Origin of the sequence: Nocardioides sp. Root240 (assembly GCF_001428825.1) — a bacterium.
Taxonomy (GTDB): Bacteria; Actinomycetota; Actinomycetes; order Propionibacteriales; family Nocardioidaceae; genus Nocardioides.
Window position 1 is genome coordinate 1 of sequence record NZ_LMIT01000009.1, and the last position, 55,271, is coordinate 55,271.

Genomic DNA, 55,271 nt, shown 5'->3' on the forward strand with positions numbered 1-55,271 from the left:
CCGACATGGACCACCGGGCCAGACCGGGGACCACAACGACACCCCGTTGACCCGCCACTCCCATCGGGCCAAGACACATCTCGGCTACGAGGTCCACCAGCTCGGACCCGACCGATGGATCTGGCGCACGCCCCACGGTCTGCACCGCCTCGTCACCGGCGAGGGCACCCGGTCGATCACGCAGGTCGACTACCACACCCTGCGCATCGAGCTCGGCGGCAAGTACGTCCTCACCGCCTGACGGGTCAGTCGCAGGCGAAGATTCCCGACCTCGCGACCCAGCCGGCGTACGCCGTCGCACGGTCGGCGAACGCCGTGTCCTCGGTGGACGCGTCCGGTCCCAGCGCGCTGTGGGCGCGCACCACGTCGTCGGTGACCACGAACAGGGCAGCAGGCCCGCACCCGGCCTCGAGCGTCATCCCCGCGAACTCCAGCCCGTCCTGGTCCGGCGCCTCGTCGAGCAGGTCGGCGTAGCTGCCGTCGTCGGCGAGCGAGTCCTCGTCGTCGCCGGCGACCGCGACGGCGGTGTCGACGTCGCCGGCGACCGCCAGGCGCTCGTCGGGCACCAGCCGGACCGCGTCGCCTTCGGGGGTGTTCTTGAGCGCGTCCGCGAGTGCCTCGAAGTCGGTGTCGTCGTCGAGCTTCCACACCCGGACGGTGTCGTCGCCGGTCGTCGCGAACGCCTCCCACTCGACGCGGGCGTCGATCGTCAAGGGGGCGGCGTAGGGCTCGCCGTCGCGGTCCTCGAGCGCCGCGCGGTCCACGAAGGTCACCGACGTGGCCCCGGCGGGCAGGTACTCGAGCGCCTCCTCGACCCGCGAGCTGCCGTCGAGCAACCCGCACGCCGCCAGCCCCGACCACCCCGGCGCCAGCAGGCAGAGCGCGAGAGCGAGGCGCCCGGGCGTGTGCGTCATGGACCCCATCATTACGCTCGAGATCATGACCGCCACCCCGGCCCACCGGCTGTTGCTCGTCCACGCCCACCCCGACGACGAGTCGATCGGTCAGGGCGCCACGATGGCCAAGTACGTCGCCGAGGGTCGCGGCGTCACCCTCGTCACCTGCACGGCGGGCGAGATGGGCGAGGTCCTCGTCCCCGAGCTCGCCCACCTGGCCGCCGACCAGGACGACCGGCTCGGCGAGCACCGCCGCGGCGAGCTCGAGGTGGCGATGAAGGCGCTCGGTGTCACGGACCACCGTTTCCTCGGCGGTTTCGGCACCTACCGCGACTCCGGCATGAAGTGGCACGCGGACGGCCACGCCGTCGCGGCGGACGACGTCCACGAGAACGCCTTCTGGCACGCCGACCTGACCGTGGCGGCGACCCAGCTGGCGGCGGTGATCCGCGAGGTGCGGCCGCAGGTGCTGGTGACCTACGACGAGTTCGGCGGCTACGGCCACCCCGACCACGTGCAGGCCCACCGGGTCGCGATGTACGGCGCGCAGCTGGCCGCCGCGCCGTCGTACCGGCGCGACCTGGGGGAGGCCTGGGAGATCACCAAGATCTACTGGAGCGCCATCTCCGAGAGCCGGATCCGTGCGGGCCTGCGGAGCCTGCGTGCCGCCGGCGACACGACGACCTTCGAGGGCATGGACCCCGAGGGCGACCTGCCGCCGATGTTCCGTCCCGACGCGGACATCACCTGCGAGGTCGACGCGACGGAGTACGTCGAGCGCAAGCTCGACGCGCTGCGGGCGCACGCCACCCAGATCACCACCGACGGCCCGTTCTTCGCGCTGTCCAACAACGTCGGCGCCCAGGCGTGGGGCCTCGAGCAGTACCGCCTCGTGCAGGGCACGCCCGGCAACGCCGACGGCGACAACGGCTGGGAGAACGACCTCTTCGCCGGCATCCCCGCCTGACCCGACCCGGTACGACGACATGACGACGCTGCAGCGCGCCCCGATCGCGGTGCTGCTGTTCGTGGCCGGTGGCGTCGTCGCGCTGTGCACGGTGCTGCTCCACGACTACCCGTGGGGGCTGGTCCTCGGCGTGGTCACGACGGTCGCGACGCTGGTCGCCCTGCCGCCGGGCTGGTGGGGCCGGTTCGCGTTCGCGCTGGGGTGGATGGGACTGCTGTGGCGGGCGGCGACCGAGACCGCGGCAGGGGACTACCTCGTCGCCACCGACGCCTCCGGCTACGTCCTGCTGGTCTTCGGGCTCGGGGTCCTCGCCGCCGGCCTGGCCGGGCTGCTGCCGCGCCGCGGCCCCGACGACGATTCAGGGACCGTCGGACCGGCTGTCTAGGATCGCGCCCGTGGGAATGTGGGAGGACGTCGCGCAGGACACGGGGAACGGGTCCAGGCGGGAGCGCCTCGGCGGGCGTGCCGTCGTGGCGGTCGTCGTCGTGCTCCTGCTCCTGGTGGGCGGCGGCTACGCCGCCGCGCACGCCGTGGCCGGTGACAAGGTCCCGCGCGGCACGCGCATCTCCGGCGTCGACGTCGGAGGACTCACCCGTGACGCCGCGATCGACAAGCTCGACCGCACGTTCGGCCCGCGCGGCGACGTCCCGATCGCGATCACCGTCGAGCACCGCCTCGCCGGCGACGACGACACGGCCCGGGCGCGGCTCGAGCCGGCCGACATCGGCCTCGCCGTCGACTACGACGCCTCCCTCGACGCGGCCGGTGCCGAGTCGAGCTGGAGCCCGGGCCGGCAGTGGAGCTACTTCACTGGCGGCGATGACGTCGATGCCGTCGTGCGCTTCGACGACGCGCTGTTCCGGGCCAAGCTCGCCGACGCGGCCCGGGGCCTGGGCACACCCCCGAAGGACGGCCAGGTGAAGCTCACCGCCGACGGCGTGCAGACCGTGGCCCCCGTGGCCGGCGAGGCGATCGACGCCGACGCCGCTCGCGACGCGATCACCGACGCCTTCCTCGCGGGTGAGGAATCCGTCGACCTGCAGGTCACCGTGGCGCAGCCCGACATCGACGCCGACGACGTCTCCGCGGCGGTCGAGGCCTTCGCCGACCCGGCGATGTCCGGCCCGGTGACCCTCGAGTTCGGCGAGAATGAGATCCGCCTCCCCCCGCGCCGGTTCGCGGCCGCGCTGTCGATGGCCCCGCAGGACGGCGAGCTGGTCCCGGTCGTCGACGAGAAGATCCTCACCCAGCTGGTCGCCAGCGCGACCGCCGACGGCAAGCCGGTCGACGCCACGGTCCGCATCGTGAAGGGCAGGCCTCGCATCGTCCCGGCGAAGCCCGGCGTGGAGTTCGACCCCGCCGAGGTCGTCCAGGTCTTCGAGGGCCTGCTGACGAAGACGGGCGCCGAGCGCAGCGGTGCGGTCGACGCGCAGGTGACCGACGCGGAGTTCACGACGAAGGACGCCAAGGCCCTCGGCATCGTCGAGAAGGTGTCCGAGTTCTCGACCTCCTACCCGCACGCCGACTACCGCAACACCAACATCGGCCGCGCTGCCGAGCTGGTCGACGGCACGATCCTCAAGCCCGGCGAGGAGTTCTCGCTCAACGGCATCGTCGGTGAGCGCACCCGCGAGAACGGCTTCACCGAGGGCTACATCATCAGCAACGGCATCCTGAAGCTCGACCTCGGCGGCGGTGTCTCGCAGATGGCGACGACCACCTTCAACGCGATGTTCTTCGCGGGCCTGGAGGACATCCAGCACAAGCCGCACTCGTTCTACATCGACCGCTACCCGGTCGGTCGCGAGGCGACGGTCGCGTGGCCGACGGTCGACCTGCGCTTCCGCAACGACACCGACCACGGCATCCTCATCCACTCCTGGGTGGAGCCGAGCGACTACTCGCGCCAGGGCAAGGTCACCGTCCAGATGTGGTCCACCAAGGTGTGGGACATCGACTCGAGGACGTCCGACCGCTACGCCTACGTCGCCCCGGCGACGCGCACGCTGACCACCGCCGACTGCGAGCCGCACACCGGCTCGTCGGGCTTCAAGGTCGACGTCACCCGGATCTTCCGCAAGCACGGCGAGTCGGCGATCGACCACACCGAGAAGTTCCACACCGACTACACGCCGGCCGACACGGTCGTCTGCAAGAAGCCGGGCCCGCCGCCGAAGCAGGACCCCGAGCAGGAGTGATTCCGGCTCAGCCCGTACCTCCCGCTGCCGATCGACAGCGTGGAGGCGATGGCGATGATGTTGCGGGCTGCGTTCGTCCTGCCGGGGACGGTGGTCGAGGAGCTGCGTACGCTCGCGGGCCGGCTCGGCGCACTGCCGGGCGTCCGCGCCGAGCACTGCGACCACCTCGACGTCCGCATCGCGCTGCTCGGCAACGTCCTGGCCGATGACGCCCGGCGGTTGGCGGACGCGGTGGCGCACGAGCTCGCCACGGTGGCCGTACCGGTGGTGCGGACGGGGGACCTCGAGGTCCGGCCAGACGGCGACGTCGCGATCGGCCTGCTCGGCGACGTCGACGTGCTGGCCGACGTCGCCCGCACGGTCGGCCGCGCCGCCGAGCGCATCCACATCTACGTCGACCGCCGCTCGTTCCAGCCTGCTGTGGTGGTCGCGTCGCTGGGCACCCAGCGGCCGGGCTCCCGGGTGGCGTCCTTCGTCGGCGCGATCCGCCCGGCGGACGTCGGCGCCTGGCCCCTCGACGAGATCGCGCTGATCCGCACCCGGTGGTTCGCCGGCGGCGCGGTCAGCGAGGTCGTCGAGCGGGTGCCGATCGGTTCCGGTTCCGGCGCCGGCGACGCCCTCGGGGCGTGACGACCGAGCACGGTGGGCCGGCGCGCGTGTCGTACCAGCCGCGCTGCTAGGATCTAGAACAGGTTCTAGTTCAGGAGGCACCCCGCCGTGACGACGTCCACCCCGGTCATCGAGGGCTGGTTCACCACCGGTGAGGAGCCACGCCTGCTGGCCTCCCGGTGCACCGCCTGCAGCAATGTCGTCTTCCCGCCGGTCTCCGGCGAGGCGGGCGCGGCCGCCTTCTTCTGCCGCAACCCCGCGTGCGACGGCGAGGAGCACGCCACCGTCGAGCTCTCCCGCCGCGGCACCGTGTGGTCCTACACCGACGCGCAGTACCAGCCGCCGGCGCCGTACCTCTCGCTGAGCGACCCCTACGAGCCCTTCGCGCTGGCCGCGGTCGAGCTCCCCGAGGGCCTCGTGATCCTCGGCCAGGTCGCCCAGGGCTACGGCGTCGCCGACCTGCGGGTCGGCAGTGAGGTCGAGCTCGTCGTCGAGACGCTCAACGTCGACGAGACGGGCGAGCGCACCATCTATCGCTGGAAGCCGGTGGCCGCATGAGCACCGTCGCCATCGCCGGGGTCGGCATGCACCCGTGGGGCAAGTGGGGCCGCAACTTCACCGAGTACGGCGTGCACGCCGCCCGCGCGGCACTGAAGGACGCCGGCATCGCATGGTCCGACGTCGACCTCGTCGTCGGCGGCGAGACCGTCCGCAACGGCTACGCCGGCTACGTCGCCGGCTCGACCTTCGCCCAGGCGCTCGGCTGGAACGGCGCCCGGATCGCGACGTCGTACGCCGCCTGCGCGACCGGCGCCCAGGCCATCGACACCGCCCGCGCCCGGATCATGGCCGGCCTGTGCGAGGTCGCCCTCGTCGTCGGTGCGGACACCACGCCCAAGGGGTTCCTCGCGCCGAACGCGGGGGAGCGGTGGAGCGACCCGGACTGGCTGCGCTTCCGGCTGCTCGGCATGACCAACCCGGCGTACTTCGCGCTCTACGCCCGCCGCCGGATGGACCTCTACGGCGCCACCAGCGAGGACTTCGCGCAGGTCAAGGTCAAGAACGCCCGCCACGGCCTCGCGAACCCGAACGCACGCTTCCGCAAGGAGGCCACGGTCGAGGACGTGCTGGCCTCGCCGGTCGTGTCCGACCCGCTGCACCTGCTCGACATCTGCGCGACCTCCGACGGTGCCGCCGCGGTGGTGCTGTGCAGCGTCGAGTACGCGAGGAAGCACGGCATCGCGAACCCGGTCCGGGTCGCCGCCGTCTCGACGGTCACCCCGACCTTCCCGAACACCGTCATCGACATGCCGCTCCTGTCGACCGACTCCTCGGCCGTCGTCGGTGTGCCGGAGCGCACCTTCAAGGAGGCCATCGGCCAGGCGGCCTACGAGGAGGCCGGCATCGGCCCCGAGGACGTCGACGTGGCCGAGGTCTACGACCTCTCCACCGCCCTCGAGCTCGACTGGATCGAGGACCTGCAGCTGTGCAAGCGCGGCGAGGCCGAGGTCCTGCTCCGTGCCGGCGACACCACCCTCGGCGGCCGGATCCCGGTCAACCCGTCCGGTGGCCTCGCCTGCTTCGGCGAGGCCGTCCCCGCGCAGGCGATCGCCCAGGTCTGCGAGCTCACCTGGCAGCTGCGTGGCCAGGCCACCGGCCGCCAGGTCGAGGGCGCCCGGGTCGGCATCACCGCCAACCAGGGCCTGTTCGGCCACGGCTCCTCGGTGCTGCTCTCCGTGTGACCCGCCTGCGCCGTCAGGCGTCCATGTCGGCCAGCAGCCGGTCGACGAACCGGTCGAGCAGGTCGACGAACAGGTCGCCCTGGTCGCCGAGCTCGTCGAGGGCGGCCTGGTAGCGGTCGAGCATCTGTCCGGCGCAGGACTCGAACATCCGGGCCCCCTGGTCGGACGCCCGGAACTGGTACGTCGGCTGGTCGTCGCCGCGCAGCTTGGTGACCAGGCCGGCGGCGACGGCGGCGTTGACCTGCCGGTTGACGGTCGACTGCTCGAGGCCGAGGTGCTCGGCGATGTCGCGCAGGGTCCACTCATCGGGCTCCTGCAGCACCCACAGCAGCCGCATCTCGGAGACACCGAGCGGGGTGCGCTGCTCCCAGGCGCGGCGCTGGGTCTCCAGGCGGGAGAACACGGCCGCGATCGAGCGCGCCTGCTCGCTGCGCTGCTCCAGGGCCTCGTTGCCTGCCATCGGGTCGTTCGCCGTCCCTCGCCTCGTCGTGCCTGTTCGCGATCATCCTCGTTGTCGTATGTACTCTACATATGTACATTGCACATGTGGCGCCGCATGGGGTGGCTGCCCGGGGAGGAGAGCGCCGTGGGCTCCACCGTGACGATCGCGAGCCGGCCTCCGGCGCCGCGGCCCCCCAGTTCCCCCAGTCCGGACGGGCCGGTCGCCCGCTCACGCAGCCGCCGGATCTGGTCCTTCCTGGTCGAGATGGGTGTGCTGGTCGGTCTCTTCGCCGCGTACAACGTGATTCGTGCCGGCTGGGGCGACGATCCCGTCGCCGCCATGGCGCGGGCGCGTGAGATCGCGCAGTTCGAGGGCGGCCTGTTCTCCTCGGTGGAGCTCCGGCTCAACGAGTGGATCGTGGGCGTGCCGGTCCTCGCGGTGGCGACCTGTTACTTCTACGCCCTGCTGCACTACGCCATGACGCCGACGGTCCTGCTCCTGTCGCGCCGGCGCGGCGGACGCAGGTACTGGCGCGGCTACTGGGCGCTCGTGCTCGCATCGGCCATCGCGCTGGTCGGCTACGCGCTGCTGCCGACGGCCCCGCCGCGGCTGATGCCCGAGCTCGGCACCATCGACGTGATGGCCCACTTCGCCGACTACGGGTGGTGGGGATCGGCGGCCTCGGCGCCCCGCGGCCTCGGCGACGCCACCAACCAGTACGCCGCGCTGCCCTCGCTCCACTTCGGCTGGTCGCTGTGGTGCGCGGTCCAGCTCTGGGGCTTCGGCTCCCTCCGGTGGCGGGTGGTCGCCGTGGCCTACCCGAGCCTGCAGGTCTTCGCCGTCCTCAGCACGGCCAACCACTTCATCGTCGACGTCGTCGCCGGCGGCGCCTGCGTCGTCGTGGCCTTCGTCGTCGTCGAGCTCGTCCAGCGGGGCGTGGAGGCTGTCCGGAGCGCCCGGGGCGTCAGGAGGCCGGCGGGAGGAGCTCCCACACCACGTGCTCGCCGGGCAGGCCCTTGAGCTCGACCGCGTCCCGCTCCACCAGGACGACGGCCGCGTCGTCGTCCAGCGCCTCACGGACGGCGTCGCTGGCCAGCGTCTCGCCACCGTGGGCGAGGTTGGCCACCCGCGCGGCCATCGCCACGTTGCGGCCGAAGTAGTCGCCGTCGCGCGCGACGACCTGGCCGGTGTGGATGCCGATCCGCACCAGGATCGGGCCGTAGCGGCGCAGGGTGACGTCGCGGGGCAGGTCGCGCTGGATGCCCAGGGCGGCGCGGCAGGCGGCCTCGGCGTCACGGAAGGCGACCATGAAGCCGTCGCCGGCGGTCTTGACGACCTGGCCGCGGTACTTGTCGATCTGGGCGCGCAGCACCCGGTCGTGGGCGGCGAGCACCTTCACCCAGGTGCTGTCCCCGAGCCGGTCGTTGAGGGGCGTGGAGTCCTCGATGTCGGAGAAGAACAGGGTGACCGTGCCGTCGGAGGCCGCCATGTTGAGGATGTCGGCGCGCTCGTCGTCGCTGGCCCAGCTCTGCAGGTCCTCGACGGTGCTCTGGATCAGGCCCGTGATGCCGTGCTCGCGGACCTTGCTGGCCGCGCGGATCACGCGTCGTACCGCGCGGTCGGCGGAGTTCGAGGGCGGCGGCGGGCGCAGCGCGGCGTCGAGGTCGGACTCGAGCTGCGTGATGTGGTGCTGCGCGTCGGCGAGCTGGCGCTGCAGGCGGCCCCGGTCGCGGGCGAAGCCCACGATGACGACGGCCAGCAGCAGGCACAGGACTCCCAGGACGATGGCCACGTTCGAAGACTAGGGCGAGGACAGCCGTTGCGTGCCGCAGTAGCGTGAGACGGTGACCACTTCGACTCCGTCGACTGCATCCCTCCCCGGCGACCTCGGCGCGCTGCGCGCCTCCGGCCACCAGCAGAAGTCGCTGCGGGCCGAGCTCCGCGCCAACCTCCTCGACCTGCTCGCCCGCGGCGAGGACCCGTGGCCCGGACTGCACGGCCTCGAGGACACCGTCATCCCGCAGCTCGAGCGGGCGATCATCGCCGGCCACGACGTCGTCCTGCTCGGCGAGCGCGGGCAGGGCAAGACCCGCCTGCTGCGCACCCTGATCGGCCTGATGGACGAGTGGACGCCGGTCATCGAGGGCTCCGACCTGGGCGAGCACCCCTACGAGCCGATCACGGTCGCCTCCCGCCGCCGCGCCGCCGAGCTCGGCGACGAGCTGCCGGTCGCGTGGCGCCACCGCAGCGAGCGGTACGCCGAGAAGCTCGCCACCCCCGACACCAGCGTCGCGGACCTGATCGGCGACGTCGACCCGATGAAGGTCGCCGAGGGCCGGTCGCTGGGCGACCCGGAGACCATCCACTTCGGCCTGATCCCGCGCTCCCACCGCGGCATCGTGGCCATCAACGAGCTGCCCGACCTCGCCGAGCGGATCCAGGTCGCGATGCTCAACGTGATGGAGGAGCGCGACATCCAGATCCGCGGCTACGTCCTGCGGCTGCCGCTCGACGTCTTCGTCGTGGCCTCGGCGAACCCCGAGGACTACACCAACCGCGGCCGCATCATCACGCCGCTCAAGGACCGCTTCGGCGCCGAGATCCGCACCCACTACCCGCGCGAGCTCGCGGCCGAGGTCGCGGTCATCCGGCAGGAGGCGGACCTGCTGCCCGAGCAGGTCGACGTCCCCGACTTCCTCGTCGACGTGCTCGCCCGCTTCACCCGCAACCTGCGCGAGTCCAGCGCCGTCGACCAGCGCTCCGGCGTCTCGGCCCGCTTCGCGATCGCCGGCGCCGAGACCATCGCGGCGGCCGCGCTGCGTCGCGCGACCATCCACGGTGAGGACCGTGCCGTGGCGCGGGTCGTCGACCTCGAGACCGCGGTCGACGTGCTCGGCGGCAAGATCGAGTTCGAGTCCGGCGAGGAGGGTCGCGAGGGTGAGATCCTCACCCACCTGCTGCGGACGGCGATCGCCGAGACGGTCCGGGAGAAGTTCCGCGGCCTCGACTTCGCCCTGCTCGTCGACGCGGTCGAAGGGGGCGCCACCATCACCACCGGCGGCGCGGTCACCGCCCGCGACGTCCTCACCGGGCTGCCTGTGCTGGGCGAGTCCGAGCTGTACGACCAGGTCTGCGAGCGGGTGAACGGCGAGGGCGGTGGCCGCACCGACGGTGAGCGCGCCGCCGCGATCGAGCTGGCCCTGGAGGGCCTCTTCCTCGCCCGCAAGATCGGCAAGGACTCCGATGGATCCGAGACGATCTATGGCTGATCCCACGCCCTTCGGCGTCCGCGCCGCATCCGGCACCCTGCGCGAGGGCGAGGGGGTCGTGCTTCCGCACGCGTGGACCGAGGAGGGCGTGCTGGCCGGACCGGCGACCAACGGGGCGCAGCTGCTCCACCTCGCCGTGGCGCTCTGCGTCCTCAACGACACCTACCGCGAGGCCCAGCGCCTCGACGTACCGGTCGCAGGGGTGCGGGTGACCACCGACGGCGGGTTCGACGACGTGTGGACCTCGACCGGCATCACCTACGACATCGCGGTCGACACCACCGCCCCCGCCGAGACGCTCGGCCTCCTGCTCGAGGTGGTCGACGAGGTCGCGGAGATCCCACGCGTGCTGCGGGCCGGCGCCGACGTACGGAGGGAGGGGGAGTGAGCCGCTACCGCAGGTACGACGGCGGCGACCCGCTCGCCCCGCCCGTGGACATCGCCGAGGCGCTCGACGCCATCGGCCAGGACGTGATGTCGGGCTACAGCCCGGAGCGCGCGATGCGGGAGTTCCTGCGCCGCGGCGGCGACGACCAGGCCGGCCTCGACGACCTCGGCCGCCGGGTCGCCGAGCGACGGCGCGAGCTGCTCCAGCGCCACAACCTCGACGGCACGCTCAACGAGGTGCGCGAGCTGCTGGAGAAGGCCGTGCTCGAGGAGCGCAAGCAGCTCGCCCGCGACGCCCTGATGGACGACGGCGACCGGGCCTTCCGCGAGATGCGGATGCAGAACCTGCCGGACTCGCCCGCGGCCGCCGTCACGGAGCTCAACGACTACGACTGGCAGTCGAGCGAGGCGCGCGAGGCCTTCGAGCAGATCAAGGACCTGCTCGGCCGCGAGCTGCTCGACCAGCGCTTCTCCGGCATGAAGCAGGCCCTCGAGAACGCCACCGACGAGGACCGGCAGGCGATCAACGAGATGCTGTCGGACCTCAACGAGCTGCTCGAGAAGCACGCCCGCGGCGAGGACACCCCCGAGGACTTCCAGGAGTTCATGGCCCAGCACGGCCAGCACTTCCCGGAGGACCCGCAGGACATCGACGAGCTCCTCGACGCGATGGCCCAGCGCTCCGCGGCCGCGCAACGGATGCTCAACTCGATGACGCCCGAGCAGCGGGCCGAGCTGATGCAGCTGTCCGCGCAGGCGTTCGGCTCGCCCGCGCTGATGGAGCAGCTCGACCGGCTCGACCAGAACCTGATGTCCCTGCGCCCCGGCGAGGACTGGGGCGGCTCCGAGGACTTCGGTGGCGGCCCGGGCGACACGGGTCTGGGTCTCGGCGACGGCACCGGCGTGCTGCAGGACCTCGCCGACCTCGATGCCCTCGCCGACCAGATCGCTCAGTCGTACGGCGGTGCGCGCCTCGACGACATCGACCTCGACAAGCTCGCCCGCCAGCTCGGCAACGAGGCCGCGGTCGACGCCCGCAAGCTCAAGGAGCTCGAGCAGGCGCTGCGCGAGTCGGGCGCGATGGAGCGCGGCTTCGACGGCGAGCTCCGGCTGACCCCGAAGGCGATGCGCCAGCTCGGCAAGGCCCTGCTCCGCGACGTCGCGGAGAAGATGTCCGGCCGCCAGGGCCAGCGCGACCTGCGCCAGGCGGGTGCCGCCGGCGACCTGTCCGGTGCGACCCGGGCCTGGGAGTTCGGCGACACCGAGCCCTGGGACCTGCCGCGCACCATCCTCAACGGCGTCCTGCGCCGTGCGGGTGCCCTTCGAGACGCCTCGTCCCTCGGCTCCTCAGGGACCGAGTTTTCTCAACGTCTGCTGTCGATCGACGACGTCGAGGTCGCCGAGACCGAGGCACGCACCCAGGCCGCCGTGGCGCTGTGCGTCGACACGTCCTTCTCGATGGCGATGGACGGGCGCTGGGTGCCGATGAAGCAGACCGCGCTCGCCCTGCACACCCTCATCGGCTCACGCTTCCGTGGCGACAGCCTCGAGCTGATCGGCTTCGGCCGCCACGCCCAGACCATGAAGATCGAGGAGCTCACCTCCCTCGACGCACGCTGGGCCAAGGGCACCAACCTGCACCACGCGCTGCTGCTCGCCAACCGCCACTTCCGCAAGCACCCCAACGCCCAGCCGGTGCTGCTGATCGTCACCGACGGAGAACCCACCTCGCACCTCGAGTCGAGCGGGGACGTCTACTTCTCCTACCCGCCCCACCCGATGACGATCGCGCTCGCCGTCCGCGAGCTGGACAACGCCCGGCGCATCGGTGCCCACACCACCTTCTTCCGGCTGGGCGAGGACCCCGGCCTGGCCCGCTTCATCGACTCGATGGCGCGCCGCGTCGACGGCTCGGTCGTCGCGCCGGAGGCCGGCGACCTCGGTGCCGCGGTGGTCGGGTCGTACCTCGGGTCGCGGCGCGGTGGGCGCCCCGGCGCCGGCGGCGGACCCGGCAGCTACGGCGACTTCTTCGGCTCCCGGGGGTTCTGGGTCGGGTAGCTGTGGACAACGCAGCGCCCGGGTTTGCGGGTCAGCCGGACCGGTCAGCCTGACTCCATGAACCATCTCGGGCAGCTCCACCACGTCGACCGGGTCGACCCCTCCGTTCTCGACGACGACCCCTTCTGGTCGGTCGTGCGCCGTCGCCACCCGGCGGCGACGGTGGTCCTGGTGCCGCCCGCGGTGACACCACCCGACGACGCCGGGCCGACGCCCGACGAGCTGCGGGCGATCGCCGGGTCGGCCCACGCGGCGTGGCGGCTCGTCGCGCCGCTGGTGGCCTCCGTCGATGACGACGGTGCGCCGACCGTGTCCTGGCGCGGCCGGGCCGAGGGACATGCGCTGGTCCTGCAGAAGGCGCTGCGCGGCCTCGGCTCCGCGGGCGGGACCGAGCTGTTGCGGGCGGTGGCTGCCGTGCTCGGCCGGGAGGGCTGGTTGCTGCGGCCGTCGGCACGCGACGGGGTGGCGGTGCTCGACGGACGCGGCGAGGGGGTCGAGGTCCGGGCCGAGGCCGGAGCCGGGGCGACGGTGCTGACCTTCGCGACACCGGTGCTCGCCGTCGGTGCCGCCGCGCGGTCCGCGCTGCGCGAGGAGGTGCGGTCATGGGGGTGACGCTCGACGTCCCGCCCGGCGTGCTGGCGCAGGCCGGCAAGGCCTGGGACGACGCCCACGACAAGCTCACCGGTGCCGGCACCCGCCTCGGCAACATCGAGCTGGCCAACCTCTCGACGACGGTGGAGTCGGCCGTGACCACCTTCCTCGAGGTGTGGTCGGGCGAGACGGCAGTGCTGTCGCGCCAGGCCTCGTCGCACTCGGCGGCGTTCGCCGACCTCGATGCCGACCTCGGGCTGACCGACGTCGCCGAGGCCGAGCGGTTGCGCTCCCTGCTCCCGTTCGCCTTCCACGACGCGCCGATCGAGGGGGAGTGAGATGTCCACCGTCGTGGTCCCCGTCGACGTGCCCGCGCTGCCCGTGATGGGCTCGCTGCCCGATGGCGCCGTCGGGCTCGAGAACGACCTGCGCGCCGCTCTGGTCAACGCCAAGGACGTCCAGGCCTGGGCCGAGGCGATCTCCGCCGACGCCTTCACGGGCGATGCGTCCGACGCGTCGGGCCACGCGCTGACCCGCTTCTCCCGGCGACTCGACGTGACCGAGGCGGCCCTCGAGCGCGCGGTGCTGGCGACCAGCCACTTCGAGGACCGGCTGGCCCGGCTGTTCTCGCAGAGCCTGACCCTCGACGGCGACCGCACGAGCCTCAACGGCGACCTCGCCAACCTCCGTGCCGACGTCGCCGCGGCGTCCGAGGCCGACACCGCCGAGCTGCAGGCGCGGGCCGACCGACTCGAGGCAAGGTCCACGCGCCTGCGCGACGACATCGCCGCCTGGTCCACCCGCTACGCCGACGCGGAGGCCGAGTTCGTGGCGGCCCTCGCGGCCGTCGACACCGTCGAGGAGGGCCGCGTGGCCGCGGCCGATCCCGGCCGGGTCGACCCCGCCGTCGTGGTCCGCACGCTCGGCAGCGACGCCGACGACCCGGCCGCCGTCCGCCGCTGGTGGGACCGGCTGAGCGAGGCCGAGCGGCAGGCCGTGATCGCCGAGCTCCCGGCGCTGGTGGGCAACCTGGCCGGCGTCCCCGTCCGCTACCGCGACGCTGCCAACCGGGCCGCCGTCGGCTCCGACGTCGACGGTCTCACCGCCCAGCAGGCCGACGAGCCGCTCACGGAGCAGGAGCGGGACCGGCTCGCCAACGCGTCCGCGGTGGCCGACGTCCTCGACGACTACAGCCAGGACGTCGACCCGGTCACCGGCGAGCTGCTGGCCCACCTCACGCAGTACCAACCCGACGAGCACTCCGGTGACGGCGGCGTCGCGCTCTTCCTCGGCGACCCCGACGTCGCCGACCACGTGTCCGTCTACGTCCCCGGCACGCTGTCGGAGACCGGCACCCTCGACGGCACGATCGGCAACGTCGACGCCCTCCACGACGCCGCCGGCCGGTCGGGCGACGGCACGGTCGCGGTCGGGTTCTGGCTCGACTACGACGCCCCGAGCATCGACGGGTTCAGCCCCGGCGAGATCGCCGACCTCGCCCGTGTGGTGACGCCTGGCGAGGCGGCGGCCGGTGGGCGCGACCTCGCCGACTACCTCGACGGGCTGCGCGCGAGCGACGAGGGTGCCCCGGCCCACCTGTCGCTGATCGGCCACAGCTACGGCGCGACCACGTCGGCGTACGCCGCCCACGACGGTGCGCCGGTCGACGACCTCGTGCTGCTGGGCAGCCCGGGCTCACCGACCAGCACGGCCGCCGGACTGACGAGCGCCGACGTCCACGTGGGGTCGGCCGACTTCGACCCGATCACGCTGCTCGGCGCCTCCGGCCCGGGCCTGCCCGGCCCGCTCGGATACGACCCCGCCCAGGACTCCTTCGGCGGCCAGCGGTTCGAGGTCGACCCGGGCTCCTACCGGGTCCAGGACCTGTTCCACAACCACTCGTCGTACTTCGACGACGCCTCGCTGTCCAACATCACCGACATCGTCACCGGGCACGACCCCGACCCGGTCGACGGCCGGCACCCGGGCAGCTACCAGACGCTCGACCAGCTGCTGGTCGGCTCCAGCGCCGTCAGCGGCGGCGAGTGGCTGTGGGAGCGGGGCGAGGACGTCGTCGACGGCGTCGTCGGCAGCGTCGTCGGCGGTGTGCGTGGGCTCGCGGAGGGCCTGGTGAGGTTCCCGTGAGCCGGAGGGACCGGCTGACCTGTGCCCTGGGCCTGACCCTCGTCCTGGTCGCGCTGACCGTGGCGCTGGTGGCCTGCGGCGACACCAGTGACGGAGGCAGGAGAGACATGGACGACGACGCGAAGGTCACCGCCCTCGAGGACGACGTGTCGTCCGCGCGCGACGGCGTGGTGCGGGCGGTCGCGGCCGCGCTGGGGTCCGACTTCGTCGGCGGCAAGCGGAGGCACCGGTGGTGCGGCGAGTCGTACGCCCCGCGCGGCGTACGGCTCGACGAGCACCTGCGCTTCGCGCCGAGCCCGCTCGGCGTGCAGGGCGCGACCGATGCGGCGGCCCGCGTGCTGGAGGAGCAGGGCTGGACGGTCGAGCGACCCGGCAACCCGGCGGTCGTGGTCGGCACCCGCGGCGCCGTCGAGGTCCGGGTCGAGGCCGGACCGGCCGCCGTCCAGCTCGACCTCGGCAACCCCGACTGCCTGGAGACCTCCGACGACGTGGCGCGCGCCTTCGCCGACCGCGACATCGCCGACGTCGCCTGGGAGTCGCCGTCGTCCTGACCAGGGTGACCTGACAGGCTGGCCAGGTGTCCGACCTGACGCCCCAGGTGCTGGCCCTGCTGGGTCTGGCCGCCGCGACGGCCGGCTTCGTGGACGCGGTGGTGGGTGGCGGGGGACTGGTCCAGCTGCCGGCGCTGCTGCTCGGCCTCCCGGGCGCCAGCCCGGTGCAGGTGCTCGCCACCAACAAGATCGCCTCGGCGTGCGGCACGGCCGTCAGTTCGGCCACCTACTACCGCCGGATCCGGCCCGACCCACGCACCTTCCTCCCGCTGATGGCGCTCGCGCTGGTGGGTGCGTTCACGGGCGCGCTCGCCGCCTCCCGCATCCCGCGCGAGGCGTTCGAGCCGATCGTGCTGGTCGCACTGGTCGTGGTGGGCGCCTACGTCCTGCTTCGTCCCGAGCTGGGCGAGGGCACCGACCTGCGCTTCGACGGCCACCGCCACCTGGTCGCGGCGATGGCGGTGGGCTTCGCGATCGGGCTCTACGACGGCGTGCTCGGCCCCGGCACCGGCAGCTTCTTCGTGTTCGCGCTGGTCGGCCTGCTCGGCTACGACTTCCTGCAGGCGAGCGCCAAGGCCCGCCTGGCGAACCTCGCCACCAACATCGGAGCCCTGCTGCTGTTCATCCCGTCGGGCGCCGTGCTGTGGGACGTCGGCCTGCTGATGGGCGCCTGCAACCTCGTCGGTGGGTACGTCGGCGCGCGCACCGCCGTCGCCCGCGGCGCCCGGTTCGTCCGGGTGTTCTTCATCGTCGTGGTGAGCGCGTTCATCGTCCGGATCGGCGGCGGTGTGCTCGGCCTGTGGTGAGTTTCGTGCCCGGAACCCGACCGGCGTCACGCCATTCCGCACACCAGGCACGCACAGCGCTGCGTTGGGATCGCTTGACGGACGCCCAGTCTGCCCGCGCGCTCCCGCCTTGCGCTGCACGCACCTGGAGCACGGCCTAGCGCCACGCCGGTCGGATTCCGGACACGTAGGCTCGGCCCATGAGCATCCCCGTCGCCCCGGCCGACCTGCAGCAGGCGCTCACGGACTTCGACAGCGGCTACCTGCTGACCACCGCCTCCTCGCGGGTCAAGGTCGTGACCGTGGACCCCGAGGCCGACACGGAGGGCCGCCTGCGGATCGCCGGGCCGGGCCGCGGGACGCTCGCCAACCTCGCCCAGAACCCCGACACCACCGTGGTCTTCCCGCCGCGCGAGCGGCACGGCTACACGCTCCTGGTCGACGGCACGGCGCAGGTCGACGGCGAGGACGTCGTGGTCACCGCGACCGCCGCGGTCCTGCACCGCCCGGCCGCGCACGCCCGATGAAGCCCTCCTGGGTCACCGCCTTCCTCGACAGCGCTCCGGCGCACCACCAGGCAGGCGTCGGGTTCTGGCAGGCCGCGACCGGGTACGCCGTGTCCCCGCCCCGCGGCGACCACGAGGAGTTCGCGACCCTGCTGCCGCCCGACGGTGACGCCTTCGTCCGGGTGCAGCGGCTGCACGCCGGCGACGACCGGATCCACCTCGACCTGCACGTCGCGGACCCCCGCGCGGCGGCGGACGCCGCCGTCGTGGCCGGTGCCGTCGAGGTCGTCGACCGCCACGGGTACGTCGTGATGGCCTCGCCCGCCGGGCTGGTGTTCTGCTTCGTCGACCATCCCGCGGCGCAGGTGCCGCGGCCGACGACCCATCCCGACGGCAGCGCCGCGCGGATCCGTCAGGTCGCGATCGACGTGCCGCGGGCGTCGTACGAGCGGGAGTGGGGGTTCTGGCACGCGTTGACCGGCTGGGAGGAGCGCGCCTCGACGATCACCGAGGACTTCCGCTTCCTCCTGCCCCCGGCCGGCCAGCCGCTCGGCCTGCTGCTCCAGCGCCTCGGCGAGGACGACGGCCCGGCCCGGGCCCACCTCGACTGGGGCACGACCGACCGCTCGGCGGAGACCGAGCGGCACCTCGCGCTGGGCGCGCGCGTGCGGGCGGTGCACCGGCACTGGACCGTCCTCGAGGACCCGGTCGGCCGGGTCTACTGCCTGACGGACGGCAACCCGGGATGAGCGAGCTCACCGATCTGCGCTCCTTCGTCGACGCGCAGCGCGCCACCCTGCTCCGCCAGGTCGCGGGCCTCGACGCCGCGCAGCTCGCCCAGCCCCTGCCACCGTCGACCATGACGCTCGGCGGGATGCTCAAGCACCTGGCCTACGTCGAGGACTTCTGGCTCGGCGTGGTGCTGCTGGACCAACCGCCGACGCCTCCCTTCGAGGCCGTCGACTGGCGCACCGACCGCGACTGGGACTGGCGCACCGCTGCGGACGACAGCCCGGAGGAGCTGCTGCGGATGCACGCCGACGCCGTGGCCCGCTCCGACGCCGTGCTCGCCGCCGTGACCGACCCGGAGGCGCGGGCCGCACGCGGCCACCGTCGTACCGGGGAAGCGCCGACGGTGCGCTGGATCCTGCTGCACCTGGTGGAGGAGTACGCCCGGCACCTCGGTCACGCGGACCTGATCCGCGAGAGCATCGACGGTGCGACGGGTCTCTAGTCCTCCAGCCGCGCCGGCGCGAAGCCGGGCACGAACTCCGACATGATCGCCCGGAACGGTGCCTCCGCCTCGAGCTGGCTGAGCACGCCGACGCCTCCGAGCCAGGTGCGGTGGATCAGGACGTACGACGGCGGCAGGTTGAGCTTGATGCTCACCGTGTAGGCGGGGTCGCGCGGGTTGTTGATGCGCTGGAACTGCTCGCGCATCCACTCGCGGCTGAACCGGAACCGCTCGACCAGCGTCGGGTCGACGAACGGGGAGAGGTAGTCCATCAGCAGCTGCGGGTCGATGCGGATCCGGTCCTTGAGAAAGCCCTCCTCGCGCAGGCCGGCGATGAGCGCGTCGCCGTCGCCGGCCGCGCACAGCGTGATGAACCGGCCCATCGGCTCGGGCAGGCCGCGCCCGGGCAGGCGCGCGACGGCGCCGTAGTCGAGGACGCCCATCCGGCCGGGCGTGCCGTCGGCGTTGGGGATCACGCGGAAGTTGCCGGGGTGCGGGTCGGCGTGGAGCAGGCCGGTGCGGGCGGGGCCCGAGAACAGGAAGCGGGTGAAGACCTCGCCGTAGTGGTCGCGCTCCTCCTGCGTGCCCCCGGCGATGATCGTCGCCAGCGAGCCCGCCGAGTCGAGCCACTCGGTGACCAGCACCCGGGGACCCACCTCCACGACGTCCGGTACGACGATGAAGGGGTCGTCGCGGAAGGTCGCCGCGAACACCCGCTGCGCCTCTGCCTCGAGCTCGTAGTCCAGCTCCTCGCGGGCGCGGGCCTGGACCTCCTCGACGAGCGGCTTCATGTCGACGCCGGGGATGAGCGGGCCGATCGCGCGCGCCGCGCGGGCCAGGGTGCGCAGGTCGGCCATCAGCGCGTCACCGGCGTTGGGGTACTGCACCTTCACCGCGACCCGCCGGCCGTCGTGCCAGCGGCCCTCGTGGACCTGCCCGATCGAGGCGGCCGCGGTGGGCGCGCCGTCGAGCCAGGTCAGCCGCTCCTTCCAGTCGGCGCCGAGGTCGGCGGCGAGGATGTCGCGGACGATCTGGGTGGGCATCGGCGGAGCGGAGTCCTGGAGCTTGGTCAGCTGCTCGCGGTACGGCGCCGCCATCTCCTCCGGCAACGCCGACTCGAGCACCGACAGCGCCTGCCCGAACTTCATCGCGCCGCCCTTGAGCTCGCCCAGGGTGCGGAACAGCTGCTCGGCCGTGCGCTGCTGGATCTCGCTCATCACCGCCTCGGCCGGGGCCCCGCCCAGGCGCTTGCCGAACCCGACGGCGGTGCGGCCGGCGTACCCGAGCGGGAGCGCGGCCAGCCGCGCCGTGCGCGCGGCTGCCTTGCGGGGGAGATCGGCCATGTCGCCATTGTGGCTGAGCGGACCCAGCCCGCGCTGCCCGGTGGGTCAGATCCCGATCGGGTGCCAGACCGTCTTCTGCTCGACGAAGGCGGTCATCGCGGCGAGACCGGGCTCGGCGGTCCAGTCGGGCTCGGCGTCGGGCGCGCGTCGTACCCGCTTGAGGTTGTCGGCGGCGGCGACCTCGAGCGAGGTGGCGAGCTCGGGGGAGCCCGCGACACCGGCGAGGTCGATCGCGTTGACGTCCATGTGCGCGGCCAGCCAGGGACCGAGCGCGGTGGCGTCACCGGTCAGGATGTTGACCACCCCGCCCGGGACGTCGGACGTGGCGAGCACCTCCGAGAAGGTGACGGCCGGAAGCGGACGGGCGTACGACGACACGACCACCGCGACGTTGCCGGTCACGATGACCGGCGCGACCACGGAGACCAGGCCGAGCAGTGAGGACGACTGCGGGGCGAGCACGCCCACGACGCCCGTCGCCTCGGGGGCGGTGTGGTTGAAGAACGGTCCCGCGACGGGGTTGGCGTTGCCGATGACCTGGGCGAGCTTGTCGGCCCAGCCGGCGTACCAGACGAGGCGGTCGACCGCGGCGTCCACCTGGCCGCGGGCAGCGGCGGCGGAGACGCCCTCGGACTGGCGCACGGCCTCCTCGAACTGCGGGCGGCGGTCCTCCATGACCTCGGCGATCCGGTAGAGGACCTGGCCGCGGTTGTAGGCGGTGCGCCCGGCCCAGCCGGGAGCGGCCTTGCGGGCGGCGACGACGGCGTCGCGGACGTCCTTGCGGGACGCGAGCGAGGCGTTGGCCACGAACTTCCCCTTGCTGTCGGTGACCTCGTAGGAGTAGCCGGACTCCGAGCGCGGGAAGGCGCCGCCGATGTAGAGCTTGTAGGTCTTGCGCACGTCGATGCGGGCCATCAGAGGTCCGCTCCCTTCAGGTATGCAGCGAGGCCCTGGCGGCCACCCTCGCGGCCGTAGCCCGACTCCTTGTAGCCGCCGAAGGGGCTGGCCGGGTCGAACTTGTTGAACGTGTTGGCCCACACCACGCCGGCCCGCAGCTGCGAGGCCATGTGCAGGATGCGCGAGCCCTTCTCGGTCCACACGCCCGCGGACAGGCCGTACGGCGTGTTGTTGGCCTTCTCGACGGCCTCGGCCGGCGTCCGGAAGGTCAGCACGGACAGCACCGGGCCGAACACCTCCTCGCGCGCGATCCGGTGGGCCTGGGTCACCCCCGTGAAGACGGTCGGCGGGAACCAGAAGCCGGACGACGGCAGCGCGCACTCCGGCGCCCAGCGCTCGGCACCCTCGGACTCGCCGATGTCCGACAGCTCGCGGATCCGGGCCAGCTGCTCGGCCGAGTTGATCGCGCCGACGTCGGTGTTCTTGTCGAGCGGGTCGCCGACGCGCAGCGTGCCCATCCGGCGCTTGAGCCGGGCGAGCACCTCGTCGGCGACGGACTCCTGGACCAGCAGGCGCGAGCCGGCGCAGCACACGTGGCCTTGGTTGAAGAAGATGCCGCCGACGATGCCCTCGATCGCCTGGTCCATGGGAGCGTCGTCGAAGACGATGTTGGCGGCCTTGCCGCCGAGCTCGAGGGTGACCTTCTTGTCCGAGCCGGCGACCGCGCGGGCGATCGCCTTGCCGACGTCGGTCGAGCCGGTGAAGGCCACCTTGTCGACGTCGGGGTGCGAGACGACCGCCTGGCCCGTCGTGCCGGCGCCGGTGACGATGTTGACCACGCCTGGCGGGAGGTCGGCCTGCTGGCAGATCTCGGCGAAGAGCAGCGCCGTCAGCGGCGTCGTCTCGGCCGGCTTGAGCACGACCGTGTTGCCGCACGCCAGCGCGGGCGCGACCTTCCACGCCAGCATCAGCAGCGGGAAGTTCCACGGGATGACCTGGCCGGCGACGCCGAGCGGCTGCGGGTCGGGGCCGAGCCCGGCGTACGACAGCTTGTCGGCCCAGCCGGCGTAGTAGAAGAAGTGCGCGGCGACGACGGGTACGTCGACGTCGCGGCTCTCCTTGATCGGCTTGCCGTTGTCGATGGACTCCAGCACGGCCAGCTCGCGGCCGCGCTCCTGGATGATCCGGGCGATGCGGAACAGGTACTTCGCCCGCTCCTTGCCGGACATCCGCGACCAGCCGCGGAAGGCGCGCCGCGCGGCCCTGACCGCCAGGTCGACGTCGGCCTCGGACGCCTCGGCGATCTCGGCGAGGGTCTCCTCGGTGGCCGGGTTGATCGTCTTGAACGACGACCCGCGGCCGTCGACGAACTCCCCGTCGATGAACAGGCCGTAGGAGGGCTTGATGTCGACGATGCTCCGCGACTCCGGAGCAGGTGCGTATTCGAAGGCCATGAGGGATCAGTCCAGGGTGAAGTAGTCGGGACCGCTGTAGCGGCCGGTGGTCATCTTCGTGCGCTGCATGAGCAGGTCGTTGAGCAGCGTCGAGGCACCGAAGCGGAACCAGTCCGGGTCGAGCCAGTCGTCACCGGCGATCTCGTTGACCATGACGAGGTACTTGATCGCGTCCTTGGCGGTGCGGATGCCGCCGGCCGGCTTCACGCCGATCTGGACGCTGGTGGCCTCGCGGAAGTCGCGGACCGCCTCGAGCATGACCAGGGTGACCGGAAGGGTCGCGGCCGGCTGCACCTTGCCGGTGGAGGTCTTGATGAAGTCCGTGCCGGCGAGCATCGCCAGCCAGGAGGCGCGGCGCACGTTGTCGTAGGTCTGCAGCTCGCCGGTCTCGAAGATCACCTTGAGGTGCGCGTGCGTGCCGTCGGGGCGGACGCAGGCCTCGCGGGTCGCGACGATCTCCTCGAAGACCTGCAGGTAGTGGCCGGCCAGGAAGGCGCCCCGGTCGATCACCATGTCGATCTCGTCCGCACCGTTGGCGACCGCGTCACGGGTGTCGGCCAGCTTGATGTCCATCGACGCGCGGCCGCTGGGGAAGGCCGTGGCGACCGCGGCGACGTTGACCCGGTCGCCGACGATCTCCTTCACCTCGCCCACCAGGTCGCCGTAGACGCACACGGCGGCGACGGAGGGACAGGACGGGTCCGCCGGGTCGGGCCGCAGCGCCTTGTTGGCCAGCGCCCGCACCTTGCCGGGTGTGTCCTGGCCCTCGAGGGTGGTGAGGTCGACCATCCGGATGGCGAGGTCGAGCGCCCACGCCTTCGCGGTCGTCTTGATCGAGCGGGTCCCGAGCCCGGCCGCACGCGCCTCGGCGCCGACCTGGTCGACGCCGGGCAGGCCGTGCAGGAACCGTCGCAGCGAGGCCTCGCTCGCCGTCACTTCGGAGTACGCCGCGAGTCCCGGTACGGGATCGGTGGGGGCGGTGGTCGGCATCCGCCCAGCATAGGGTTGGCGGCGTGGAGAACGAAGGCGTCGCAAAGGTGGAGCGCTACCGGTCCGGGGGGACGATCTCCGGTGTCGTCGGCATGGCCGCGGTCGTCCTGCTGCTGGGATGGGGTCTGGTCAGCAACAATGACGGCATGGCGCCGTGGGCCTTCCCGGCGCTGGTGCTCGGCGGCGTGCTGGTCTGGGCGATCCTGCTGCGGCCGTCGATCGCGCTGCACCGCGACGAGCTCGAGCTGCGCAACGTGCTCCACACCAGGTTCGTTCCCTTCGCCCGCATCACGGCGTTCCGGATCGACCAGATGACGGTGGTCGAGGTCGACGGGAAGAGGTACGTCGGCAGCGGGTTCGGACGCAGCCGGCTCACCATCAACCGCGACGCCAAGGTGGGCCCGGACGCGCCGTCCGACCGGCACTCCGTGGGCTGGCTGGTGGAGGAGAAGGTACGGCGCCGGATGCGGCCGCACGACGCGGTCGCCGAGCCCGGTCAGGTGCGACGGGAGTGGGCCTGGGCCGAGATCGGCGCCCTGGCGGTGCTCGCCCTGGCCACCCTGGTCACCCTGCTCGTCGCCTGACGCTCGGGGACGGCTCGTAGGCTGCGCGTCATGCGTACTCCCGTGCGGCTCGTCGCCGCTGCCGTCCTGTCCCTGTCCGTCCTCGCCATGAGCGCCTGCAGCGACTCGGGCGACGAGAAGGCCGAGGACAGCACGTCGTCGAACAGCCCCGACGCCTCGACCGGTGGCGAGTGCACGGCCGACGACATCGAGGTCACGGGCGACTTCGGCGCGACGCCGACCATCACGATCCCCGACGACTGCACGCCGCCGGCGACCCTGCTGACCAAGGACCTCGTGACCGGCAGCGGCCCGGCCGCCAAGGAGGGCGACTCGGTCGAGACGAACTACCACCTGATGACGTGGTCCAACAAGCAGGTCCTCGACAGCTCCTTCGAGCGCGGCCAGACCTTCGTCGTCGAGCCGCTGGGCCAGGCGCAGGTCATCACCGGCTGGAACCAGGGCCTCGTCGGCATCCAGAAGGGCACCCGCCGGCTGCTCGTCATCCCGCCGGACCTGGGCTACGGCGCGGGTGGCAACGGCATCGCCCCCAACGAGACCCTCGTCTTCGTGATCGACGGGGTCTCGATCAGCTGATCCGTCAGATGCCCGCGGCGGCGGCGATGTCCGCCCGCAGCCCGGCCAGCCGCTCCGCGGCGATGGTCCGGGCGGCGGCGACGTCGCCGTCCGCCACCGGTACGACGACCTCGAGGTAGCACTTGAGCTTGGGCTCGGTCCCGCTCGGCCGCACGACCACTCGGCTCCCGTCGGCGGTGCGGTAGCGCAGCCCGTCGGTCGGCGGCAGGTCCGCCGAGCCCTTCGTCAGGTCGTCGGCGGTCGTCACTGGCGAGCCGCCGAGGGTCGCCGGGGGAGCGGTGCGCAGCTGCTCCATCGCCGCCGCGATCAGCGACAGGTCGGTGACGCGCACCGACAGCTGGTCGGTGGCGTGCAGGCCGTGCTCGATCGCGATGTCGTCGAGCAGCTCGGGCAGGGAGCGGCCGGCCGCCTTGGCCTCGGCGGCGATCTCGCAGAGCAGCAGCGCGGCCGAGACGCCGTCCTTGTCGGCGACGTTGGCCGGGTCGACGCAGTAGCCGAGCGCCTCCTCGTAGCCGAACGCCAGGTCGGGCAGCCGCCCGATCCACTTGAAGCCGGTGAGCGTCTCGGCGTACCGCTGGCCGGCGGCCCTCGCCATCGTCCCGAGCAGCGACGACGACACGATCGACGTGGCGTAGACCCCCTCGCGGCCGGCCTTCAGCAGGTGGTCGGCGAGCAGCGCGCCCACCTCGTCGCCGCGCAGCATCCGCCACCCGTCCGGGCCGGGGACGGCGGCCGCGCACCGGTCCGCGTCGGGGTCGTTGGCCACGACGATGTCGGCGCCGGTCCGCTCCGCGAGGGCCACCGCGAGGTCGATCGCACCGGGCTCCTCGGGGTTCGGGAAGGCCACGGTCGGGAAGTCCGGGTCGGGCTGCTCCTGCTCGGTCACGATGGCCGGCGCCGTGAAGCCCGCCGTCTCCAGCACCGACGGCAGCGCACCGCCGCCGACGCCGTGCAGCGGCGTGTAGACGATCGCGAGGTCGCGCGGGCCGTCGGCGGCCACGGCCGCGACCGTGTCGAGGTAGGCGTCGATGATGCCCTCGTCGAGCACCCGCCCGCCGGTGCTCTCCAGCGGCACCCGCGGCACGGAGGAGAGCGTGCCGACGGCGGCGATCTGCGCGGCGATGCCGGAGTCGGCCGGCGGCACGATCTGGCTGCCGTCACCGAGGTAGACCTTGTAGCCGTTGTCCTGCGGCGGGTTGTGGCTCGCGGTGACCATCACGCCGGCGGCGCAGCCGAGCTCGCGGATCGCGAACGCCAGGAGCGGGGTCGGCAGCGGCCGGGGCAGCAGCAGCGGCTTCAGGCCGGCGCCGGCCATCACCTCGGCCGTGTCGCGGGCGAAGACGTCGGAGTTGTGGCGGGCGTCGTACCCGATGACGACGGGGGTGCCGGGATCGGTGCCCTCCGCCAGCAGGTACGCCGCCAGACCGGCCGCCGCGCGGATGACGACCACGCGGTTCATCCGGTTCGGCCCGGCCCCGAGGGCGCCGCGCAGGCCCGCCGTGCCGAACTCGAGGGTGCCGCGGAAGCGGTCGGCGAGGTCGGCCCGGGCGTCGGCGTCGCCGGCCTCGACCGCCGCGATCACCTGGGTCAGCTCGTCCCTCGTCCGCGCGTCGGGGTCCTCGGCGAGCCAGGACTGGGCCCGGGTGAGCAGGACGTCGGTGTCAGGCGTGGTCACCGGGCCACGGTAGCCGTCCGCGCCAGTGCACGGTGCCCAACGGTCGCCCCGCCGGTTGTCCGCGACGTGCTGTCGCCGCTCCGGCTTTCCGGGCTAGGTTCGCACCATGGCGGACGAGAGCTGGTCGCAGAAGGACTACCACCACCCCGCAGCAGGCTGGGGTGCCGCGATCTCGGTGAACAAGGTGCTCGCGAAGGAGCACGCGTTCGGGCGCGGGACCGCGGCGATGTTCCGGATGAACCACGAGAACGACGGCTTCGACTGTCCGGGCTGCGCGTGGCCCGACGACCTCAAGGGCCTCAAGCTCGACATCTGCGAGAACGGCATCAAGCACGTCGTGTGGGAGATGACGTCGAAGCGGGTCGACCGCGCGTTCTTCGCGCAGCACACGGTGACCGAGCTCGAGGGCTGGTCGGACTTCGAGCTCGAGGACCAGGGGCGGCTCACCGAGCCGATGGTCTACGACGCCGCGACCGACACGTACGTCCCGATCACCTGGGGCGACGCGTTCGCGCTGGTCGGCGCCGAGCTGCGGGCGCTCGACGACCCGAACCAGGCGTCCTTCTACACCTCCGGGCGGCTCGGCAACGAGGCGACCTTCCTCTACCAGCTGTGGGCGCGCGAGCTCGGCACCAACAACCTCCCCGACTGCTCGAACATGTGCCACGAGGCGTCCGGGCGCGCGCTGAACGCCTCTCTCGGCACGGGCAAGGGCACCGCCGACCTGAAGGACTGGGAGGCCGCCGACGCGCTCTTCATCATGGGCGTGAACGCCGCGTCGAACGCGCCGCGGATGCTGACGGCCCTGACCGAGGCCTTCGACCGCGGCGCGCAGATCGTGCACGTGAACCCGCTCATCGAGGCGGCCTCGCGCAAGGCGATCATTCCCCACGAGATGGTCGACATGGCGCTGATGAAGGCCACCCGCACCGGCACCCTCAACCTGCAGGTCCGCCCCGGCGGCGACATGGCCCTGATGCGCGGGATGGCGAAGGCGCTGCTCGAGGAGTTCGCCACCGACCCGAAGGCGCTCGACGTCGAGTTCATCGAGCGCTACACGCACGGCTTCTCCGACTACCGTGCCGTGGTCGAGGCCACCCCGTGGTCCGAGCTCGTCGAGCAGTCGGGCCTGAAGGAGAAGGAGATCCGCAAGGCGGCGCGGATCTACTCCGAGTCCGACCGCACGCTGATCAGCTGGTGCCTCGGCGTCACCCAGCACGAGCACGGCCCCGACGCGATCCGCGAGATCGTCAACGTCCTGCTGCTGCGCGGCAACCTCGGTCGCGAGGGCGCCGGTCCGTCTCCGGTGCGCGGGCACAGCAACGTCCAGGGCAACCGCACCTGCGGCATCGACCACCGGCCGCCGGCCGACTTCCTCGACCGCCTCGACACCGCGACCGGCATCACCGCGCCGCGGGAGCACGGTCTCGACACGGTGTCGACGATCGCCGCCATGCACGACGGCTCGGTGAAGGTGTTCGTCGGCATGGGCGGCAACTTCGTGATGGCGGCGCCCGACACGCCGTACACGGCGGCGGGGCTGCGCAACTGTGAGCTGACGGTGCAGGTCAGCACCAAGCTCAACCGCAGCCACCTGGTCCACGGCCGCAAGGCGCTGATCCTGCCGTGCCTGGCCCGCACCGAGAAGGACCAGCAGAAGCACGGGATCATGGAGACCTCCGTCGAGGACTCGATGAGCATGGTGCACCTCTCCCGCGGCAAGCGGAAGCCGCCGTCACCGCACCTGCTCTCCGAGCCGGCGATCATCGCCGGGATGGCGAAGGCGTCGTTGCCCGGCAGCGCGACCCCCTGGGAGTGGTACGTCGACGACTACGACCGGATCCGCGACACGATGGCCAAGGCGTTGATCGGCTTCGAGGACTTCAACCGCCGCGTGCGGCTGCCGCTCGGGTTCCGGCTCAAGCAGCCCGCTCGGGAGCTGGTGTTCCAGACGCCGTCGGGCCGTGCGGAGTTCTCCGCGGCGCCGTTGACGAACGTGATCCCGGCCGAGGCCGACGTACTGGTGCTGCAGACGATGCGCTCGCACGACCAGTGGAACACCACGATCTACTCCGACGACGACCGCTACCGCGGGGTGAAGAACCTGCGCACGCTGGTGTTCCTGCACAAGGACGACATGAAGGCGCGCGGCATCCGGCAGGGTGGGCTCGTCGACATCGTGGCGACCTGCAAGGACGGCACGACACGCGAGCTGCGGGGCTACACCGCTCTCAGGTACGACCTGCCGCGCGGGAGCGCTGCCGGGTACATGCCCGAGATGAACGTGCTGATCGGCGCCGGCGACTACAGCGAGCAGAGCGACCAGCCGTTGATGAAGAACGTGCGGGTGCGGATCGCACCCGCACGCTGACTCCTCGGGATCCTCAGGCGTCGATGCTGCTCAGGTCGCCGTACCGGTCCCCGGCGACGGCGTCGCGCGGGATCGCCGCCTCGAGTGCGGCCAGGTCGTCGGCGCTGAGCTCGACGTCGACGGCGCCGACGTTCTCCTCCAGGTAGCGGACCCGTTTCGTGCCGGGGATTGGCGCGACGTCGTCGCCCTGCGCGAGCACCCAGGCGAGCGCGAGCTGCCCGGGCGTGCAGCCGTGCTCGGCCGCCAGCGCCTTGACCTGGTCGACGAGGGCGAGGTTGGCGGCGAGGTTGTCGCCCTGGAAGCGCGGGAAGCGGCCGCTCGCGCGCGCGTCGTCGGCAGCCTCCGTCGTCGGGACGGCGCCGGTGAGCATGCCGCGACCGAGCGGCGAGTAGGGGACCAGGCCGATGCCGAGCTCGCGCAGCGTCGGGAGGATCGTGTCCTCGAGGTCGCGCGTGAAGAGCGAGTACTCCGACTGCAGCGCGGTGATCGGGTGCACGGCGTGCGCGCGGCGGATCGTCGCGGCCGAGGCCTCGGACAGGCCGAGGTGGCGGACCTTGCCGGCCTCGACGAGCTCCTTCATCGCCCCGATCGTCTCCTCGATCGGGACCGTCTTGTCGACGCGGTGCTGGTAGTAGAGGTCGATGTGGTCGACGCCGAGCCGCTCGAGCGAGGCATCGGCTGCCCGGCGTACGTAGTCGGGGTGGCCGTTGATGCCGACCCAGCTGCCGTCCGGGTTCCGCTCGTTGCCGAACTTGGTGGCCAGCTGGACCTCGTCGCGGCGACCGGCGATGGCCTTGCCGACGAGGCGCTCGTTGGTGAACGGGCCGTACATGTCCGCGGTGTCGAGGAAGGTGACGCCGAGGTCGAGCGCGCGGTGGATGGTCGCGATGCCGCCGGCCTCGTCGGGGGTTCCGTAGAACTCCGACATGCCCATGCAGCCGAGGCCGAGGGTGGAGACGGTCAGGGAGGACGTCGTACCGAGGGTGCGGGTGGGGATCGTCATGACCACCAGCCAACTCCTTGGAGCGCGCTCCAGGTCAAGCGCTCTGCTCGACCAATTCCAGCTTGTGCTCGTAGATGCCGATCTTGTGGTCGATCGCGCCCAGGTGGGCGGTCACCTCGGCGAGCTCGCGCAGCACGCTGTCGCGGTGCGCGTGGAGCAGCGCCAGGCGCTCCTCCTCGTTGCCCTCGCCGTCGCGGACCAGCGCGGCGTACCTGCGGACGTCACGGATCGGCATGCCCGTGGCCCGCAGGCAGGTGACCAGCTTGATCCAGCGCAGGTCCGGCTCGCCGTACGAGCGGTGGCCGCTGGACGAGCGCGGGACCGGGCGCAGCAGCAGCCCGTCCTTCTCGTAGTAGCGCAACGTGTCGGCGCTCAGGCCCACCGTCTCGGCCGCCTCGGCAATGGTCACTCCGGTCACCCGGCCAGTGTCGCTGCTGGAGTGCACTCCAGGTCAAGGGCTCGGCGCGGTTGGGCATGATGGAGGGATGGTGCGTGCCTACGAGTTCACCGACACGTGGCTGGTCGCGGCTCCCGTGGACGCGGTCGCGGAGGTCCTGGTCGACCTCGAGCAGTACCCGCGCTGGTGGCCGCAGGTCCGCGCCGTCGCCAAGCTCGGCCCCGACACCGCCTGGGTGCGCTGCCGCTCCACGCTGCCCTACACGCTCGACCTCGTCCTCGACGCCGTCAGCCGGACTCCGCCCGTCGTGGAGGTCGCACTGAGCGGCGACCTGTCCGGCTACGCGCGGTTCACGCTGACGTCCGAGGCGGGCGGCACCCGGCTGGCGTTCGAGCAGCGGGTGACCGTCGGCGGGTTGCTGGCGCTGGCGTCGTACGTCGGGCGGCCGGTGCTCAGCTGGAACCACGCACGGATGATGGCCGGCTGCCGTGCTGGGCTCGGTGCCGCCACGGCTGCAGGACAGGCAGCAGGCACAGCCCGATGACCGCCCCGACCACCGCGCCGGTCGTGTTGTCGATGATGTCGGTGACGTCGCACGCGCGGTCGATCCGCGCGAGCTCCAGCTGGGTCTTCTCGATCAGCGCGGAGTAGCCCGCCAGCCCGAGCAGGCCGAGCGGCGCGAGCAGCCATCCCGCCCGCCACCGCGCCACCGCGAGTACCAGCAGCGCACCGGCCGGGACGAACAGCACCGTGTTGAGCGTGCGCTGGCCCGACTCGAAGATCCAGAACCCGTCGGGCGCCGGGCCACCGATGTCCCACGAGCAGGTCGTCATCCGGGTCTCGGCCGGCACGATCCCGGTGTGTGCGGACGTCGGGACCAGGGTGACCAGGCCGATCACCGCGACCGCCCAGAGGAAGCCCGCGATCGACGCCGCCGACACCCAGCCGAGCGGGCGGAGGAGGGCAAGGCCGAGCAGGCCGCAGGCGATGGCCGCCGCCACGACGCCGAGCAGCATCACCCCGGTGCCCCCGAAACCGACCATGGGCAAAGAGGCTAGCCAGTCTCACCAATGGCGGCCGTTCGGGAGCGGCTCAGGAGGCCTGCGCCCGCTGCTTCGCGATGAACTTCGTCGCCATCTTGTTCACGAACGTCGGCGAGAGCCGCCCGAGGCGCCACGCGATCCGAGCCTGGCGCGGCTCGACGACGTACGCCTCGTCGTCGGCGACCGCCGCGAGGACGCGGCGGGCGAGCACGTCGGGGTCGACGGGGTGCTTGACGCCCTGGCCCTCGAGGTAGAAGTCGCGGCCCTTGAAGCGGCCGATCTCGCCCTTGTCGAGGATCGGGGTGTCGACGGCGGCGGGACACACGACGGTGACGCCGACGCCGTGGGCGGCGGCCTCGGTGCGCAGGGCGAGGGAGAGGCCGACGACGGCGTGCTTGGTGGTGACGTACGACGTCATGAGGCCCGCCGCCATGAGGCCACCCATCGACGCGGTGTTCACGATGTGCCCGCTGCGCTGGCGGATCATCTGCGGGTACGCCGCGTGGACGCCGTGCACGACGCCGCGGACGTTGACGTCGATGATCGCGTTCCACTGCGCGAGCGTCAGGTCCTCGGTGTCGCCGAGGAAGGTGATCCCCGCGTTGTTGAACATCAGGTCCAGTCGTCCGTGCTCGGCGACGACCGCGTCGACGGCGGTCTGGACGTCGGAGGCCGACGTCACGTCCACGGCGCGCGCCACGGCCCGCCCGGGGCCGGAGGCGCCGGCCGCCACGGACGACGCGGCCGCGAGGTCGAGGTCGGCGCACACGACGTACGCGCCGTCGCGGACCAGTGCCCGCACCAGTGCTGCCCCGATGCCGGAGCCGCCGCCGGTGACGATGGCGGTGCGCGGGCCGGTCACGAGAACGCCTTCTCGACGAGGCCGACGAGGTCGGGGTAGCGCTTGAGGTGTGCGCCGCCGTTGATGTCGAGGGTCTCGCCGGTGATCCACGCGGCGTCGTCCGACAGCAGGAAGCGGATCGCGGCGGCGATCTCGGTCGGCTCGCCGGAGCGGCCGAGGGCGGTGTTGTCGAGGTAGTCCTCGCGCACGCCGGGGATGTCCATGGCGGGGGCCGTCAGCGGGGTGACGACCAGGCCGGGGGCGACCGCGTTGACGCGGACGCCGCGGGCGCCGAGCTCGAGGGCCGCGACCTCGGTGAGGGCGACGAGGCCGGCCTTCGAGGCGCAGTACGCCGCGAGACCGGTGCCGGGCTGGCGGGCGTTGAGGGAGGACAGCGACACGAGCGAGCCGCCGTCGGCGACCCGCTGGCCGGCGTGCTTGAGCACCAGGAAGGCGCCGGTCAGGCAGACGTCGACGATCCGGCGCCACTCGGCCGCGTCGTGGTCGACGACCCGCGACAGCGTGCTGACGCCGGCGCAGTTGACGACGCCGTGGAAGGTGCCGTGGTCGGCGACGACGCCGTCGAGGAGGGCTGCGACCGAGGCCTCGTCGGTCACGTCCACGGGTACGTCGCAGGCCGTCCCCGGGAGGTCGGCGACGACCACCTCGTGACCGGCGTCCGCGAGCACCCGGGCGGTGGCCGCCCCGATCCCGGACGCGCCTCCGATGACGACCACCACCTGCTGGGACCTGTCCACCACGGGACTCCTGACATTCGTCTGAATCTGTTGACACGTGTCAAATGACAGCCTTAACGTGGCCCGCAACACACGAATCTGTCAACCCCCTGAAACTCGATTTCGTGGGTGTCAAGGGCTCGCCGGCGGGCCCGACGAAAGGAAGTACCGATGAGTGGTCCCACCGTCGCCGTGATCGGCGCGGGCATCAGCGGCCTGACGATGAGCAAGATGCTCGCCGACTACGGCGTGGACTTCACGACCTTCGAGTCGTCCGACCGGGTCGGTGGCAACTGGGCCTTCGGGAACCCGAACGGGCACAGCAGCGCCTACCGGTCGCTGCACATCGACACCTCGAAGCACCAGCTGTCCTTCAGGGACTTCCCGATGCCGGACGAGTACCCCGACTTCCCGCACCACACGCAGATCAAGGACTACCTCGACGCGTACGCCGACGCCTTCGACATCCGCCGCCGCATCGAGTTCGAGAACGGCGTGGTCAGGGCCGAGCGCCGTACCGGGGGCGGCTGGGACATCACCGACCAGGCGGGACGCACGCGCCCCTTCGACGTGCTCCTCGTGGCGAACGGTCACCACTGGGACCCGCGCTTCGCCGAGTTCCCGGGCGAGTTCACCGGCGAGGTGATCCACTCGCACGCCTACATCGACCCGTGGACGCCGTTGCACCTGATGGACAAGCGCATCCTCGTCGTCGGGATCGGCAACAGCGCTGCGGACATCACCGTGGAGCTGTCGCAGAAGGCGATGCGCAACCAGGTCACCCTGTCGACGCGGAGCAGCGCGTGGATCGTGCCGAAGCTGATGTTCGGCAAGGCGGCCGACATGAACTACCGCACCAGCCCGCACCTGCCGCTGGCCTGGCAGCGCAAGCTGATGCAGATGGGCCAGGTGCTCACCGCCTCGGACCCCACGCTCTACGGCCTGCCGACGCCCAACCACAAGTTCTTCGAGGCGCACCCCACGCAGTCCGGAGAGCTGCCGTTGCGCCTGAAGTCCGGCGACGTGACCCCGAAGGGCAATGTCGCGCGCCTCGACGGCGAGACCGTGCACTTCGAGGACGGCACCAGCGCCGACTTCGACGTGATCATCCACGCCACCGGCTACAACATCACCTTCCCGTTCTTCGACCCCGCGTTCATCAGCGCTCCCGACAACGACATCCGGCTCTACAAGCGGGTCTTCATGCCGGGCGTCGACGACCTCGCCTTCGTCGGCTTCGCCCAGGCCACCCCGACGCTGTTCCCGTTCGTCGAGTGCCAGACCCGGATGGTCGCCGCCTGGTTGGTGGGTCGTTACGCCCCGCCGTCGATCGCCGAGATGGAGCGGGTGATCGACGAGGACACGCAGAAGTACACCGGCCACATGGTCCCGAGTGCCCGCCACACCCAGCAGCTCGACTACTTCGTCTACGAGCACGACATCCGGGTCAAGGAGATCCCTGCCGGTCTCGCCCGGGCTGCCGGGGCGGCGGCGCGATGAGCGACGAGCGCCTCTGGGCGCGGATGGTCGACCGCCGCAGCGTCAACCGCGGCGACCAGCGCCGCGCGGCGCTGCTCGAGGCCCTCGACGAGCTGCTCCGCGAGCAGACGCTCGAGGAGGTCAACGTCGCGGAGATCTCCCGCAAGGCGGGCGTGACGCGCTCGGCGTTCTACTTCTACTTCGAGAGCAAGGCGACCGCCGTCCTCGCGCTGATGGCCGAGCTGTACGACGACGCGTCCGACGCGACCGACCTGCTGGTCAAGGCCGAGGGCGAGCCCCGGGCCCGGATCCGGCACGTCATCACGACGCTCTTCGACTCGGTCGACCGGACCCCGCACACCTATCGCGCGCTCCTCGAGGCGCGCGCCACCAGCGCCGCCGTGCGCGAGCTGTGGGAGGCCGGGCGTGCGGAGTTCGCGGAGATGACGGCGGAGATGATCGAGCGCGAGCGGGCCCTCGGCCACGCCCAGCCCGGTGCCGACGCCCACGTCCTCGCCGCCGTCCTGCTCGACCTCAACGACCACGCCGTCGAGCGGCACGCGATGGGCGTCGGACCGGAGCGCGAGGCGCACATCGACGCGATCACCCACATCTGGATCCAGAGCATCTACGGGAGCCCGGCATGAACGCCACCACCTTCGACTTCACCTCCGCCGGCGTGCGCTGCGCCGCGACCCACTTCGCCGGGCAGGACGGCGCGCCCGTCGTGGTCCTCGCGCACGGCCTCGCCGGCACGCAGGACGCCGGCATGTTCCCGTTCGCCGAGGCATTTGCCGCCGCCGGCCTGCACGCGGTCACCTTCGACTACCGCGGCTTCGGCGCCAGCGACGGCTCACCCCGCCAGGTCGTCTCGCTCGCCGGCCAGGTCGCCGACCTGCACGCCGCCGTCGACGCGGCGAAGAAGCGGCCCGGTGTCGACCCGACCCGCGTCGTGCTGTGGGGCATCTCGCTCGGCGGGGGACACGTGGTGTCCGTCGCCGCCGAGCGCCCCGACGTCGCCGCCGTCGTCTCGGTGGTTCCCATGGTCGACGGGCTCGCTGCCGCCCGGCTCGCGACGAAGCACCACGCGCCGACCCAGCTGCTGGCGTCGACGGGTCGCGGCCTCGCGAGTGCCGTACGACGCAAGGCGGGTCGTGGCCCGGCGATGATCCCCGTCGTCGCGCGCCCCGGCGAGCCCGGTGCCCTCACGCTGGAGGGTGCGTACGAGGACTACCTTGCGATCGCCGGACCGACCTGGCGCAACGAGATCGCGGCCGACGTCGTCCTCGAGCTCGGCACCCGCGCGCCCGCGAAGGCCGCGGCCACGCTGGAGGTCCCGTGGCTGGTGCAGGTCGCCGACTTCGACCGCAGCGCGCCGCTGCAGGCCGCGATGAAGGCCGCCTTCTCCGGCCGGGCCGAGGTCCGGCACTACCCGGGCGACCACTTCGACCTGTTCGCCGGCAAGCCCTTCCACGAGCCGGCGGTCGAGCACGCGGTCCACTTCCTGCTGCGCCACGTCACGGTGCCGGCGCCCGAGCTGGAGCCCGCCAATGGCTGATGCCGTGGCCGACACCGTCCAGGGCATGCTGCTCGCGCACGCCGAGCGCGACACCCCCGGCCTCCGGTACGGCGACGACACGTGGACCTGGCGCGAGGTGGTCGCCGGCAGCGCGGCCCGTGCCCACGTCCTGCGGTCCCTCGCGGGTCGGGCCGCCGGCGACGGCGAGCGGCTGCACGTCGGTGCGCTGCTCCCGAACACCCCGGAGATGGCGTTCGCGATCGCCGCCGGCGCGGTCGGCGGACACGTCACGGTCGGCATCAACCGGACCCGTCGCGGTGCGGCGCTCGCCGCCGACGTACGACGGGCGGACTGCCGGGTGCTGCTGACCGATGCCGCGCACCTGCCGCTGCTCGAGGGGCTCGACCTCGGCGGCGCGATCGTCGTCGACACCGACGGCCCGGCCTGGCGCGAGCAGGTCGCCGCGGCGCCCACGACGGCCGGAGACTTCCCGGTCGCCTCGACCATGGACACCTTCATGCTCATCTTCACCTCGGGCACGAGCGGCGAGCCGAAGGCGGTGCAGGTCGCCAACTTCATGGTGGTGATGGCCGGCAGCGTGCTCGTCGACAAGTACGGCCTCGACGCCACCGACGTCGTCTACTGCTCGATGCCGCTGTTCCACAGCAACGCCGTGATGGCGGGATTCGCGGTGAGTGCCGCCTCCGGCGCGGCCCTGGCCCTCGCGGAGTTCTCGGCGAGCAACCTCATCGACGACGTCCGGCGCTACGGTGCGACCTACCTCAACTACGTCGGCAAGCCGCTCGCCTACGTGCTGGCCACCCCCGAGCGTCCCGACGACGCGGACAACCCGCTGCGCTTCGCGTTCGGCAACGAGGCCTCCGACCGTGACATCCGCGAGTTCGCGGCCCGCTTCGGGTGCTCGGTGTGGGACGGCTTCGGGTCGACCGAGTCGGCCGTCATCATCACCCGCACCGAGGACACCCCGGACGGCTCGATCGGCGTCCCGTTCGACGGGGTCGCGGTCTACGACCGGGTGACGCGCCAGGAGTGCCCGCGCGCCGTCCGCGACGAGGACGGCCGCGTGACCAACCTCGACGAGGCCGTCGGCGAGCTGGTCAACACCCAGGGGGCGGGCTTCTTCGCGGGCTACTACAACGACGAGCGGGCGACGGCCGAGCGCCTCGACGGCGGCATGTACTGGTCGGGCGACCTCGCCTACCGCGACGCCGACGGCTTCGTGTTCCTCGCCGGCCGGACCGACGACTGGCTGCGGGTGGACGGCGAGAACCTCGCCGCCGCCCCGGTCGAGCAGCTGCTGCTGCGCCATCCGGCCGTCTCGCAGGCGGCGGTGTACGCCGTCGCGGACGAGCGGGTCGGCGACCAGGTCATGTGCGCACTGGTGCTGCGCGACGGTGCCGCGCTCTCCCCGGAGGAGTTCGCGGACTTCCTCGCCGGGCAGCCCGACCTGTCCCCGAAGGCGTGGCCGCGCCACGTGCGGATCGCCACCGCGCTGCCGAGCACGGCGACCAACAAGGTGCTCAAGCGCGAGCTGCGCGCGCAGGGGCTCACCACCGACGACCGGCTGTGGTCGCGCGGCGAGCGGGACCACGACTACCTCGAGGAGCGGGCATGTACGACGTCATCGTGAAGAACGGCCGGTGGTTCGACGGGACGGGCGCTCCCTCCGCCGTACGCCACCTCGGGATCAGCGACGGCCACGTCGCGACGGTGAGTCCCGAGCCGTTGGACGAGACCGGCTGCCCACGGGTGATCGACGCCGCCGGTCAGTGGGTGCTGCCGGGCATGGTCGACATCCACACCCACTACGACGTCGAGGTGCTCGTCCAGCCGGAGCTGTCCGAGTCGCTGCGGCACGGCATCACGACCACCTTCCTCGGGTCCTGCTCGCTGTCGACCGTCCACGCCGGTGCCGAGGACGCAGGTGACCTGTTCGGCCGCGTCGAGGCCATCCCGCGGCCGTACGTCGTCGCGGCGCTCGAGGACCGCAAGACCTGGACCACCGCGGGGGAGTACGTCGCCGCGCTCGAGGCGCTGCCGCTCGGGCCGAACATCGCCGCCTTCATCGGCCACTCCGACATCCGCTCCGCGCGGATGGGGCTGTCCCGCTCGACCGACCCGGGCGTCGTGCCGACCGCCGCCGAGCTGGCCCGGATGGAGGCCGACCTGGTCGAGGCGCTCGACGAGGGCTTCATCGGGATGTCGTCGCAGGAGCTCATGTTCGACAAGCTGGACGGGGAGACCTGCCGCTCGCGGACCCTGCCGTCGACGTACGCGAAGGGCAAGGAGCGGCGCCGGCTCAACAAGATCCTGCGCTCGCGCGGTCGGGCGCTCCAGGGCGGTCCTGACGTCGGGCGTCCGCAGAGCCTGGTCCGGATGGCGTTCAGCAGTGCGGGGTGGGGACGCAAGCCGGCGCTCAAGGTCAGCCTGCTGTCGGCCGCCGACATCAAGGCGATCCCGATGGTCGCCCACATCTTCCCGTTCCTGTCGCGGACCGTGAACCGGTGCGGCGGCGACCTCCGCTTCCAGCACCTGCCCGTGCCCTTCGAGGTGTACGCCGACGGGATCGCCCTGGTCATCTTCGAGGAGTTCGGCTCGGGTGCCGCGGCGTTGCACCTGTCGGACCGGATCGAGGAGCAGCGCGCGCTGCTGCAGGACGAGGACTACCGGCGCCGCTTCCGCAAGGACTACGACAACAAGTACGGGCCGCGCGTGTGGCACCGCGACTTCTTCGACGCCGACATCACCGAGTGCCCGGACCCGTCGGTGATCGGCAAGACCTTCGGGCAGGTCGGTGTCGACCGCGGGGGCGTGCACCCGGTCGACGCCTTCCTCGACCTGGTGCTGGAGCACGGCGACAAGCTGCGCTGGCGGACCACGATCTCCAACCACCGCCCGAGGGTGCTCGACAAGCTGACCTCGGACCCGGGCGTCCAGCTCGGCTTCTCCGACGCCGGCGCCCACCTGCGCAACATGGCGTTCTACAACTTCGGCCTGCGCCTGCTGCGGCGCGTCCACGACGCCGAGTCCTCCGGCAAGCCGTTCATGACGGTCGAGCACGCCGTCCACCGGCTCACCGGCGAGCTCGCCGACTGGTACGGCCTCGACGCCGGCCACCTCCGCGTCGGCGACCGCGCCGACGTCCTGGTGGTCGACCCGGCCCGCCTCGACGACTCGCTCGACGCGTACGTCGAGGCGCCGGTCCCGGCCTACGGCAACCTCTCGCGGATGGTCAACCGCAACGACGCCACCGTCAGCGCCGTGCTGGTCGCGGGGGAGCTGGTGGTCGATCGCGGTGTGCCGACGGACGTGGTGGGCGTGCGTCGTACCGGACGCTTCCTGCGGGCGGGTCAGGCGGCGCGGTAGCGCTCGATCTGGTCGCCCAGCTCGTCGAACAACCCCTGGTTGAGCCCGAACACGACCTTGACCTCGTCGACGACCCTCTCGACGTCGGCCTCCGAGAGCCCGAGCGCGTCGAGGCGGGCGCGGTAGGCGTCCTTGTAGGGCTTCGGCTTCGGGATCCCGGGGAAGTCGTAGAACGCCACGCCCTCGCCCTCGGGGAGGTCGAAGGTGCGCTGGAGGACCCGGCCGATGACCTGGCCGCCGGACAGGTCGCCGAGGTAGCGCGTGTAGTGGTGGGCGAGCAGCAGGCCGCCCCAGGTGGCGCCGGCGCGGATCCGGTCGACGTACGCCGCGGCGGCGGGGGAGTCGATGGTCTCGGGGTCGATGCCGGGGGCCCAGTGGGCGAGGTCGGCGTCGATCGCGGCGAGCCGCTCGAGGGCCGCGTCGTGGACCGCGGCCACGAGCGGGTCGGCGGACTGCTCGGTGAGGGTGGTCTCCAGGGCGGCGTAGACGCGGCGGAGGCGGAGCAGGAGGTCGGCGTACGCGGTGGCGTTGAGCCGTCCGTCGAGCAGCTCGGCCATGAAGGTCGAGCCCTCGGCGGCCTCGTGCTCGGCGCGCGAGCCCTCGCGCATCGCTGCGGACAGCGTCGGGGCCGCGTCACGGGTGGTGGTGGCCACGGACATGGGGGTGCTCCTCGAAGAGTGATGAGTTTACTGACCAAGTGTCAGGAAACGGGTGCGGCGGTGTCAACGCCGTACGGGGAAAAAGTTAGGTGGACCTAAGGAAAGGTTCAGGCCATGTGGCCCAGGCCACGGAGCACGAACTCCTCGACGGCCCCCACCGGGAGCTGGCGGGTGGCCAGTGCGGCGTGCAGCAGCGACATCGCGGCCTTGCGGTCGCCGACCCGGAAGGCGCCCGACTCGATGCCCTCGTCGAGGATGTCCTCGAGGACCGCCTCGACCGCCGCCACGTGGTCGTGGATCTTCTCCATCGCCTCCTCGGAGAGGAGGTGGTAGAGGATCCCGCCCATGCCGGTGTGGAACTGCTGGCCGGCGCGCAGCTGGTGGCGCAGGTAGACGCGGATCCGACCGACCGGGTCGGGCACGAGCTCGAGGTCGCGCCGCAGGTCGGCCAGGTAGTGCTGGGTCTCCTCGGTCGCGAAGGCGACCACGACCGCTTCCTTGTCCTTGAAGTGGTGGTAGATCGCGGTGCGGCCGAGCCCGGCCCGCCCGGCGATCTGCGCCATCGTGATCGCGTCGAAGCTGCGCTCGTCCATCAGCTGGGCGAAGGCGTCGAAGATCCGTCGCCGCACCAGGTCGCGGTGGGCGGGGAGGGTGTCGGCAGCGATCTTCGGCACGGTCCCGATTCTAGGTCGCGTGGGCGGTCGTGGAGGCGGTGCGGCGCGCGCGACCGGTGCCCCGGAGGGCCGCCGGTCGCGCGCACCGTTCACGGGATCAGCGCCGGGTGGTCGTGAACCGCAGGGTCCACGTCCGGGCGGTGGCCTGGGTGTTGCCGGCGTACGCCGCGCTGACCGTGTAGCGGCCCTTGGCCAGCCTCGGCAGTGCCGCGGTGGCCGCACCGGCCGCGTTCAGCCGGACCCGGACCGTCCGGACGGCCTTGCCGCGGGCGTTCCTGACGGTCACCGTGACGAGACCGGTCGGCTTCACGCCGGGCGCCGTGACGACGACCCGGAGGCCGCCGGCGCGGGCGCCGGTGGGCTTGCGCGTCCAGGTGCCGCGCACCGTCGCCGCGACCTTGGCCACCGTGACCGAGACGGTCTTCGAAGAGCCGGCGACGTTGCCGTCACCGACGTACGTCGCGACCAGCGTGTAGGTGCCCGCCGTCCGCTTCGGCAGGGTCACCGTCGCGCGACCGTTCGCGTCCACCTGCGCCGAGGTCGTCGCGAGGATCGCGCCGGTCGAGGAGCGCAGCTGTGCCTGGACGTCGCCGGTCGGTACGACGCCGTCGACCGCACCGTCGACGGTGATCGTCGCGGCGCCGGTCGCCGACGCGGTCGGGACCTTGGTGACCTGCACGGCCGTGGTCGACGTCGCCTTGGCGATCGCGACCGGAGCGGTCGCGATCGCGGTCGTGATGTTGGCGTTGCCGTTCTCCGCGCCGTCGTACGACGCCGTGAGGGTGTAGTCGCCCGCGCCCTGCTTCGGCAGCACGACCTGGGCCGCACCGCCGGTCAGCGCGCCGTCGCCCGAGGCGACCTCGACGTCGGCGGCGTTGCTGAGGGCCCACGAGACCGAACCGGCGGCGGCCGTGCCGTCGGCGTCCGCGACGGTGAGCTTCGCTGCGCCGTCCGCAACCTGGGTCGGGGCGGTGTCGACGGTGACGGTCGCCGTGCCCTCGGCGGCGGCGAAGGTGACCGGCGTGTAGGTCTCGTACAGCGGCTGCGCGGCGCCACTGCCGGGGTAGGTGTAGATGCCGTAGTTGACGGCGGTCGCGACGGCGGCGGCCGCGGTGTCGGCGGCAGCCTTGTCGACGACGATCGTGGTGGTGAAGCTGCCGTCGGCGGCGAGCTCGATGGCACCGGCGTCGGGGCCGCCGATCGTGGCCATGTCGGCGGCGAGGACCGCCCACTTCTGAGCGCTCACCTTGCGCAGGCTGCTGGCGACGCCGGCGGACGGCTTCCACGCCTCGGGGAACTTGCCGAACACCACGTAGGTGCCGCCGGCCTTGCCCGACAGCGGGGGCCGGGTGCCGGTCGCGAGGGCCGGGTCGAAGCCGGTGCCGGTCACGGTCACCTGGTGGGCGCCGGACGGCAGCAGCACGGTGTCGGTGACCTCCACCGCCGGCGGTGCCGGCGGGGTGGCGTCGAAGGTGACCTGGAGCGGCGTCGCGGGCTTGCGGACGTCGGCCGAGCTGCCCGAGGAGTACCAGTACGAGCTGCCGCCCGTGAGCTGCTGGAAGTCCACGAAGTCCTGCGGGAAGGCGCCCCAGTTGACGCCGGTGCGGCTCTGCGCGGTGGCGCCGGCGGGGGCGTCGTACTCGACCTCGTGGTACGCCGGCGTCGTGGTCAGGCCGAGCTCGTCGACGTCGACACCGGTCAGCGTCGCGAGGGTGACCTCCTCGTCGGCGAGGTCGTTCCACTGCGTCGGGTCGGCCATCGAGGCGGCGTACCCGTCGACGGTCGCGGTCAGCGTGCCGGTGCCGTCGGCGGCGACCGTCAGCTCGGGGTCCGCGAGGTGGAAGAAGGTCATCCCCGAGTAGAAGAGGACCGTCGCGTCGCCGTCCCACTGGACGGAGGCGGTGTTGGCGTCCGCGTCGACCGTGCCGGTGCCGTGGCGGAAGACCAGCTGGGTCTCGGCGTTGATGCCGTTGCCGGTCGTGCCGTTGACGCCGGCGGAGTTCTGGCGGGTGCCGAGGAAGGTCGTCGGGGCGTAGCCGCCGCCGGCCTGGAGGTCCTCGACGGTGACATTGCCGGACTGGTTGGCCCAGCCGGCGCTCGCACCGTTGCTCCAGGTGGCGCCGTCGTCACCGGAGGTCAGCGTCTTGCCGCCGGCACCGGGGTTGCCGATCCTGCCGGCCGACATCAGGTTCCAGGTGCCGGGCGCGAAGGAGGCGCTGTTGACCTCGGTGTTGATGCCCCAGCGGAGGGTGGCGTCATCGACCTGCACGGCCGTGGCGTGGGCGGACGGCGCGGTCGCGACGGACAGCACGGAGAGTCCGGTGGCGGTGAGCGCGGCGGCGGCGAGGCCGGCGACGCTCCGACGTACGGGATTCATCGGGTTCCTTTCAGGCGGTTCATCAGGGGGTCGAACAGGGTGATTCCGACCGCCCCGAGCAGCAGGAGGAATCCGAGGGCCCACTCCCACGGCCGGCCCGACCGGTCGGACCGGTCCGGGTCGGCAGGGGAGGAGGCGAGGGCGTACGCCACCGGCGGCTGGTACGACGCCGGCTGCGCGGTCGCGGTGGACGCGACCGGGGCGGGGGCCTGGGCCGGCAGGGCCGGCCCCGGCGGCCGCACCACCGCGGGTGGTGCGGTGGAGGGCGTGCTCGCCGGCGGTTCCTCGCCGGCGGGGTTCGAGGGCGTCCCGGTCGGCGTCGTCGGCGTCTCCGTGGGCGGCTCCGGCTCGATCGCGGTCCTCGCGTCCCAGCTCACCGTGACCGGCTTGGTCACCTTGAACCGGTCGCCGCTGCCGCCGGAGGAGTACCAGTACGACGCCATGCCGACCTTCTCGAGGAAGGCCAGCAGCGACGCCGGCACGGCGCCCCAGGTGCTCCCGGTGCGGACCTGGGTGGTGCCGCCGGCGGGCGCGTCGTACCGGACACCGAGGTACGCGGTCTCCGCGGTGAAGCCCTTCTCGGCGGCGAGCTCGTCGGTCCCGACGCCGGTCAGGGCGGCGAGGGTGACCGGCGTCGCCGGCACTGCCTGCCACGTCGTCGTGTCCTCCATCGAGCTGGCGTAGCCCGAGCCGCTCGCGGTGATCCGGGCCGAGGTCGGCGTGACCTCGAGGACCGGGTCGGTGATCGTGAAGAAGGTCATCCCGGAGTAGTAGAAGACCGTGAACGAGCCCTCCCACCGGATCGTCGCGGTGCCGGCGGCGGGGTCGACCTCGCCCGTGCCGCCGCTGATGACGACCTGGTGGTTGCTGAACACCTCGACGGTCGGGCCCCCGAGGGACTGCCCGTCGGGGCCGGTCCTGGTGCCGGCGTACGTCGTCGGGACCGGTCCGGACGAGGTGATCTTCTCGATCCGGACCTCGCCAGCGCTCGCCTGCCAGGCGGTGGCGCCGGTGCTCGGCCACCTGCCCCGGTCGTCGAGCACCTGTCCGCCGCTGCCGGGGTCGGGCGCCCGGCCGGCCGAGGGGAAGTTGTAGGTGCCGGGGGCGAAGGCGTTGTTGTTGCTCTCGTCGTTGATGCCCCAGCGGAAGACCGCGTCGGCGACGGTGAAGGCGGTCGTGTCCCCGTCCTCGGCGACGGCGGGTGCCACCGGGACCAGTGGCGCGACGGTCAGGGTGAGGAGCGCGGCCAGCGCCGGGAGCAGCCAGCGCGCCCTCATGCGAGCGCTCCCGTCGATCCGGCGGCGCGTCGGCGGCGCCGTGCGAGGCGCAGGACGAGGCCGAGCAGGGTGAGCGCGAACAGTCCCGCCGCGACGAACAGGAAGACCCGCGACCCCGGTCGTTCGTCGTCCTCGGGTGCGGCCTCCGGGGCGGGGGACACGTCGACGGCCCGGACCGCGAAGCGCTCGCTTGCCGCACCGCCCGACGCGGCGCCGGTCAGGCGCAGCTCGTGGGTGCCGGCGGAGAGGGTCGCCGGCAGCGGCAGGATGCCCGCGACCTCCCCCGAGGGCCCGGCCACCATCGGACCGATGCCGGCGACGCCGTCGTCGAGGACCCCGACCACCTGCTCGCCGGGGGCGAACCCGGTGGCGGTGAAGGCGAGGGTGTTGCCGACCTTCGCAGTCAGCCGGTCGGTCGTCAGCCGCGGGGTGCCGGCGCGCGCCTTCCTGCCGGTGCCGATCGCACCCGTGGCGCCCGTCGTGGTCGTCCCGGTCGTCGTGCCGGTGCCGGTCGCCGCGCCGTTGCCCGCCGTGGTGGTGCCGTCGGTGGTGGTCGTGTCCTGTCCGGCGGGTGCGGCGTCGTACACGGTGGTGAAGGGGACCCGTGTGAAGGTCTCGTTGGCTGCGTTCTTCACGCCGTGGGCGCCGATCGTGATGACGCCGCAGGTCACCTTGCGGCAGTCGACCGAGACGACCCTGCCGTTGCGGTCGACGCTCTGGAAGGTCGGGCCGGGGATGTTGAGGGTGACGGTGAAGCCGCCCGATGCGGACAGCACGGCGTTGGCCTCGGTGGCGGTCGAGCTGCCCGGGAAGGCGATGAAGCGCAGGTAGCCCTGGCTGTCGGCGGCGTTCTCGGCGTCCGGGATGTAGCGGTAGTCCGAACCGGTGACGCCCCCGCGGGAGGGTTTCCACGACCCGCCGCGCGGGTCGTCGACCCAGCCGAACATCAGGTACACGCCGCCGAAGCCGCCCTTGACCGACTGGAAGCCGCGCCCGGTGATGGTCAGCTTCGTCCGGTACTCCAGGTCGGCCGCCGTCGTCCCCCGGTCGTTGGTGACCGAGATCCGCGCCGCGGCGGTGGCGGCGGGCGTCGGGGTCAGGACGGCGAGTCCTCCGGCCAGCAGGGCAACGGCGAGAAGGCGGCGGGTCATGCGGTTTCCTCCCGCGACAGGGGCGTGCGACGGTCGGGCAGGACGAGCAGCTCGCCGGTCGCGGGGTGGGTGAGGACGTCGATCGGGTGGTCGTAGACCAGGCTCAGCAGCGGGGCGGTGAACACCGCGGCCGGCGTTCCCTCGGCGGTCACCCGGCCGTGGTGCAGCAGCGCGACCCGGTCGGACCACGCGGCCGCGAGCGACAGGTCGTGGAGGACCACGACGACCGCGGCACCGCCGGCGGCCTCGGCCCGAGCCCTCGCGAGGACGGCCTCCTGGTGGCCGATGTCCAGGGCGGCGGTGGGCTCGTCGAGCAGCAGGATCCCGGTCCGCTGGGCGAGCACGCGGGCGAAGGAGGTGCGTCCCTTCTCGCCGCCGGACAGCAGGCTGAACGGCTGGTGGGCCAGGCGCCCGACGTCGGTCGTCGCCATCGCCTCGGCGACGACGCGGTCGTCCTCGTCCTCCTCGGGGAGTCCGCGCCACGGCGCACGGCCCATCCGCACCACGTCGGCGGCCGGGAACGGGAACGAGATCCGGTGCTCCTGGGTGAGCACGGCGCGGCGGCGCGCCATCGTGCGCAGCCTCCACTCGCGCAGCGGCCTGCCGTCGAGCTCGACGACGCCCTCGTCAGGCACGACGTCGCCGGCGAGCACCGCGAGCAGGGTCGACTTGCCGGCGCCGTTCGGGCCGACCAGGGCGAGCACCTCGCGGCGCCGTACGTCGAGGTCGACGGCGTCCAGCACCGGACGGTGGCCGTAGCTGAGGGTGACCCCGCGTGTCGTCAGGGCGTTCATGCCCAGCCTCCCGCCGTACGACGGGTGCGGCGCAGCAGCCAGAAGAAGAACGGGCCGCCGACGAGCGAGGTGAGCATGCCGAGCGGCAGGTCGGTGTAGGCGACGGCGGTCCGAGCGACGGTGTCGGCGCAGATCAGCACCAGCGCACCGGCCAGGGCCGAGGCGATCAGGAGCGTGCGGTGGCCGGGCCCGGTCACCATGCGGACCAGGTGGGGGACGACCAGGCCGACGAAGGCGACGATCCCGCAGAAGCTGACCGCGGCCGCGGTCAGCAGCGCCACGACGACGATCAGGATGATCCGCAGCGCCTCGACGTTGACGCCGAGGTGGCGCGCGGAGCGCTCGCCGAGGGCGAGCAGGTCGAGGCTGCGGGCGCAGGCCAGTGCCACGGCGATGCCGACGGCGGCGAGCGGGGCGACCACCAGGACGTACGACCACCGGCTGCCGTTGAGGCTGCCCAGCTGCCAGAACACGATCGACTCACGGGCCTGGGTGTCACCGAGGAACATCAGCAGCGCGAGCAGCGCGCTCGAGACGGCGTTCACCGCGATCCCGGTCAGCACGAGCGTCACCACCTCGGTGCGCCCGTCGGAGCGGGAAAGCGCATAGACGAGCAGCGTGGTGACCAGGCCGCCGAGGAAGGCGCACACCGGGATCGACCAGTCCCCGGCGAAGCGGAGGCCGAACACGATGGCCGCGCCGGCGGCGACGGCCGCGCCGGAGGAGATGCCGACGACGCTGGGCTCGGCGAGCGGGTTGCCGAAGACCCCCTGCATGGCCGCGCCCGCGACGGCGAGCGAGGCGCCGACCACGACGGCCATGGCGATCCGGGAGAAGCGGACGTTCCACAGGGTGTACTCGCCGCGCGGGTGCGTGGGCATCGGACCGACGTCGAGGCCGACGCGGTGCGCGATCGAGCCGAGGATCTCGTCGAGGGGGATCTGCAGCTGCCCCGATCCGCCGGCCACGAGGGTGGTCGCGACGAGGCCGAGGACCAGGCCGGCGTACAGGAGGGCGATCCGGCGACGGCGTCGCCCGTCCGTCACCGGTACGGCGGGCGCGACTGCCACCGCGGGCAGGACCGCCGTCACGAAGCGTCCTTCGCAGCCAGGCTGTCGGGCGCGTAGAGCGCGATCGCGAGCGCGTTGAGGACGTCGGCGGTGCGCGGTCCGTAGCTGAGCACCTGGGCGTCGTCCATCGTGATCACGCGCTGGTTCTCGCCGGCGGGCGTCTGGGCGAGCGCCGGGAACTGGTCGAGCAGCCCGTCGATGCCGCCGACCGACGCGAGGCCCTTGTCCATCATCAAGATCGCGTCGGGCTGGGCCTTGATCAGGCCCTCGTCGTTGACCGGCTTCATGCCGTTCCAGCCGATCTCGCTGCTGACGTCGTAGCCACCGGCCGCGGTGATCAGCGCGTCCGCGCCGGAGCCCCGGCCGAACATGTAGTAGACGTTCGCCTGGCCGCGCACGTACAGGAAGACCATGCGCAGCTTGGCGGTGACGTCGCTGGGCGCGACCCGGTCGATCTCGGCGCGGACGGCGGCTGCCTCGTCGACGATCCGCCTGCCCAGCACCTTGCCCTGCTCGGGCACGCCGAGCGCGTCGGCGACCTGCTGGGTCAGGGGCGCGAGGTTGTCGAGGTTGCGCTCGGCGTCGACCACCACGACCGGGATGCCGGCCTCGCGGACCTGCAGCACGACGTCCCACGGCCCGAGGGAGGTGTCGGTGATGAGCACGGTCGGGTCGAGCTCGAGGATCGCCTCGGCGTTGAGCTCGTGGCCGTTCTGGGTGACGAGCGGGCGGTCGTCGATCTCGGCGTACGCCGAGGACACGTCGCGGCCGACGACGTTGTCGCCGAGGCCGAGCTCGAAGACCGTCTGGGAGAGCGTGCCGTAGACGTCGAGCGCGAGGATCCGGCTGACGTCGGTGACCTCGACCCTCGTGCCCTGGACGTCGGTCACGCGCGCGGGGAGCTGCGGCGCCGGGTCCTCCTCGACGGGCCGGATGTCGGGTTCGGGGAGGTTGATGTCGACCTCGCCCTGCCACGATCGCGGGTCGGCCAGCGGTGTCACGTCGGCGATCGACGGCACCTCGGTGACCGGCCCGTCGTCGCCGTGCCCGTTGCCCGAGCCGTCGAGGACCGGGCCGCAGCCGGTGAGGGCGGTCGCGAGCAGGACCAGCGCGAGGGTGTCGGCGGCACGACGAGGGCGCGAACGAGGAACCACGAGGAGTGCTCTTTGCTGTCAGAGTGTCAGGAAGTGCGAAGCAAGGGCACCCTAACATGGCACTTAGGTTTACCTAATTCGCATCGTCCATTTGCGCTCTGACCTGCGGTGATGCGCCGCCGCTGCACGAAGGATGTTGCTGACAGTCCGTCAGGACTGTCGGGCGGCTGCCGTGAAGCGATCCCCGAGGCGGGCGAGCAGCGTCGACAGCTCATCCGGCGCCTCGACCGCGAAGTCGCAGTCGAGCCCGGCGAGCACGAGGACCGGCCAGTCGAGGCTGTCGGTGTCCATCGTCATCCGGCACTGCGCCTCGCCGAGCGCTTCGACGCTCGCCCAGCGACCGACCGTCGCCTCCGCGGTGGCCGCCGGGACGTCCATCGTGACCACCACCTGGTACTGCCGGGGCCGGGTGCGCAGGCCCTGGCTGACGTACGCCGCCGCGTCGCCGCCCGGGATCTCACGCGGCCCGAAGCGCTGTCCGGTCGTCGACGGCGGGCCCTGCACGCGGTCGACGCGGAACGAGCGCCAGTCCTGGCGCTCCCGGTCGTACGCCGCGAGGTACCAGCGCCGCCCGAGGTTGACCAGCCGGTGCGGCTCCACCCGTCGGACCGTCGCGCTGCCGTCGGCCGCGGTGTAGGCGAAGGAGACCACCTCGTCGTCGCGGCACGCCTGCGCGAGGGTCGTCAGCACGGCCGGGTCGAGCACCGGGCCGCCCGCCCACGGCATCCCCTCGGTCTGTGTCTGCAGCGCGCCCATCCGCCGGCGCAGGCGGGGCGGCATCAGCGCGATCACCTTCGTCAGCGCCTGCAGGGTGGTGTCCTCGAACCCGGGCACGCCGCCGTTCGCGGCCGCGCGCAGTCCGACCGCGACGGCGACCGCCTCGTCGTCCTCGAGCAGCAGCGGGGCCAGTGCCCCGCCTGCCCGCAGTTGGTAGCCGCCGGCCGCGCCGCGGACCGCGTCGACGTCGTAGCCGAGGTCGCGGAGGCGGTCGACGTCGCGTCGCAGGGTGCGCTCGCTGACCTCGAGCCGGTCCGCCAGCTCGCCGCCGGTCCAGAACCGGTGGGTCTGGAGGAGGGAGAGGAGGCGCAGCATCCGGGCGCTGGTGCTCATGGGGTCCAGATTAGTTCGCAATCAGGACAGAAACTGACCTAATGGCTCCCTAGCGTGGTGCTCATGGAGATCAACAGCAGCAAGAGCGGGCCGGTGATCCGCACCGTCGGACTCACCCGCCACTACACGCGCAACAAGCAGACGATCGAGGCCGTCCGCGGGCTCGACCTGGAGGTGGCGGCCGGCGAGCTGGTCGCCTTCCTCGGTCCCAACGGCGCCGGCAAGTCGACCACGCTGCGGATGCTCACGACGCTGATCGCGCCGACCGCGGGCACCGCGACGGTCGCCGGCCACGACGTGGTCCGCGATCGTGCGGCGGTTCGCCGCTCGATCGGGTACGTCGGCCAGGGCAACGCCGCCGGCCACCAGTTCCGGGGGCGCGACGAGCTGATGTGCCAGGCGCGGGCGCACGGGCTTTCCCGCCGCGACGCGCGGGCCCGGACCGACGAGCTGCTCGACGCCTTCGGCCTCACCGAGCACGCGGACCGACCGGTCGCCCAGCTGTCCGGCGGCCAGCGCCGTCGCCTCGACGTGGCGATCGGCCTGGTCCAGGAGCCGCCGATCCTCTTCCTCGACGAGCCCTCGACCGGCCTCGACCCGCAGAACCGGGTCAACCTCCAGGAGCAGGTACGCCGCCTCAACGCCGACCTCGGCACGACCATCGTGCTGACGACGCACTACCTCGAGGAGGCCGACGCGCTCGCGGGCCGCGTGGTCGTGATCGACCACGGCCAGGTCATCGCCGACGACTCCGCGGCCGCCCTGAAGTCCGCGCTCGGGGACCTGGTCGCGATGGAGTTCGCCACTGCGGCGGACGCCCGGAGCGCCGCCGAGCGGGCCGACCGGGTCGAGGGCGCCCAGGTCGTCGTCGACGGCTCGCGCGTCGAGCTGCGTGCTGCCTTCGGCCGCGACGCCGCCCCCGGGTTGGTCGCCGACCTGGCCGCCGCCGGTACGCCCGTCGGCCGGCTCGAGGTCGCCGGTCCGACCCTCGACGACGTCTTCCTCAACCTCACCGGCCGGAGCCTGCGTGAGGACCGCAACGCCACCACCGACGCCACCACCGAAGGAGCAGCAGCATGACCATCGAGATGACGAGCCCTGCCGTGGCGGCCCCGGTCCGCCGTCGTACCCCGGTCGAGGGGCGGGCCGTCGGCCTGGTCGCCGACACCTGGAACGTGCTGGTCCGCGAGCTCCAGCCGGTGCTCCGCCAGCCCGCCTCCGTCCTCTTCGCGATGGTGCAGCCGCTGGTGTTCCTCGGCCTGTTCGCGCCGCTGCTGCCGGAGAGCCCCGACGGCTCCGCCCTGCAGTGGTTCGTGCCCGGCATCGTGGCGATGACCGCGCTGATGAGCGCGTCCTTCACGGGCGCCAACCTGTCGGAGGAGATCATCAGCGGCTCCTTCGAGCGCCTGCTGGTCTCTCCCGTGCGGCGCTCGTCGCTGATGATCGGCAAGGCGCTGCGGGAGATGGTTCCGCTGGTCCTGCAGACCGCGCTGATCGTCGCGGTCGTGACGCCCTTCGCGTTCGACCTGCACCTGGCCGGCGTACTGACCGGCGTGGTGGTGCTGGTGCCCTTCAGCGTCGGCCTCGGGGCCCTGAGCCTGGCGCTCGCGATCGCTGCGAAGGAGCAGGCGTGGATCTTCTGGACCGTCCAGCAGACCGTGATCTTCCCGCTCCTGTTGCTCGCCGGCGTCCTGCTCCCGCTCGACGGCGCCCCCGGCTGGCTGCGGACCGCGTCCGACCTCAACCCGCTGAAGTACCTCGTCGACGCCGAGCGCACCCTCTTCGCCGGCTCCTTCCCGCTCGACACCGTCGCCGCCGGGTTCGGGGCGTCGCTGCTGGTCGGCGCGTTCGGGCTGTGGGTCGGGGTGCGGACGATGAACCGCGCCAGCTGAGCTGGGCCTCGGCCGGAGTGAGTTTCACCGGCCGGCCGGTGAAACTCACGCTTGGACGACGAAACTTCGTCGTCCAAGCGTGAGTTTCGTCGTCCAAGCACGGGAGAATCACCGGCCGGCCGGTGAAACTCCCGTCATCGAAAAGCCGTCTCCACAGGCCTCAGATCCGCGGGACGACCTCGCCCAGCAGCGCACCCATCCGGGTCGCCGCGGCGCGTCCGGCCTCCAGCACCTCCGCGTGGTTGAGCGGCTCGCCGCTCAGGCCGGCGGCGAGGTTGGTGACCAGGCTGATGCCGAGGATCTCCATCCCCGCCTCACGGGCGGCGATCGCCTCGAGCGTGGTGCTCATGCCGACCAGGTGGCCGCCGAGGATGCCGGCCATGCGGACCTCGGCCGGCGTCTCGTAGTGGGGGCCGGTGAACTGGACGTAGACGCCCTCGTCGAGGGTCGGCTCGACCGCGCGGCACAGGTCGCGCAGGCGGGAGGAGTAGAGGTCGGTCAGGTCGACGAAGTTGGCGCCGACGATGGGGGACTGGCCGGTCAGGTTGATGTGGTCGCTGATCAGCACGGGGGTGCCGGGCGTCCAGGTCTCCTTGAGGCCGCCGCACCCGTTGGTGAGCACGATCGCGCGGCAGCCGGCCGCGGCCGCCGTACGCACGCCGTGGACGACAGCCGACACGCCCTTGCCCTCGTAGTAGTGGGTGCGGCTGAGGAAGGCCAGCAGGTGCCGGTCGCCCGACCCGTCAGGGCCGTCGCCGCCGGGCAGCCGGATCGAGCGGACCTTGCCGGAGTGGCCGGCGACCGCGGACGCGCCGAAGCCGGGCAGGTCGGTCACCGAGATCTCGGTGGTGTTCTCGCCCGTCGGGTCGAGCGCCTCGGCGGCCGGCAGCCAGCCGGAGCCGAGGACCAGCGCCACGTCGTGCCGCGGCACGCCGGTCAGCTCGGCGAGGCGGGTGGCGGCCTCTTCGGCCAGGGCGTACGGCGAGGGGGAGTCAGTCACGCGGCGAGACTACTCGTCACCACGTGGCGACGAGCGTCTCCGGCACGTAGCCGTGCCGCACCCGTTGCGGGTGGTCGCCGACCGAGCGGTACGCGAGCTCCTTGCCGGTGTCGGTGTCGAGGACGGCGACGGCGTCGCTGCCGGACAGCGAGATCCAGCAGGTGTCGTCGAGGCCCTCGGTGGTCCAGTACGGCTTGAGGTAGCCGTGGCCGGTGGTGGCCTCGTCGAAGAGCGTGTAGTCGCCCGAGGCACGGTCGACCAGGGCGGCGTAGTCGTCCATGGTGCCGGCGACGCAGAGCGTGTCGCCGTCCTCGTTGATCGACAGCCCGTGGTGGGCGGAGTCGTTGACGTAGAGCTCGCGGAGCATCGTGGGCACCCGGTTCGGGAGCCGCACCAGGCGGGTCACCGCGCCGACGCGCGGCTCCGGGACGCCGCCGAGGGTGTAGTCGACCTTGTTGTTGAGGTCGGGCGCCTGGGTGTCGAACTCGACGAAGCCGTGGAGGAACGAGACCTGGAAGTAGACGTAGCGCTCGTCGGGCGAGACGGCCATCGGCCGGACCGCGCTGCTCATGCTCGGGTAGCCGGCCTCGGCGAGCTCGCGGCCGATGCCCCAGCGGCGCAGGATCGAGAAGTCGGAGTTCTTCACCACCTGGAACCAGCGGTCGCCCTTGAGGGCGTCGAGGACCGGCAGGTCGCCGGGGGTGTAGACCAGCCCGATCGAGGCGTGGAAGATCTGCTCGCCGTCGTGGGTGTAGTTGCTCTCGTGCGGCGTCTCGCCCGAGGGGAAGGTCCGGGTGCGGTCGCCCATCCTCACGACGGTGCCGTCGGTGAGCGTCTCGTCGACCATGGAGTACTCGATGACCTGCCGCGCGGTGGAGTCCGAGACGAGCAGGCGGCGCCCGTCCGGCGACAGCGCCATGTGGTCGCTGCGGTGGCCGTCCATCGACTGCTCGCGCACGATGGAGTCGGGTGCGCCGGCGGTGGCCTTGGTGATGTCGATCCACACCACGTCGGCGAAGCTGGGCCGCGACACGGCGAGGTAGCGCCCGTCCTGCGTGGTGAACATGTCGTCGACGAACTGGTCGTGGCCCTCGCCGGGGCCGTAGCGGATGAGCAGGAAGTAGGCCTGCGCGACCAGGTCCTTGCGGATGTCCGCGAGCTCCTGCGCCTTGTCCGGGACGAGGTCGACCCCGCGCTTGAGGACGGTGAAGTCGTGCGCGTCGACGATGCTGGCCGTTCCGGCCCAGTTGTTGCCGACCCACATCACGTCGCGCAGGCCGGGGGCGCGCCGGGGCAGGGTCGTCGGGGCCGCGGGTACGCCGCCCGCGAGCGTCGTACCGGCGGCGCCCGTGGTGGCCGTCGCGCCCGAGCGCGCAGCGGGCACCTGGGCCGGCGCCGCGTCGGGAACCAGCAGCGGGAGCGCCGCCGCGCCGAGCGTGGCGATCGCGAGGGACAGGCGCAGGGGAGCACGAGAGGACGTCCGCATTACCTGACAACGATTCACGTTTGCCGGGGTCACGCCCGGCAGGTGGCTCCCGTCACAGGCCGGTCGAACGGCAGTCGCGGCGCCGCAGGGCCTGGACGTAGTCGTCCGGCGCGTCGGCGGCCTCCGCGGCGTTCGCGATCACGCCCAGGTACGACGCCGAGGGCAGCCCGCCCTCGTAGGCGTCCAGCACGTAGGTCCACGCCACGACCTCGCCCGCGAGCGTGGAGATCCGGACCTTCGTGCGGCGGTAGAGGCCCGAGTCGGCCGACTCCCACTGGTCGAGGTTCGGCTCGTCGAGCGGGCTGACGTCGTAGACGGCCACGAAGACCTGCTCGAACGGGTCCTGCACGATCGTCGCGAGCGCACCGTCCCAGCCGTGCTCCTCGCCGCCGAACGTGAGCCGCCACCCGGTCAGCCAGCCCGTCGTCTGCAGGGGCGAGTGGGGGCACCGCTCGCCCATCCGGATCGGGTCGAGGTTGGTGCCGTAGGCGGCGTACGACGTCACGGGCTCAGGCTAGTGCCCCGCACGCCGCCCACGGGCGAGGCGCTCAGGCGCCCGTGTAGAGCAGGTGGTTCGCCGGGGTGGCGGGGGAGCAGATGATCAGCAGCACGCAGGACTTCGCCGTGCCGGTGACCTTGCCCTTCGTGGTCGCGGCGACGATCGCGTCACCGACGGCGGCTGGCGAGGCGGAGGGGTGGGTCTGCAGGTAGAGCGCCGCGGCGCCGGCGACGTGCGGGGACGCCATCGACGTACCGCTGATCGTGTTGGTGCCGCCGTTGAGCCAGGCCGAGGTGATGTCGACGCCCGGGGCGAACAGGTCGACGCACGTGCCGCGGTTGGAGAAGCTGGCCCGCGCGTCGTTGCGGTCGCTGGCCGCGACCGTCAGCGCCGCGGGCACCCGGGCCGGCGACTTGGTGCACGCGTCAGCGTTCTCGTTGCCGGCCGCGACGGCCATGGTGACGCCGTCGGCGATGACCCGCTGGACGGCCGCGTCGAGCGCGGTGGACGCACCGCCACCGAGGCTCATGTTGGCCGCGGCGGGCCGGCCTGCCTGGTGGTTCGCGACGACCCAGTCGAGGCCGGCGATCACGGCGGAGTTCGAGCCGGAGCCGCTGCAGTCCAGGACCCGTACGCCGATCAGGCGCGCGCCCTTGGCCAGCCCGTACCGCGTGCCGCCGATGGTGCCGGAGACGTGCGTGCCGTGGCCGTTGCAGTCGTCGGCGACGCCGTCGTTGTCGATCGTGTCCGTGCCGGACACCGCGCGGCCGCCGAGGTCGGGGTGCGTGGTCTGGATGCCGGTGTCCACGACGTACACGTCGACGCCGGCGCCCGTGGCGCCGTAGGTGTAGGCGTTGTCCAGGGGCAGGTTGCGCTGGTCGACGCGGTCCTGGCCCCAGCTGCCCGTCGGGGTCTGGGTGTCGTTGATGTGGACCGTGCGGTCGAGCTCGACCGACTGCACGCGCGCGTCGCCGCGGAGCACCGTGAGCAGCGAGTCGGTCAGCGTGGCGGCGAAGCCGGTGAGGGCGTGCGAGTAGACGTGGCTGACCGTCCCGCCCCGGCGTGCCACCAGCGACGTGGCCGCCGACCGGGCGTCGGTGCCGGGCTTGAGGGTGACGATGACGTCGAGCAGACCGGCTGCCCCTGCCTGCGCCGGGGCCGCCTGGGTCGGCGTGGGAACGGCCGCGAGACCGGCCAGCGCGAGCGCGCAGGCAGCGATGAATCCGAGAATCCGAGACATGTGGGAGCTACTCCTGGATCGTGGTCGGCGACCCCGGGTGCCGCCGTACCGATGAGTAGCCCGCACTCTGCCCGAGCGTGATGTGAGACACAAGCACACCCCCTACTAGGCTTGGGTCGTGACCCACTTCGATGTCCTCGTCCTCGGTGCCGGTCCCGGTGGATATGTCGCCGCGATCCGTGCCTCCCAGCTCGGCAAGTCCGTTGCCGTGA

General features: G+C 72.4%; 57 protein-coding genes (1 of these 57 running past the window's edge). 31 read left to right on the plus strand and 26 right to left on the minus strand.

The annotated features are described in order from the left end of the window. The coding region (locus ASE20_RS08040) for a hypothetical protein (RefSeq protein WP_225869042.1) at window positions 1-241 on the plus strand (241 nt) is incomplete at its 5' end. A gap of 4 nt (window positions 242-245) precedes the next feature. On the opposite strand, the gene ASE20_RS08045 is transcribed toward ASE20_RS08040, so the two are convergent. Next, window positions 246-914 carry a hypothetical protein gene (locus ASE20_RS08045; RefSeq protein ID WP_056894058.1) on the minus strand — a complete coding sequence of 223 codons (669 nt, stop codon included), beginning with the start codon at window positions 912-914 and terminating at the stop codon, window positions 246-248. A gap of 25 nt (window positions 915-939) precedes the next feature. Here ASE20_RS08045 and mshB point away from each other — a divergent pair, with 25 nt between their 5' ends. The 6 genes from mshB to ASE20_RS08075 all read left to right on the plus strand — a co-directional run bounded on the left by mshB (window position 940) and on the right by ASE20_RS08075 (window position 6,412). Further along, window positions 940-1,863, plus strand: a complete 924-nt coding sequence (gene mshB / locus ASE20_RS08050; RefSeq protein ID WP_056894386.1) for an N-acetyl-1-D-myo-inositol-2-amino-2-deoxy-alpha-D-glucopyranoside deacetylase — start codon at window positions 940-942, stop codon at window positions 1,861-1,863. Between the two features lie 19 nt (window positions 1,864-1,882). Continuing rightward, window positions 1,883-2,248, plus strand: coding sequence for a hypothetical protein (locus ASE20_RS08055; RefSeq protein ID WP_056894059.1), 366 nt, complete (start codon window positions 1,883-1,885; stop codon window positions 2,246-2,248). 16 nt (window positions 2,249-2,264) lie between these two features. Next, window positions 2,265-4,061 carry a VanW family protein gene (locus ASE20_RS08060; RefSeq protein WP_056894060.1) on the plus strand — a complete coding sequence of 599 codons (1,797 nt, stop codon included), beginning with the start codon at window positions 2,265-2,267 and terminating at the stop codon, window positions 4,059-4,061. Window positions 4,062-4,109: 48 nt separating this feature from the next. Beyond that, window positions 4,110-4,691: a 2'-5' RNA ligase family protein gene (locus ASE20_RS08065; protein ID WP_157538423.1), complete on the plus strand. Its 582-nt coding sequence runs from the start codon at window positions 4,110-4,112 to the stop codon at window positions 4,689-4,691. A gap of 87 nt (window positions 4,692-4,778) precedes the next feature. Beyond that, window positions 4,779-5,228, plus strand: a complete 450-nt coding sequence (locus ASE20_RS08070) for a Zn-ribbon domain-containing OB-fold protein (RefSeq protein ID WP_056894062.1) — start codon at window positions 4,779-4,781, stop codon at window positions 5,226-5,228. Then, a complete protein-coding gene (locus ASE20_RS08075) occupies window positions 5,225-6,412 on the plus strand; it encodes a lipid-transfer protein (protein ID WP_056894063.1) in 1,188 nt (395 codons plus the stop codon). Before ASE20_RS08070 ends, ASE20_RS08075 begins: the two co-directional genes overlap by 4 nt. Window positions 6,413-6,425: 13 nt before the next feature. Here ASE20_RS08075 and ASE20_RS08080 read toward each other — a convergent pair whose 3' ends face one another. Continuing rightward, window positions 6,426-6,872, minus strand: a complete 447-nt coding sequence (locus ASE20_RS08080) for a MarR family winged helix-turn-helix transcriptional regulator (protein WP_056894064.1) — start codon at window positions 6,870-6,872, stop codon at window positions 6,426-6,428. 126 nt (window positions 6,873-6,998) lie between these two features. Between ASE20_RS08080 and ASE20_RS08085 the strand changes: the two genes are divergently transcribed. Next, window positions 6,999-7,874: a phosphatase PAP2 family protein gene (locus ASE20_RS08085; RefSeq protein WP_056894065.1), complete on the plus strand. Its 876-nt coding sequence runs from the start codon at window positions 6,999-7,001 to the stop codon at window positions 7,872-7,874. Here the strand turns inward: ASE20_RS08085 and ASE20_RS08090 are convergent. Beyond that, the gene (locus tag ASE20_RS08090; protein WP_082612258.1) at window positions 7,819-8,646 is read right to left on the minus strand and encodes an adenylate/guanylate cyclase domain-containing protein; all 828 of its coding nucleotides are present in this window, start codon (window positions 8,644-8,646) and stop codon (window positions 7,819-7,821) included. The two genes, ASE20_RS08085 and ASE20_RS08090, sit on opposite strands and share 56 nt — an antisense overlap. A 52-nt stretch (window positions 8,647-8,698) precedes the next feature. On the opposite strand from ASE20_RS08090, the gene ASE20_RS08095 reads away from it, so the two are divergent. From ASE20_RS08095 to ASE20_RS08145, 11 genes are all read left to right on the plus strand, one after another. Further along, window positions 8,699-10,123, plus strand: a complete 1,425-nt coding sequence (locus ASE20_RS08095; RefSeq protein WP_056894066.1) for an AAA family ATPase — start codon at window positions 8,699-8,701, stop codon at window positions 10,121-10,123. Continuing rightward, entirely contained in the window at window positions 10,116-10,511 is a 396-nt protein-coding gene (locus ASE20_RS08100; RefSeq protein ID WP_056894067.1) for an OsmC family protein, read from the plus strand. Before ASE20_RS08095 ends, ASE20_RS08100 begins: the two co-directional genes overlap by 8 nt. Then, window positions 10,508-12,568 carry a vWA domain-containing protein gene (locus ASE20_RS08105; RefSeq protein WP_056894068.1) on the plus strand — a complete coding sequence of 687 codons (2,061 nt, stop codon included), beginning with the start codon at window positions 10,508-10,510 and terminating at the stop codon, window positions 12,566-12,568. Before ASE20_RS08100 ends, ASE20_RS08105 begins: the two co-directional genes overlap by 4 nt. 57 nt (window positions 12,569-12,625) lie before the next feature. Continuing rightward, the gene (locus tag ASE20_RS08110; protein ID WP_056894069.1) at window positions 12,626-13,180 is read left to right on the plus strand and encodes a hypothetical protein; all 555 of its coding nucleotides are present in this window, start codon (window positions 12,626-12,628) and stop codon (window positions 13,178-13,180) included. Further along, complete coding sequence (locus ASE20_RS08115) at window positions 13,171-13,497, plus strand: hypothetical protein (RefSeq protein WP_056894070.1); 327 nt, start codon at window positions 13,171-13,173, stop codon at window positions 13,495-13,497. Before ASE20_RS08110 ends, ASE20_RS08115 begins: the two co-directional genes overlap by 10 nt. 1 nt (window position 13,498) lies before the next feature. Continuing rightward, window positions 13,499-15,304, plus strand: coding sequence for an alpha/beta hydrolase (locus tag ASE20_RS08120; protein ID WP_056894071.1), 1,806 nt, complete (start codon window positions 13,499-13,501; stop codon window positions 15,302-15,304). Further along, on the plus strand, window positions 15,301-15,855 hold the full coding sequence (locus ASE20_RS08125; protein ID WP_056894072.1) for a hypothetical protein: 555 nt from the start codon (window positions 15,301-15,303) through the stop codon (window positions 15,853-15,855). The genes ASE20_RS08120 and ASE20_RS08125 overlap by 4 nt, the downstream gene beginning before the upstream one ends. 26 nt (window positions 15,856-15,881) lie before the next feature. Then, the gene (locus ASE20_RS08130; protein ID WP_056894073.1) at window positions 15,882-16,661 is read left to right on the plus strand and encodes a TSUP family transporter; all 780 of its coding nucleotides are present in this window, start codon (window positions 15,882-15,884) and stop codon (window positions 16,659-16,661) included. Between the two features lie 179 nt (window positions 16,662-16,840). Beyond that, window positions 16,841-17,167, plus strand: coding sequence for a hypothetical protein (locus ASE20_RS08135; RefSeq protein ID WP_056894074.1), 327 nt, complete (start codon window positions 16,841-16,843; stop codon window positions 17,165-17,167). Continuing rightward, the gene (locus ASE20_RS08140; RefSeq protein WP_056894075.1) at window positions 17,164-17,895 is read left to right on the plus strand and encodes a VOC family protein; all 732 of its coding nucleotides are present in this window, start codon (window positions 17,164-17,166) and stop codon (window positions 17,893-17,895) included. The genes ASE20_RS08135 and ASE20_RS08140 overlap by 4 nt, the downstream gene beginning before the upstream one ends. Continuing rightward, a complete protein-coding gene (locus ASE20_RS08145) occupies window positions 17,892-18,380 on the plus strand; it encodes a DinB family protein (RefSeq protein ID WP_056894076.1) in 489 nt (162 codons plus the stop codon). Before ASE20_RS08140 ends, ASE20_RS08145 begins: the two co-directional genes overlap by 4 nt. Here ASE20_RS08145 and ASE20_RS08150 read toward each other — a convergent pair. The 4 genes from ASE20_RS08150 to deoC are packed head-to-tail and all read right to left on the minus strand — an operon-like array spanning window position 18,377 to window position 23,064. Next, a complete protein-coding gene (locus ASE20_RS08150; protein ID WP_056894077.1) occupies window positions 18,377-19,723 on the minus strand; it encodes an ABC1 kinase family protein in 1,347 nt (448 codons plus the stop codon). The genes ASE20_RS08145 and ASE20_RS08150 overlap by 4 nt on opposite strands. A gap of 45 nt (window positions 19,724-19,768) precedes the next feature. Next, window positions 19,769-20,638: an aldehyde dehydrogenase family protein gene (locus ASE20_RS08155; protein ID WP_056894078.1), complete on the minus strand. Its 870-nt coding sequence runs from the start codon at window positions 20,636-20,638 to the stop codon at window positions 19,769-19,771. Further along, window positions 20,638-22,074 carry an aldehyde dehydrogenase family protein gene (locus tag ASE20_RS08160; RefSeq protein WP_056894079.1) on the minus strand — a complete coding sequence of 479 codons (1,437 nt, stop codon included), beginning with the start codon at window positions 22,072-22,074 and terminating at the stop codon, window positions 20,638-20,640. The genes ASE20_RS08155 and ASE20_RS08160 overlap by 1 nt, the downstream gene beginning before the upstream one ends. 6 nt (window positions 22,075-22,080) lie before the next feature. Beyond that, window positions 22,081-23,064, minus strand: a complete 984-nt coding sequence (deoC, locus tag ASE20_RS08165) for a deoxyribose-phosphate aldolase (RefSeq protein ID WP_056894080.1) — start codon at window positions 23,062-23,064, stop codon at window positions 22,081-22,083. A gap of 23 nt (window positions 23,065-23,087) precedes the next feature. On the opposite strand from deoC, the gene ASE20_RS08170 reads away from it, so the two are divergent. Together ASE20_RS08170 and ASE20_RS08175 are read left to right on the plus strand one after the other, a co-directional pair. Further along, window positions 23,088-23,648, plus strand: a complete 561-nt coding sequence (locus ASE20_RS08170; protein ID WP_157538422.1) for a hypothetical protein — start codon at window positions 23,088-23,090, stop codon at window positions 23,646-23,648. 30 nt (window positions 23,649-23,678) lie between these two features. Then, entirely contained in the window at window positions 23,679-24,224 is a 546-nt protein-coding gene (locus ASE20_RS08175; protein WP_056894082.1) for an FKBP-type peptidyl-prolyl cis-trans isomerase, read from the plus strand. A 4-nt stretch (window positions 24,225-24,228) separates the two neighbouring features. Here ASE20_RS08175 and ASE20_RS08180 read toward each other — a convergent pair whose 3' ends face one another. Then, entirely contained in the window at window positions 24,229-25,899 is a 1,671-nt protein-coding gene (locus tag ASE20_RS08180) for a phospho-sugar mutase (protein WP_056894083.1), read from the minus strand. A gap of 106 nt (window positions 25,900-26,005) precedes the next feature. Here ASE20_RS08180 and ASE20_RS08185 point away from each other — a divergent pair, with 106 nt between their 5' ends. Further along, window positions 26,006-28,270 (plus strand): FdhF/YdeP family oxidoreductase, encoded by a 2,265-nt coding sequence (locus tag ASE20_RS08185; protein WP_056894084.1) that lies wholly within the window; start codon window positions 26,006-26,008, stop codon window positions 28,268-28,270. Window positions 28,271-28,283: 13 nt separating this feature from the next. On the opposite strand, the gene ASE20_RS08190 is transcribed toward ASE20_RS08185, so the two are convergent. After that, on the minus strand, window positions 28,284-29,273 hold the full coding sequence (locus tag ASE20_RS08190; protein WP_200952746.1) for an aldo/keto reductase: 990 nt from the start codon (window positions 29,271-29,273) through the stop codon (window positions 28,284-28,286). A 34-nt stretch (window positions 29,274-29,307) separates the two neighbouring features. Then, window positions 29,308-29,691 (minus strand): MerR family transcriptional regulator, encoded by a 384-nt coding sequence (locus tag ASE20_RS08195; protein WP_056894085.1) that lies wholly within the window; start codon window positions 29,689-29,691, stop codon window positions 29,308-29,310. A gap of 67 nt (window positions 29,692-29,758) precedes the next feature. Between ASE20_RS08195 and ASE20_RS08200 the strand changes: the two genes are divergently transcribed. Then, a complete protein-coding gene (locus ASE20_RS08200; protein WP_056894086.1) occupies window positions 29,759-30,214 on the plus strand; it encodes an SRPBCC family protein in 456 nt (151 codons plus the stop codon). Here ASE20_RS08200 and ASE20_RS08205 read toward each other — a convergent pair. Genes ASE20_RS08205 through ASE20_RS08215 form a run of 3 tightly spaced genes read right to left on the minus strand, consistent with a single transcriptional unit; the run spans window position 30,123 to window position 32,312 of the window. Further along, window positions 30,123-30,713, minus strand: coding sequence for a VanZ family protein (locus tag ASE20_RS08205; RefSeq protein ID WP_056894087.1), 591 nt, complete (start codon window positions 30,711-30,713; stop codon window positions 30,123-30,125). The two genes, ASE20_RS08200 and ASE20_RS08205, sit on opposite strands and share 92 nt — an antisense overlap. A 49-nt stretch (window positions 30,714-30,762) precedes the next feature. Further along, window positions 30,763-31,575, minus strand: a complete 813-nt coding sequence (locus ASE20_RS08210) for an SDR family NAD(P)-dependent oxidoreductase (RefSeq protein ID WP_056894088.1) — start codon at window positions 31,573-31,575, stop codon at window positions 30,763-30,765. Beyond that, window positions 31,572-32,312, minus strand: coding sequence for an SDR family NAD(P)-dependent oxidoreductase (locus ASE20_RS08215; protein WP_225869041.1), 741 nt, complete (start codon window positions 32,310-32,312; stop codon window positions 31,572-31,574). The genes ASE20_RS08210 and ASE20_RS08215 overlap by 4 nt, the downstream gene beginning before the upstream one ends. Before the next feature lie 150 nt (window positions 32,313-32,462). Between ASE20_RS08215 and ASE20_RS08220 the strand changes: the two genes are divergently transcribed. Genes ASE20_RS08220 through ASE20_RS08240 form a run of 5 tightly spaced genes read left to right on the plus strand, consistent with a single transcriptional unit; the run spans window position 32,463 to window position 38,676 of the window. Continuing rightward, window positions 32,463-33,791 (plus strand): flavin-containing monooxygenase, encoded by a 1,329-nt coding sequence (locus ASE20_RS08220; RefSeq protein ID WP_056894090.1) that lies wholly within the window; start codon window positions 32,463-32,465, stop codon window positions 33,789-33,791. After that, window positions 33,788-34,417, plus strand: coding sequence for a TetR/AcrR family transcriptional regulator (locus ASE20_RS08225; protein ID WP_056894091.1), 630 nt, complete (start codon window positions 33,788-33,790; stop codon window positions 34,415-34,417). The genes ASE20_RS08220 and ASE20_RS08225 overlap by 4 nt, the downstream gene beginning before the upstream one ends. Continuing rightward, the gene (locus ASE20_RS08230) at window positions 34,414-35,328 is read left to right on the plus strand and encodes an alpha/beta hydrolase (protein WP_056894092.1); all 915 of its coding nucleotides are present in this window, start codon (window positions 34,414-34,416) and stop codon (window positions 35,326-35,328) included. The genes ASE20_RS08225 and ASE20_RS08230 overlap by 4 nt, the downstream gene beginning before the upstream one ends. Next, window positions 35,321-36,940, plus strand: a complete 1,620-nt coding sequence (locus tag ASE20_RS08235; RefSeq protein ID WP_056894093.1) for an AMP-binding protein — start codon at window positions 35,321-35,323, stop codon at window positions 36,938-36,940. Before ASE20_RS08230 ends, ASE20_RS08235 begins: the two co-directional genes overlap by 8 nt. Beyond that, window positions 36,922-38,676 carry an N-acyl-D-amino-acid deacylase family protein gene (locus ASE20_RS08240; protein WP_056894094.1) on the plus strand — a complete coding sequence of 585 codons (1,755 nt, stop codon included), beginning with the start codon at window positions 36,922-36,924 and terminating at the stop codon, window positions 38,674-38,676. The genes ASE20_RS08235 and ASE20_RS08240 overlap by 19 nt, the downstream gene beginning before the upstream one ends. Here ASE20_RS08240 and ASE20_RS08245 read toward each other — a convergent pair. The 9 genes from ASE20_RS08245 to ASE20_RS08285 form a co-directional block, all read right to left on the minus strand. Beyond that, window positions 38,661-39,335 carry a heme oxygenase (biliverdin-producing) gene (locus tag ASE20_RS08245; protein WP_056894095.1) on the minus strand — a complete coding sequence of 225 codons (675 nt, stop codon included), beginning with the start codon at window positions 39,333-39,335 and terminating at the stop codon, window positions 38,661-38,663. The two genes, ASE20_RS08240 and ASE20_RS08245, sit on opposite strands and share 16 nt — an antisense overlap. Before the next feature lie 107 nt (window positions 39,336-39,442). Further along, window positions 39,443-40,009 carry a TetR/AcrR family transcriptional regulator gene (locus ASE20_RS08250; protein ID WP_056894096.1) on the minus strand — a complete coding sequence of 189 codons (567 nt, stop codon included), beginning with the start codon at window positions 40,007-40,009 and terminating at the stop codon, window positions 39,443-39,445. 97 nt (window positions 40,010-40,106) lie between these two features. Then, entirely contained in the window at window positions 40,107-42,386 is a 2,280-nt protein-coding gene (locus tag ASE20_RS24675; protein WP_056894097.1) for an Ig-like domain repeat protein, read from the minus strand. Next, window positions 42,383-43,663 (minus strand): hypothetical protein, encoded by a 1,281-nt coding sequence (locus ASE20_RS08260; protein WP_056894098.1) that lies wholly within the window; start codon window positions 43,661-43,663, stop codon window positions 42,383-42,385. The genes ASE20_RS24675 and ASE20_RS08260 overlap by 4 nt, the downstream gene beginning before the upstream one ends. Further along, complete coding sequence (locus ASE20_RS08265; protein WP_056894099.1) at window positions 43,660-44,814, minus strand: hypothetical protein; 1,155 nt, start codon at window positions 44,812-44,814, stop codon at window positions 43,660-43,662. Before ASE20_RS08265 ends, ASE20_RS08260 begins: the two co-directional genes overlap by 4 nt. Beyond that, window positions 44,811-45,608, minus strand: a complete 798-nt coding sequence (locus ASE20_RS08270; protein WP_056894100.1) for a heme ABC transporter ATP-binding protein — start codon at window positions 45,606-45,608, stop codon at window positions 44,811-44,813. The genes ASE20_RS08265 and ASE20_RS08270 overlap by 4 nt, the downstream gene beginning before the upstream one ends. After that, on the minus strand, window positions 45,605-46,699 hold the full coding sequence (locus ASE20_RS08275) for a FecCD family ABC transporter permease (RefSeq protein WP_082612260.1): 1,095 nt from the start codon (window positions 46,697-46,699) through the stop codon (window positions 45,605-45,607). Before ASE20_RS08275 ends, ASE20_RS08270 begins: the two co-directional genes overlap by 4 nt. Continuing rightward, window positions 46,696-47,832, minus strand: coding sequence for a heme/hemin ABC transporter substrate-binding protein (locus ASE20_RS08280; protein WP_056894101.1), 1,137 nt, complete (start codon window positions 47,830-47,832; stop codon window positions 46,696-46,698). The genes ASE20_RS08275 and ASE20_RS08280 overlap by 4 nt, the downstream gene beginning before the upstream one ends. 150 nt (window positions 47,833-47,982) lie before the next feature. Then, complete coding sequence (locus ASE20_RS08285) at window positions 47,983-48,942, minus strand: helix-turn-helix transcriptional regulator (RefSeq protein ID WP_200952747.1); 960 nt, start codon at window positions 48,940-48,942, stop codon at window positions 47,983-47,985. 63 nt (window positions 48,943-49,005) lie between these two features. On the opposite strand from ASE20_RS08285, the gene ASE20_RS08290 reads away from it, so the two are divergent. Together ASE20_RS08290 and ASE20_RS08295 are read left to right on the plus strand one after the other, a co-directional pair. Continuing rightward, complete coding sequence (locus ASE20_RS08290) at window positions 49,006-50,022, plus strand: ABC transporter ATP-binding protein (protein WP_056894102.1); 1,017 nt, start codon at window positions 49,006-49,008, stop codon at window positions 50,020-50,022. After that, complete coding sequence (locus ASE20_RS08295; RefSeq protein ID WP_225869040.1) at window positions 50,019-50,834, plus strand: ABC transporter permease; 816 nt, start codon at window positions 50,019-50,021, stop codon at window positions 50,832-50,834. The genes ASE20_RS08290 and ASE20_RS08295 overlap by 4 nt, the downstream gene beginning before the upstream one ends. A 160-nt stretch (window positions 50,835-50,994) precedes the next feature. Here the strand turns inward: ASE20_RS08295 and ASE20_RS08300 are convergent, their stop codons facing one another. From ASE20_RS08300 to ASE20_RS08315, 4 genes are read right to left on the minus strand one after another with little or no spacing between them, the layout of a single operon-like run. Next, a complete protein-coding gene (locus ASE20_RS08300) occupies window positions 50,995-51,834 on the minus strand; it encodes a purine-nucleoside phosphorylase (protein ID WP_056894103.1) in 840 nt (279 codons plus the stop codon). Between the two features lie 16 nt (window positions 51,835-51,850). After that, complete coding sequence (locus ASE20_RS08305; RefSeq protein ID WP_056894104.1) at window positions 51,851-53,320, minus strand: YncE family protein; 1,470 nt, start codon at window positions 53,318-53,320, stop codon at window positions 51,851-51,853. 52 nt (window positions 53,321-53,372) lie between these two features. Further along, window positions 53,373-53,825 (minus strand): gamma-glutamylcyclotransferase, encoded by a 453-nt coding sequence (locus ASE20_RS08310; RefSeq protein ID WP_056894105.1) that lies wholly within the window; start codon window positions 53,823-53,825, stop codon window positions 53,373-53,375. A gap of 43 nt (window positions 53,826-53,868) precedes the next feature. Continuing rightward, window positions 53,869-55,059 (minus strand): S8 family peptidase, encoded by a 1,191-nt coding sequence (locus tag ASE20_RS08315; protein WP_056894106.1) that lies wholly within the window; start codon window positions 55,057-55,059, stop codon window positions 53,869-53,871. A 118-nt stretch (window positions 55,060-55,177) separates the two neighbouring features. Between ASE20_RS08315 and lpdA the strand changes: the two genes are divergently transcribed. After that, a protein-coding gene (gene lpdA, locus ASE20_RS08320; RefSeq protein WP_056894107.1) for a dihydrolipoyl dehydrogenase crosses the window boundary here: on the plus strand, window positions 55,178-55,271 show its start. It continues 1,307 nt past the right edge of the window; the window shows 94 of its 1,401 coding nt (coding positions 1-94); it begins with the start codon at window positions 55,178-55,180; the stop codon falls past the right edge of the window.

Bases quoted from the DNA above. Each gene is read 5' to 3' on its own strand.
- ASE20_RS08045 (WP_056894058.1), bottom strand. From the start codon at position 914: ATGACGCACACGCCCGGGCGCCTCGCTCTCGCGCTCTGCCTGCTGGCG.
- mshB (WP_056894386.1), top strand. From the start codon at position 940: ATGACCGCCACCCCGGCCCACCGGCTGTTGCTCGTCCACGCCCACCCC.
- ASE20_RS08055 (WP_056894059.1), top strand. From the start codon at position 1,883: ATGACGACGCTGCAGCGCGCCCCGATCGCGGTGCTGCTGTTCGTGGCC.
- ASE20_RS08060 (WP_056894060.1), top strand. From the start codon at position 2,265: ATGTGGGAGGACGTCGCGCAGGACACGGGGAACGGGTCCAGGCGGGAG.
- ASE20_RS08065 (WP_157538423.1), top strand. From the start codon at position 4,110: ATGGCGATGATGTTGCGGGCTGCGTTCGTCCTGCCGGGGACGGTGGTC.
- ASE20_RS08075 (WP_056894063.1), top strand. From the start codon at position 5,225: ATGAGCACCGTCGCCATCGCCGGGGTCGGCATGCACCCGTGGGGCAAG.
- ASE20_RS08080 (WP_056894064.1), bottom strand. From the start codon at position 6,872: ATGGCAGGCAACGAGGCCCTGGAGCAGCGCAGCGAGCAGGCGCGCTCG.
- ASE20_RS08100 (WP_056894067.1), top strand. From the start codon at position 10,116: ATGGCTGATCCCACGCCCTTCGGCGTCCGCGCCGCATCCGGCACCCTG.
- ASE20_RS08110 (WP_056894069.1), top strand. From the start codon at position 12,626: ATGAACCATCTCGGGCAGCTCCACCACGTCGACCGGGTCGACCCCTCC.
- ASE20_RS08115 (WP_056894070.1), top strand. From the start codon at position 13,171: ATGGGGGTGACGCTCGACGTCCCGCCCGGCGTGCTGGCGCAGGCCGGC.
- ASE20_RS08120 (WP_056894071.1), top strand. From the start codon at position 13,499: ATGTCCACCGTCGTGGTCCCCGTCGACGTGCCCGCGCTGCCCGTGATG.
- ASE20_RS08135 (WP_056894074.1), top strand. From the start codon at position 16,841: ATGAGCATCCCCGTCGCCCCGGCCGACCTGCAGCAGGCGCTCACGGAC.
- ASE20_RS08140 (WP_056894075.1), top strand. From the start codon at position 17,164: ATGAAGCCCTCCTGGGTCACCGCCTTCCTCGACAGCGCTCCGGCGCAC.
- ASE20_RS08145 (WP_056894076.1), top strand. From the start codon at position 17,892: ATGAGCGAGCTCACCGATCTGCGCTCCTTCGTCGACGCGCAGCGCGCC.
- ASE20_RS08150 (WP_056894077.1), bottom strand. From the start codon at position 19,723: ATGGCCGATCTCCCCCGCAAGGCAGCCGCGCGCACGGCGCGGCTGGCC.
- ASE20_RS08155 (WP_056894078.1), bottom strand. From the start codon at position 20,638: ATGGCCCGCATCGACGTGCGCAAGACCTACAAGCTCTACATCGGCGGC.
- ASE20_RS08160 (WP_056894079.1), bottom strand. From the start codon at position 22,074: ATGGCCTTCGAATACGCACCTGCTCCGGAGTCGCGGAGCATCGTCGAC.
- deoC (WP_056894080.1), bottom strand. From the start codon at position 23,064: ATGCCGACCACCGCCCCCACCGATCCCGTACCGGGACTCGCGGCGTAC.
- ASE20_RS08175 (WP_056894082.1), top strand. From the start codon at position 23,679: ATGCGTACTCCCGTGCGGCTCGTCGCCGCTGCCGTCCTGTCCCTGTCC.
- ASE20_RS08185 (WP_056894084.1), top strand. From the start codon at position 26,006: ATGGCGGACGAGAGCTGGTCGCAGAAGGACTACCACCACCCCGCAGCA.
- ASE20_RS08190 (WP_200952746.1), bottom strand. From the start codon at position 29,273: ATGACGATCCCCACCCGCACCCTCGGTACGACGTCCTCCCTGACCGTC.
- ASE20_RS08200 (WP_056894086.1), top strand. From the start codon at position 29,759: ATGGTGCGTGCCTACGAGTTCACCGACACGTGGCTGGTCGCGGCTCCC.
- ASE20_RS08205 (WP_056894087.1), bottom strand. From the start codon at position 30,713: ATGGTCGGTTTCGGGGGCACCGGGGTGATGCTGCTCGGCGTCGTGGCG.
- ASE20_RS08220 (WP_056894090.1), top strand. From the start codon at position 32,463: ATGAGTGGTCCCACCGTCGCCGTGATCGGCGCGGGCATCAGCGGCCTG.
- ASE20_RS08225 (WP_056894091.1), top strand. From the start codon at position 33,788: ATGAGCGACGAGCGCCTCTGGGCGCGGATGGTCGACCGCCGCAGCGTC.
- ASE20_RS08230 (WP_056894092.1), top strand. From the start codon at position 34,414: ATGAACGCCACCACCTTCGACTTCACCTCCGCCGGCGTGCGCTGCGCC.
- ASE20_RS08235 (WP_056894093.1), top strand. From the start codon at position 35,321: ATGGCTGATGCCGTGGCCGACACCGTCCAGGGCATGCTGCTCGCGCAC.
- ASE20_RS08240 (WP_056894094.1), top strand. From the start codon at position 36,922: ATGTACGACGTCATCGTGAAGAACGGCCGGTGGTTCGACGGGACGGGC.
- ASE20_RS08245 (WP_056894095.1), bottom strand. From the start codon at position 39,335: ATGTCCGTGGCCACCACCACCCGTGACGCGGCCCCGACGCTGTCCGCA.
- ASE20_RS24675 (WP_056894097.1), bottom strand. From the start codon at position 42,386: ATGAATCCCGTACGTCGGAGCGTCGCCGGCCTCGCCGCCGCCGCGCTC.
- ASE20_RS08260 (WP_056894098.1), bottom strand. From the start codon at position 43,663: ATGAGGGCGCGCTGGCTGCTCCCGGCGCTGGCCGCGCTCCTCACCCTG.
- ASE20_RS08265 (WP_056894099.1), bottom strand. From the start codon at position 44,814: ATGACCCGCCGCCTTCTCGCCGTTGCCCTGCTGGCCGGAGGACTCGCC.
- ASE20_RS08270 (WP_056894100.1), bottom strand. From the start codon at position 45,608: ATGAACGCCCTGACGACACGCGGGGTCACCCTCAGCTACGGCCACCGT.
- ASE20_RS08285 (WP_200952747.1), bottom strand. From the start codon at position 48,942: ATGAGCACCAGCGCCCGGATGCTGCGCCTCCTCTCCCTCCTCCAGACC.
- ASE20_RS08290 (WP_056894102.1), top strand. From the start codon at position 49,006: ATGGAGATCAACAGCAGCAAGAGCGGGCCGGTGATCCGCACCGTCGGA.
- ASE20_RS08295 (WP_225869040.1), top strand. From the start codon at position 50,019: ATGACCATCGAGATGACGAGCCCTGCCGTGGCGGCCCCGGTCCGCCGT.
- ASE20_RS08305 (WP_056894104.1), bottom strand. From the start codon at position 53,320: ATGCGGACGTCCTCTCGTGCTCCCCTGCGCCTGTCCCTCGCGATCGCC.
- ASE20_RS08315 (WP_056894106.1), bottom strand. From the start codon at position 55,059: ATGTCTCGGATTCTCGGATTCATCGCTGCCTGCGCGCTCGCGCTGGCC.